The sequence below is a fragment of the Rhodoplanes azumiensis genome, assembly GCF_042682915.1.
GTDB classification, from domain to species: Bacteria; Pseudomonadota; Alphaproteobacteria; order Rhizobiales; family Xanthobacteraceae; genus Rhodoplanes; species Rhodoplanes azumiensis.
Genome location: NZ_JBHUIW010000008.1, coordinates 112113 through 165235, shown reverse-complemented (window position 1 = coordinate 165235; position 53123 = coordinate 112113). Strand labels below are relative to the sequence as shown.

General features: G+C 68.8%; 44 protein-coding genes (1 of these 44 only partly in view). 14 read left to right on the top strand and 30 right to left on the bottom strand.

The window, feature by feature from the left end:
* Positions 1 to 212 precede the first annotated feature (212 nt).
* A complete protein-coding gene (gene hydA / locus ACFSOX_RS09610) occupies positions 213 to 1625 on the top strand; it encodes a dihydropyrimidinase (protein WP_378477585.1) in 1413 nt (470 codons plus the stop codon).
* Between the two features lie 131 nt (positions 1626 to 1756).
* Here hydA and ureG read toward each other — a convergent pair whose 3' ends face one another.
* The 3 genes from ureG to ACFSOX_RS09595 all read right to left on the bottom strand — a co-directional run bounded on the left by ureG (position 1757) and on the right by ACFSOX_RS09595 (position 3780).
* The gene (gene ureG / locus ACFSOX_RS09605; RefSeq protein ID WP_378477584.1) at positions 1757 to 2371 is read right to left on the bottom strand and encodes an urease accessory protein UreG; all 615 of its coding nucleotides are present in this window, start codon (positions 2369 to 2371) and stop codon (positions 1757 to 1759) included.
* Between the two features lie 157 nt (positions 2372 to 2528).
* Complete coding sequence (locus ACFSOX_RS09600; RefSeq protein ID WP_378477583.1) at positions 2529 to 3242, bottom strand: urease accessory protein UreF; 714 nt, start codon at positions 3240 to 3242, stop codon at positions 2529 to 2531.
* Positions 3235 to 3780, bottom strand: coding sequence for an urease accessory protein UreE C-terminal domain-containing protein (locus ACFSOX_RS09595; RefSeq protein ID WP_378477590.1), 546 nt, complete (start codon positions 3778 to 3780; stop codon positions 3235 to 3237). Before ACFSOX_RS09595 ends, ACFSOX_RS09600 begins: the two co-directional genes overlap by 8 nt.
* A 309-nt stretch (positions 3781 to 4089) precedes the next feature.
* Here ACFSOX_RS09595 and ACFSOX_RS09590 point away from each other — a divergent pair, with 309 nt between their 5' ends.
* Entirely contained in the window at positions 4090 to 5100 is a 1011-nt protein-coding gene (locus ACFSOX_RS09590) for a TRAP transporter substrate-binding protein (protein ID WP_378477582.1), read from the top strand.
* Between the two features lie 151 nt (positions 5101 to 5251).
* Here the strand turns inward: ACFSOX_RS09590 and ACFSOX_RS09585 are convergent, their stop codons facing one another.
* A complete protein-coding gene (locus ACFSOX_RS09585) occupies positions 5252 to 6610 on the bottom strand; it encodes a UbiD family decarboxylase (protein ID WP_378477581.1) in 1359 nt (452 codons plus the stop codon).
* A 192-nt stretch (positions 6611 to 6802) separates the two neighbouring features.
* Here ACFSOX_RS09585 and ACFSOX_RS09580 point away from each other — a divergent pair, with 192 nt between their 5' ends.
* Positions 6803 to 7801: an ABC transporter substrate-binding protein gene (locus tag ACFSOX_RS09580; RefSeq protein ID WP_378477580.1), complete on the top strand. Its 999-nt coding sequence runs from the start codon at positions 6803 to 6805 to the stop codon at positions 7799 to 7801.
* Positions 7802 to 7872: 71 nt separating this feature from the next.
* Here ACFSOX_RS09580 and ureC read toward each other — a convergent pair whose 3' ends face one another.
* The 10 genes from ureC to urtA all read right to left on the bottom strand — a co-directional run bounded on the left by ureC (position 7873) and on the right by urtA (position 17981).
* A complete protein-coding gene (ureC, locus tag ACFSOX_RS09575; protein ID WP_378477579.1) occupies positions 7873 to 9582 on the bottom strand; it encodes an urease subunit alpha in 1710 nt (569 codons plus the stop codon).
* Between the two features lie 62 nt (positions 9583 to 9644).
* The gene (locus ACFSOX_RS09570; protein ID WP_378477578.1) at positions 9645 to 9950 is read right to left on the bottom strand and encodes an urease subunit beta; all 306 of its coding nucleotides are present in this window, start codon (positions 9948 to 9950) and stop codon (positions 9645 to 9647) included.
* An 11-nt stretch (positions 9951 to 9961) separates the two neighbouring features.
* Entirely contained in the window at positions 9962 to 10549 is a 588-nt protein-coding gene (locus ACFSOX_RS09565; protein ID WP_378477577.1) for a formylmethanofuran dehydrogenase subunit E family protein, read from the bottom strand.
* A gap of 8 nt (positions 10550 to 10557) precedes the next feature.
* Complete coding sequence (locus tag ACFSOX_RS09560; protein ID WP_378477576.1) at positions 10558 to 10860, bottom strand: urease subunit gamma; 303 nt, start codon at positions 10858 to 10860, stop codon at positions 10558 to 10560.
* Between the two features lie 22 nt (positions 10861 to 10882).
* Positions 10883 to 11764: an urease accessory protein UreD gene (locus tag ACFSOX_RS09555; RefSeq protein WP_378477575.1), complete on the bottom strand. Its 882-nt coding sequence runs from the start codon at positions 11762 to 11764 to the stop codon at positions 10883 to 10885.
* Positions 11765 to 11794: 30 nt separating this feature from the next.
* The gene (urtE, locus tag ACFSOX_RS09550) at positions 11795 to 12490 is read right to left on the bottom strand and encodes an urea ABC transporter ATP-binding subunit UrtE (RefSeq protein ID WP_378477574.1); all 696 of its coding nucleotides are present in this window, start codon (positions 12488 to 12490) and stop codon (positions 11795 to 11797) included.
* 243 nt (positions 12491 to 12733) lie between these two features.
* Complete coding sequence (gene urtD / locus ACFSOX_RS09545) at positions 12734 to 13486, bottom strand: urea ABC transporter ATP-binding protein UrtD (RefSeq protein WP_378477573.1); 753 nt, start codon at positions 13484 to 13486, stop codon at positions 12734 to 12736.
* Between the two features lie 4 nt (positions 13487 to 13490).
* On the bottom strand, positions 13491 to 14666 hold the full coding sequence (urtC, locus tag ACFSOX_RS09540; protein ID WP_378477572.1) for an urea ABC transporter permease subunit UrtC: 1176 nt from the start codon (positions 14664 to 14666) through the stop codon (positions 13491 to 13493).
* A 133-nt stretch (positions 14667 to 14799) separates the two neighbouring features.
* Positions 14800 to 16458 (bottom strand): urea ABC transporter permease subunit UrtB, encoded by a 1659-nt coding sequence (gene urtB, locus ACFSOX_RS09535; protein WP_378477571.1) that lies wholly within the window; start codon positions 16456 to 16458, stop codon positions 14800 to 14802.
* A gap of 239 nt (positions 16459 to 16697) precedes the next feature.
* Positions 16698 to 17981 (bottom strand): urea ABC transporter substrate-binding protein, encoded by a 1284-nt coding sequence (gene urtA, locus ACFSOX_RS09530; RefSeq protein ID WP_378477570.1) that lies wholly within the window; start codon positions 17979 to 17981, stop codon positions 16698 to 16700.
* Between the two features lie 426 nt (positions 17982 to 18407).
* On the opposite strand from urtA, the gene ACFSOX_RS09525 reads away from it, so the two are divergent.
* The 5 genes from ACFSOX_RS09525 (at position 18408) to ACFSOX_RS09505 (ending at position 23720) form a co-directional block, all read left to right on the top strand.
* On the top strand, positions 18408 to 19613 hold the full coding sequence (locus ACFSOX_RS09525; protein ID WP_378477569.1) for a urate hydroxylase PuuD: 1206 nt from the start codon (positions 18408 to 18410) through the stop codon (positions 19611 to 19613).
* A 143-nt stretch (positions 19614 to 19756) separates the two neighbouring features.
* Positions 19757 to 20647, top strand: coding sequence for a 2-oxo-4-hydroxy-4-carboxy-5-ureidoimidazoline decarboxylase (gene uraD, locus ACFSOX_RS09520; protein WP_378477568.1), 891 nt, complete (start codon positions 19757 to 19759; stop codon positions 20645 to 20647).
* Positions 20648 to 20926: 279 nt separating this feature from the next.
* Positions 20927 to 21934, top strand: coding sequence for an ABC transporter substrate-binding protein (locus tag ACFSOX_RS09515; RefSeq protein ID WP_378477567.1), 1008 nt, complete (start codon positions 20927 to 20929; stop codon positions 21932 to 21934).
* 227 nt (positions 21935 to 22161) lie between these two features.
* Positions 22162 to 22950, top strand: a complete 789-nt coding sequence (locus ACFSOX_RS09510) for an ABC transporter ATP-binding protein (RefSeq protein ID WP_378477566.1) — start codon at positions 22162 to 22164, stop codon at positions 22948 to 22950.
* A complete protein-coding gene (locus tag ACFSOX_RS09505; protein ID WP_378477565.1) occupies positions 22947 to 23720 on the top strand; it encodes an ABC transporter permease in 774 nt (257 codons plus the stop codon). The genes ACFSOX_RS09510 and ACFSOX_RS09505 overlap by 4 nt, the downstream gene beginning before the upstream one ends.
* A gap of 193 nt (positions 23721 to 23913) precedes the next feature.
* Here ACFSOX_RS09505 and ACFSOX_RS09500 read toward each other — a convergent pair whose 3' ends face one another.
* A complete protein-coding gene (locus ACFSOX_RS09500; RefSeq protein WP_378477564.1) occupies positions 23914 to 24108 on the bottom strand; it encodes a 4Fe-4S dicluster domain-containing protein in 195 nt (64 codons plus the stop codon).
* A 206-nt stretch (positions 24109 to 24314) separates the two neighbouring features.
* On the opposite strand from ACFSOX_RS09500, the gene ACFSOX_RS09495 reads away from it, so the two are divergent.
* Together ACFSOX_RS09495 and ACFSOX_RS09490 are read left to right on the top strand one after the other, a co-directional pair.
* Positions 24315 to 24749 (top strand): hypothetical protein, encoded by a 435-nt coding sequence (locus tag ACFSOX_RS09495; protein ID WP_378477563.1) that lies wholly within the window; start codon positions 24315 to 24317, stop codon positions 24747 to 24749.
* Positions 24750 to 24909: 160 nt separating this feature from the next.
* Positions 24910 to 25203: a hypothetical protein gene (locus ACFSOX_RS09490; protein WP_378477562.1), complete on the top strand. Its 294-nt coding sequence runs from the start codon at positions 24910 to 24912 to the stop codon at positions 25201 to 25203.
* Positions 25204 to 25217: 14 nt separating this feature from the next.
* On the opposite strand, the gene ACFSOX_RS09485 is transcribed toward ACFSOX_RS09490, so the two are convergent.
* Positions 25218 to 26645 (bottom strand): O-antigen ligase family protein, encoded by a 1428-nt coding sequence (locus tag ACFSOX_RS09485; protein WP_378477561.1) that lies wholly within the window; start codon positions 26643 to 26645, stop codon positions 25218 to 25220.
* Positions 26646 to 27043: 398 nt separating this feature from the next.
* Between ACFSOX_RS09485 and ACFSOX_RS09480 the strand changes: the two genes are divergently transcribed.
* The gene (locus tag ACFSOX_RS09480) at positions 27044 to 28393 is read left to right on the top strand and encodes a hypothetical protein (RefSeq protein ID WP_378477560.1); all 1350 of its coding nucleotides are present in this window, start codon (positions 27044 to 27046) and stop codon (positions 28391 to 28393) included.
* Between the two features lie 26 nt (positions 28394 to 28419).
* Here the strand turns inward: ACFSOX_RS09480 and ACFSOX_RS09475 are convergent, their stop codons facing one another.
* The 14 genes from ACFSOX_RS09475 to ACFSOX_RS09410 form a co-directional block, all read right to left on the bottom strand.
* On the bottom strand, positions 28420 to 29526 hold the full coding sequence (locus ACFSOX_RS09475; RefSeq protein ID WP_378477559.1) for a glycosyltransferase family 2 protein: 1107 nt from the start codon (positions 29524 to 29526) through the stop codon (positions 28420 to 28422).
* Positions 29527 to 29656: 130 nt separating this feature from the next.
* A complete protein-coding gene (locus tag ACFSOX_RS09470) occupies positions 29657 to 30748 on the bottom strand; it encodes a lipid II:glycine glycyltransferase FemX (RefSeq protein ID WP_378477558.1) in 1092 nt (363 codons plus the stop codon).
* A gap of 547 nt (positions 30749 to 31295) precedes the next feature.
* Positions 31296 to 32255, bottom strand: coding sequence for a GDP-L-fucose synthase (gene fcl, locus ACFSOX_RS09465; RefSeq protein ID WP_378477557.1), 960 nt, complete (start codon positions 32253 to 32255; stop codon positions 31296 to 31298).
* Positions 32256 to 32601: 346 nt separating this feature from the next.
* Positions 32602 to 35136 (bottom strand): hypothetical protein, encoded by a 2535-nt coding sequence (locus ACFSOX_RS09460; RefSeq protein ID WP_378477556.1) that lies wholly within the window; start codon positions 35134 to 35136, stop codon positions 32602 to 32604.
* 98 nt (positions 35137 to 35234) lie between these two features.
* Positions 35235 to 35981: a class I SAM-dependent methyltransferase gene (locus ACFSOX_RS09455; RefSeq protein ID WP_378477555.1), complete on the bottom strand. Its 747-nt coding sequence runs from the start codon at positions 35979 to 35981 to the stop codon at positions 35235 to 35237.
* A 4-nt stretch (positions 35982 to 35985) separates the two neighbouring features.
* Positions 35986 to 38508, bottom strand: coding sequence for a lysylphosphatidylglycerol synthase domain-containing protein (locus ACFSOX_RS09450; RefSeq protein ID WP_378477554.1), 2523 nt, complete (start codon positions 38506 to 38508; stop codon positions 35986 to 35988).
* Positions 38509 to 38825: 317 nt separating this feature from the next.
* Positions 38826 to 40013, bottom strand: coding sequence for a glycosyltransferase (locus ACFSOX_RS09445; protein WP_378477553.1), 1188 nt, complete (start codon positions 40011 to 40013; stop codon positions 38826 to 38828).
* A gap of 112 nt (positions 40014 to 40125) precedes the next feature.
* Entirely contained in the window at positions 40126 to 41136 is a 1011-nt protein-coding gene (locus tag ACFSOX_RS09440; protein ID WP_378477552.1) for an NAD-dependent epimerase, read from the bottom strand.
* Positions 41133 to 42656 (bottom strand): glycosyltransferase, encoded by a 1524-nt coding sequence (locus ACFSOX_RS09435; protein WP_378477551.1) that lies wholly within the window; start codon positions 42654 to 42656, stop codon positions 41133 to 41135. Before ACFSOX_RS09435 ends, ACFSOX_RS09440 begins: the two co-directional genes overlap by 4 nt.
* Positions 42657 to 42816: 160 nt before the next feature.
* Positions 42817 to 44283, bottom strand: a complete 1467-nt coding sequence (locus ACFSOX_RS09430) for a glycosyltransferase (RefSeq protein ID WP_378477550.1) — start codon at positions 44281 to 44283, stop codon at positions 42817 to 42819.
* A gap of 85 nt (positions 44284 to 44368) precedes the next feature.
* On the bottom strand, positions 44369 to 46036 hold the full coding sequence (locus ACFSOX_RS09425) for a glycosyltransferase (RefSeq protein WP_378477549.1): 1668 nt from the start codon (positions 46034 to 46036) through the stop codon (positions 44369 to 44371).
* A 141-nt stretch (positions 46037 to 46177) separates the two neighbouring features.
* Positions 46178 to 47221 carry a TylF/MycF/NovP-related O-methyltransferase gene (locus tag ACFSOX_RS09420; RefSeq protein WP_378477548.1) on the bottom strand — a complete coding sequence of 348 codons (1044 nt, stop codon included), beginning with the start codon at positions 47219 to 47221 and terminating at the stop codon, positions 46178 to 46180.
* Positions 47222 to 47236: 15 nt separating this feature from the next.
* Positions 47237 to 48562, bottom strand: a complete 1326-nt coding sequence (locus ACFSOX_RS09415) for an ABC transporter ATP-binding protein (RefSeq protein WP_378477547.1) — start codon at positions 48560 to 48562, stop codon at positions 47237 to 47239.
* Positions 48552 to 49373, bottom strand: coding sequence for an ABC transporter permease (locus ACFSOX_RS09410; protein WP_378477546.1), 822 nt, complete (start codon positions 49371 to 49373; stop codon positions 48552 to 48554). The genes ACFSOX_RS09415 and ACFSOX_RS09410 overlap by 11 nt, the downstream gene beginning before the upstream one ends.
* Before the next feature lie 274 nt (positions 49374 to 49647).
* On the opposite strand from ACFSOX_RS09410, the gene ACFSOX_RS09405 reads away from it, so the two are divergent.
* The 3 genes from ACFSOX_RS09405 to ACFSOX_RS09395 form a co-directional block, all read left to right on the top strand.
* A complete protein-coding gene (locus ACFSOX_RS09405) occupies positions 49648 to 50970 on the top strand; it encodes a nucleotide sugar dehydrogenase (protein ID WP_378477545.1) in 1323 nt (440 codons plus the stop codon).
* Positions 50971 to 51097: 127 nt separating this feature from the next.
* Positions 51098 to 53023, top strand: coding sequence for an asparagine synthase (glutamine-hydrolyzing) (gene asnB / locus ACFSOX_RS09400; RefSeq protein WP_378477544.1), 1926 nt, complete (start codon positions 51098 to 51100; stop codon positions 53021 to 53023).
* A protein-coding gene (locus ACFSOX_RS09395; protein ID WP_378477543.1) for a glycosyltransferase crosses the window boundary here: on the top strand, positions 53002 to 53123 show its 5' end (the start). It continues 1090 nt past the right edge of the window; 122 of the gene's 1212 nt are visible here — the first part of the coding sequence; the start codon lies at positions 53002 to 53004; its stop codon lies off the right edge, out of view. Before asnB ends, ACFSOX_RS09395 begins: the two co-directional genes overlap by 22 nt.

The window sequence follows — 53123 nt, the reverse complement described above, 5'->3', positions numbered from 1 at the left end:
TGCCTCCTGCCGCCCCGAGTCAATCCGTCGCAACAAGATCTGTGCATGCCGTAGCGCTGCGCGGGGAGAGAGGTGACGCCGGTTCGTGCCGGCATCTGCGCGGCGAGGTCGCGCCGTTGCGCCGGGATCCGGATCGGGGTAAGCCTCGCGACCGGTCCCGCGCGGCCGCCCGATCCTTCCGGCCGCGGCTTTTCCCGCATCCGGAGCGTCCCATGTCCGACTACGATCTTTCCATCCGCGGCGGCACCGTCGTGACGGCGAGCGACACGGTGCGGGCCGATGTCGGCGTCCGCGGCGGCCGCATCGTCGCGGTCGCCGAGCGGATCGCGGGCGCGGCACGCGAGATCGACGCGTCCGGTCTCCTCGTCATGCCGGGCGGCATCGACAGCCACGTCCATCTCGCCCAGCCGACCTTCGGCGGGCCGAAGATGTCGGACGACTTCGAGACCGGCACCCGCGCCGCGATCGCCGGCGGCACCACGACGGTGCTGCCCTTCGCCATGCAGCCGCGCGGCGCCGGCCTGCGCGCCGTCGTCCAGGAGTATCACCAGGAGGCCGACGGCAAGGCCTATTGCGACTACGGCTTCCATCTGATCATCACCAACCCGAGCCCAAGCGTGCTCGGCCAGGAGCTGCCGGCGCTGGTCGGCGACGGCTACACCTCGTTCAAGGTGTTCATGACCTACGACGACATGGTCCTGAACGATCGCGAGCTCTTGGAGGTGTTCGAGTGCGCGCGCGGCTGCCGGGCGCTGGTGATGGTGCATGCCGAGGGCTACGACGCCATCAAATTCATGACCGAGCGACTGGAGCGGGCCGGCAAGACCGCGCCCTACTATCACGGCGTGTCGCGGCCCGAGATCGTCGAGCGCGAGGCGGCGCACCGCGCCATCAGCCATGCCGAGCTGACCGACGTGCCGATCATGATCGTCCACGTCTCCGGCCGCGAAGCGATGGAGCAGATCCGCTGGGCCCAGAACCGCGGCCTGAAGGTCTACGGCGAGACCTGCCCGCAATACATCGCGCTCACCGCCGACGACATGAAGGGCCTCAACATGGACGAGAGCGGCGGCAAGTATGTCTGCTCGCCGCCGCCGCGCGACCATGCGAGCCAGGAGGCGATCTGGCAGGGCCTTCAGGCCGGCGTGTTCCAGACCTTCTCGTCCGACCACTGCCCGTTCATGGACGGCGTCGACGGCAAGCGCAGCCCGAAGGCCAAGACCTCGTTCAAGTGGGTGCCGAACGGCATCCCGGGCGTCGAGACCCGCATGGCGGTGCTGTGGGGCCTCGGCGTCGACAAGGGCCGCATCGGCATGAACGAGTTCGTCGCGCTGACCTCGACCAATCACGCCAAGATGTACGGGCTCTACCCGCAGAAGGGCTCGATCGCGCCCGGCTTCGACGCCGACCTCGTGCTGTGGGATCCGGCCCGCAAGGAGACGATCCGCCAGGAGCTGATGCACGGCGCCTGCGACTACACGCCCTACGAGGGCCTCGCCGTGACGGGCTGGCCCGTGATGACGATCCTCAAGGGCAAGCCGGTATGCGAGGAGGGCAGGATCCTCGGAGCGCCGGGCGACGGCGCCTTCCTCAAGCGCGGGATCTCGCCCTACGCGTCGAAGTGATGCTCGTCATTCCGGGGCGCGGGCGGAGCCCGCGAGCCCGGAATCCATAGTCCCAGTGCCGATGGCGCACGAAAGACCGGGCGTATGGGTCCGGGGCTCGCCGCTTCGCGACGACCCGGGACGACGGAGGATCACCCCAATCCCCCCGCCCGGATCACGAACGCCTCCACCGTATCCACGCCTTCGCCCGTCTTCGTGTTGGTGAAGACGAACGGCCGCTCGCCGCGCATGCGCTTGGCGTCGCGCTCCATATTGGCGAGCGACGCCCCCACGTGCGGAGCGAGGTCGATCTTGTTGATCACCAGAAGATCCGAGCGAGTGATGCCCGGCCCGCCCTTGGACGGGATTTTCTCTCCTGCCGCGACGTCGATCACGTAGATCGTGAGATCCGCGAGCTCGGGCGAGAAGGTGGCGGCGAGATTGTCGCCGCCCGACTCGACCAGCACCAGATCGAGGTTCGGGAACTTCGCCCGCATCTCGGCGATGGCGGCGAGGTTCATCGAGGCGTCCTCGCGGATCGCCGTGTGCGGGCAACCGCCGGTCTCGACGCCGGCGATGCGCTCCGGCGCGAGCGCCCCCGAGCGCACCAGATACTCGGCATCCCACTTGGTGTAGATGTCGTTGGTGATCGCGGCGATGTCGAACTTCTCGCGCAACCGCTTGCAGAGCGTGTCCATCAGCGCGGTCTTGCCGGATCCGACCGGCCCGCCGACTCCGACCCGCAGGGGACCGTTTGGACTGGGCATGTGAGTTTCCTTCTCGGCTCGATCTGATCAGTGACCCGTCATTCCGGGGCGCGGCCGCAGGCCGCGATCCCGGAATCCACAACCCCGGACCGGGAGTATGGATTCCGGGCCCGGCGCTTCGCAGCGTCCCGGAATGACGTCGAATGGAGCGCTCTTATCACGACCGGAACAGCCGCGTGTACTGGGTCTCGTGCCGCATCGCGGCGATGTCGGCCCGGAACGCGGCGCTGCCGATGTCGTCCGTCGGCGTCACGGCGGCGCGCGCGCAGGTCGCGGCCGCGAGCGGCTCCAGTGCGGCGAGCACGCGCTGCCCGTCGGTCTGGCCGAGCGGCACGAGCCGCACCCCGGCCGAAATCAGGTTCGCCACCAGCGCATGGACGAAGGCGTGCAGGGCGGGCGTGAGCGCGATGCCGTGCCCGGCCGTCGCCACGGCGACGGCGACCGGATAGGCGACGTGACCGTCCGGTCCGAGCGGCAGCCGGTCGAGCGCCGCGCAAGCCCAGGCCGAGCGGATCGCCTCGACGAAGGCTTTTCCTTGCGTCGTCGTCTCCAGGAAGCGTTCGCGCGAGGGGGCCAGCGCCAAGGCCAGCTCGGCCGTCGCGGCGAGCCCCGCCTCGTCGTTCGCCACGGTCGCGCGATGCGCGTTCGCGAACAGCGCCGCGTCGCAGAACAGGCCGCCGTCGCGCAGCATCACGGCGAGCCAGCGCCGCAAGGAGTCGGCGTCGCGGATGTCGCCCGCCTCGACGGCCCATTCGAGGCCGCTCGAATAGGCGAAGGCGCCGACCGGGAACGACGGCGACATCCAGGCGAGCAGCCGCCACAGCGCCTCGGGAGCGAGCGGCGCCGACACGGTGCCGGCGGCCTCAGTCATGCGGATGGGGATGGCCGTGCCCGTGGTGGTGCACATGGCCGTGCCCGTGGGCGTGGCCGTGCGAGTCATCATGATCATGACCGTGGTGGTGATCATGATCGCCATGATGGTCATGATGGTCATGACCGTGATGATGATCGTGATCGTGGCCACCCTGGGCAAGATCATGACCATGACGATGACCATGCCCAGGCCCATGTCCATGCCCGCCCGGCGCATAGGCGCCCGCTTCGGGATCGAACGCCGCATCGATCGGGGTGAGCGTCGCGCCGAGCCCGCGCAGCATCTCCTCCAGCACGTGGTCGCGGCGAATGCGCAGCCGCTCACCGAGAATTTGCACCTCGGTGTGGCGGTTGCCGATGTGCCAGGCGAGCCGCGCCAGCGCGGCGGGGCTCGCGGCGGCCACCTCGACCAGAGGCTCCGGCCGCGCCGCGACCAGCACGACACGCCCGTCCTCGAGCAGCAGGCCGTCGCCGTCGAGAAGCCGCGTCGCCTCCGGCAGATCGAGCAGGAAGGCGGTGCCGGCCTCACCCGTCATCGCGAGGCGCCGGCGATGGCGATCGTCGGCGTCGAGCAGGACGCGGTCGACGATCCTGTCCGGCGACACCGTCCCGCAGGGCAGCACAGCAGTGGCTCTCAACATCCCATCCTCGCGTTCCGCAGCCTCGTGCTCGGCGACTTTCGTACCACTTTTCATACCAATCCCGCCGGCCAGATCCGCGTTTTACCCGGATCGCTCGTCGATCGGGTGGCGTGATAGCGTTTCGGGTGACGTCCGTGAGGTTCGTCCGACGCCCCCGGCAGACGTTCCCTGTTTCCGTGCCACCCATAGCCATCGGGGAATGCCATGACCAGCCTTCTCGACACCACCCGCCTGTCCCGCCGCTCCGTCCTGGCCGGCACCGCGGCCACGATCGTCGTCGGCTCGCGGGCGCGCGCCGCCGACTTCACGTGGCGGCTCGGCCTCAGCCAGCCGGTCGACAGCCCCAACTTCATCCGCCTGAAGGAGATGACCGATCGGGTCCGCACCGAGACGGGCGGCCGGCTCGACATCTCCATGCACGGCGGCGGCGTGCTCGGGTCCGACACCAAGATGCTCGCCATGCTGCAGAGCGGCGAGCTCGAGATGTACAACGCCGGCAACGTGCTCGGGCCGATCGTTCCGGTCACCGAGATGCCCGGCCTGCCGTTCACGTTCAAGAGCCCGGGCGACGTCTTCAAGGCGCTCGACGGCGATCTCGGCGACTACATCCGCTCCGAGCTCCTGGCCAAGGGCATCTACGCGTTCCGCTGGGGCGGCGACAACGGCTTCCACCACCTCACGACGAGCACCAAGCCGATCCGCACCGTCGACGATCTCGCCGGGATGACCATGCGCACCCCGGTACAGGAGATGACGGTCGATTTCTTCCAGGCGCTCGGCGCCGTGCCCAAGAAGTTCCCGCTCAGCCAGCTCTACCAGGTGCTCAAGGACAAGACCTGCGACGCCCAGACCGACCCGTTGTTCCTGATCGTGCTGATGCGGCTCCACGAGGTGCAGACCTATCTGAGCCTCACCAACCACTGGTGGTCCGGCTTCACCTTCACGGCCAACGCCGCGGCCTGGAGCAAGCTGCCCGACGACCTCAAGACGGTGGTCGAGCGGAACGTGAGGATCAGCGCGCTCGCCCAGCGCCGGGACGTCGAGACGGCGACCGGCGAGGCGATCGGGATCCTGAAGAGCAAAGGCATGATCGTCAACGAATGCGACACCTCGGGCTTCAAGAAGCCGCTCGGCGCGTTCTATGCGAAGTGGAAGGGCATCTACGGCGCCAAGGCGTGGTCGCTGCTCGAGGGGCATGTCGGCAAGCTGGCGTAGCTCCTCTCCTCCCCCCTCCCATTGGGCGAGGGTCGGGCGCGAGCGCAGCTCGCGACCGGGGTGAGGGGTTCAGACGCCGGCGTGGGCACCCCCTCACCCGCCGCGCTTCGCGCGGCGACCTCTCCCCGCCGGGGAGAGATGAAAACAAGCGTCACTCCCCCGTCTTCCCCTGCCCGGCCAGCAGGGCGGCGAGGTCGATCCGGGGGTAGACGATCTTGCTGTAGGCGCCGCGCAGCTCGGGGGCGAGCGTCGCGTCGATGATGGTCTTGGCGATCACCCCGGTGCGGTCGGCGGCCGGATGCAGCTCGTTGCCGAGCGTGCCCGGGATCGTCACCTGGTCGCGCTCCCAGCGCACCCGGGTGGAGAGCGCCCAGAACACCTCGGTCGGGTCGAACACGTCGACGTCGGTGTCGACGACGACCACGGTGTTGATGTTGACGTGGGCGTTGAGCGCGGCGAGGCCGACGGTCCGGGCCTCGCCGGGCCGCGGCTCCTCCATGGCGATCAGCGCCAGGAAGCCGGAGGCGAAGGGCGGCAGATGGGCTTCGCGCACCCGCGGCGAGGCCTGCCGGCACAGCCGCTTCAGCTTGGGCTCGCGCGTCACCGCGGTGCCGAGCAGCAGGTGCTCGAACGACGCGCCGGCCGTCGTCTGGAAGATCGGGTCGCGCCGGTGGGTGATCACCCTGACGCAGCCGACCGGCTGCGGATGCACGCCCGAATAGTGGCCCGTGTACTCGGCCATCGGCCCTTCGGGCTCGCGCTCGCCGGCGACGATCTCGCATTCGAGCACGATCTCGGCGGTCGCCGGCACCAGGATGTCGCAGGTTCTCGCCCGCACGACGGGAGTCGGGCCGCCGCGCAGAGAACCGGCGATCTCGTACTCGTCGCCGTCGTAGCGATAGGCCGCGGCGATCATCAGGGCCGGGTCGACGCCGAGGGCGACGCAGAACGGCAGGTTCTCACCGCGCTTCTCCGCCGCCTCGAAGAACTCGAGCAGGTGCCGCCAGGTGTTGAGGTTGACGCCGATTCGGTCCTTCCCCTTCACCTGCAGCCGCACATAGGAGAGATTGTGGCGGCCGCCGCCGGGCTCGCGGGCGATGACGATCCCGGCATTGATGTAGGGGCCGCCGTCCTTCGGCGCATGGGTCGGCACCGGCAGGGTGCCGAGATCGACGTCGGTCTCGACCACCTCCTGGCACGGCGCCGCGCCGTTGATTTCTCGTGCCGGCACCGGGGCCTGCGTCGCCGCTTCCATCACGTCGCCGAGATCGTCGCGGGCGCAGCCGAGCGCCAGCGCGATGCGCTCGTGCGAGCCGAGCATGCTGCCCAGCACCGGCATGGCCGCGCCCCTCACCCGATGGAAGTAGGCCGCCTTCCCGTCCTGCTCGCAGGCGCGCAGCACCGCTCCGAGCTCGTGCACCGGATCGACCGGTGTCTCGATGTCGCAGACGAGGCCCTTCTGCCGGAGCAGCGCCACGAAGCTGCGAAGGTCGTCGATACGGCCCGTCATGAATCCTCGCGGGTGGAGCTGAGCGCGCTCGGTCGCGGCGCCGGCGGACCTTAGGCGGCGGTGCCGGGGAGCGTCAAACATCGGGCGTCGCCGGGCGCCGCGGGCCGAACCGGCGCGGCGGCGCCCGATCCTGGCCCGGCATTTGCAAATCCTCGGACGCCCCCGACTGGCCGGCCCAAGGAGGACGAAACAATGGTGTGGTGGGATCGACGGACGTGTCTCGCGGCCGCCCTCGGGGCGGCCCTGCTGGCCGGCGGCCTGGACGGTGCCGCGGCGCAGGGTGCCGCCGGCGACAAGGTCGTGATCAGATTCACCTGGAAGCTGAAGGGCGAGTACGCGCCGCTCTTCGTCGCGCTCGACAAGGGCTACTACAAGGCCGAGGGCCTCGACGTCGCGCTGTCCGAGGGCTCCGGCGCCCAGACCGTGCTCAAGGTGGTCGGTACCGGCCAGGAGCACTTCGCCTACGGACCGGCCGTCAACGCCCTGCAGGCGGTGAGCCAGGAGCTGCCGGTCAAGCTGGTCGCCCTCTACCAGACCTCGACCCCGATGGGCGTGATCGCGTTTCCCGAGGTGACCCTGAAGACGCCGAAGGACATGGAGGGCAAGTCGATCGCGATCTCGTCCGGCGAGACCTTCTCGGACATGATCCGGCCGTTCGCCAAGCTGAACGGCATCGACATCGAGCAGGTCAAGCGCGTGCAGCTCGACAATTCGGCGCGCGCCAGCCAGTTCCTGGCCCGCCGGGTCGATCTCCTGTCGGTGTTCCTCACCAACGACCTGCCGAAGATGGAGCACGTCACCGGCGTCAAGTTCAACCTGCTGAAGCCGGCCGACTTCGGCCTCGCGGTGCCGGGCGCCGCCCTGATCGTCAACACCGCCTGGGCCGAGCGGAATCCCGAACTCGTCCGGAAGGTGCTGCGCGCCACCGCCAGGGGCTACGCCGACGCCATGGCGGATCCGGTCGCGGCCTCGCAGATCTTCCAGAAATACCTCACCATCAAGGAGGATCCCGGCGTGCTCGAGCGCCAGGTGAAGGCCACCATGGCCTCGACCAACGCGCCGGCCGGCAAGCCGATCGGCTGGACCGACGAGGCGACCATCGTGCGCGCCCTCGACCTGCTGACCGAGACCGGCAGCCTGAAGGGCCGCAGGGATCCGGGCGCCTACTACAGCAACGCCTATCTGCAGTGACGCCCGTCCGCCCGGCCGGGGTCTCGTCCGCGCCGCCGCCCGGCGCCCCCCGGGGGGCGTGCGGCCGGTCGTCAGAACAAGAAGTACCGCTGCGCCATCGGCAGAACCTCGGCAGGTGCGCAGGTGAGGAGCTCGCCGTCGGCGCGCACCTCGTAGGTCTCGGGATCGACGTCGATCCTCGGGGTCGCGCCGTTGTGGATCAGGCTCGCCTTGCCGATCGCGCGGGTGTTCTCCACGGCGACGAGCTCCTTCGCGGTCCCGAGCTTGTCACGCAATCCCGAGGTCGCGGCCGCCTTCGAGACGAACACCAGCGACGACGCGGTGAGCGAGCGGCCGAAGGCGGCGAACATCGGGCGATAGTGCACGGGCTGCGGCGTCGGGATCGAGGCGTTGGGATCGCCCATCGGCGCGGCGACGATCGAGCCGCCCTTGATGATGCAGTCCGGCTTGACGCCGAAGAAAGCCGGCGACCACAGCACCAGATCGGCGAGCTTTCCCACTTCGACCGAACCGATATGCTTCGACACGCCATGGGCGATCGCCGGATTGATCGTGTACTTGGCGACGTAGCGGCGGACCCGCAGATTGTCGTTGTCGCCGGTCTCGCCTGGCAGCCGGCCGCGCTGCTTCTTCATCTTGTCGGCGGTCTGCCAGGTGCGGATGATCACCTCGCCGATGCGGCCCATCGCCTGGCTGTCCGACGACATCATCGAGAGCGCGCCGAGGTCGTGCAGGATGTCCTCGGCCGCGATCGTCTCTTTCCGGATCCGGCTCTCGGCGAAGGCGAGATCCTCGGCGATCGACGGGTCGAGATGGTGGCATACCATCAGCATGTCGAGATGCTCGTCGATGGTGTTTTTCGTGAACGGCCGCGTCGGATTGGTCGACGACGGCAGCACGTTCGGCAGGCCCGCCACCTTGATGATGTCGGGCGCGTGGCCGCCGCCGGCGCCCTCGGTGTGGAAGGCGTGGATGGTGCGGCCCTTGAACGCCGCGATCGTGTCCTCGACGAAGCCCGACTCGTTGAGCGTGTCGGTGTGGATCATCACCTGCACGTCGTGCTCGTCGGCGACCGAGAGGCAGCAGTCGATCGCGGCCGGCGTCGTGCCCCAATCCTCGTGCAGTTTCAACGCGCAAGCCCCGGCCTCCACCATCTCGACCAGCGCGGCGGGGCGCGAGGCGTTGCCCTTGCCGGCGAAGCCGAGATTGACCGGGAACGCATCGGCCGCCTGGATCATCCTCGCGATGTGCCACGGTCCAGGCGTGCAGGTGGTCGCATTGGTGCCGGCCGCCGGCCCGGTGCCGCCGCCGAGCAGCGAGGTGACGCCGGACATCAGCGCGTCCTCGACCTGCTGCGGGCAGATGAAATGGATATGCGCGTCGAAGCCGCCGGCGGTGAGGATCTTGCCCTCGCCCGCGATGACCTCGGTGCCGGGACCGACGACGATCGTCACGTTCGGCTGGATGTCCGGATTGCCGGCCTTGCCGATCGCGGCGATCCGGCCTTCTTTGATCCCCACGTCGGCCTTCACGATCCCCCAGTGGTCGACGATCAGGGCGTTGGTGATCACCGTGTCGACGGCGCCGTCGCGGTTGGTCGCCTGGCTCTGGCCCATGCCGTCGCGGATCACCTTGCCGCCGCCGAACTTCACCTCCTCGCCGTAGGTGGTGAGATCGCGCTCGACCTCGATGAACAGCTCGGTGTCGGCGAGCCGCACCCGGTCGCCCGTGGTGGGCCCGAACATGCCGGCGTAAGCCGCGCGGGAGATGGTGACGGGCATGGGATCCTCGGAGTGCTGGTGACCGCGGCGCGATGCGCCCGACGACGACGGCGGCGTTACGACTATAACGTCCCCATCACGCCCTGCCTGAAGCCGTAGACGGTGCGGGTGCCGGCGAGCGGGACGAGCGTCACGTCGCGCGACTGGCCCGGCTCGAACCGCACGGCCGTGCCGGCCGCGATGTCGAGCCGGAAGCCACGCGCCTTGTCACGATCGAAGCGCAGCGCCGGGTTGGTCTCGAAGAAGTGGTAGTGCGAGCCGACCTGGATCGGCCGGTCGCCCGTGTTCACGACCGTGATCGTCACCGACTCGCGGCCGGCGTTGAGCGTGATGTCGCCCTCGGCCGTGATGATCTCGCCCGGAATCATGGCTCCTCCTGTCAGGGTCGCGGCGCCGGCGGCGGGGCCGGCGGGGCCGGCGGCAGCTCGCGCATCGTCATCATGTCGGCCGCCGGAATCGCCATCACGGCATCCCAGCGCGCGATGCCGGTCGGCTCCTTGTTGATGTCGCGCAGCCGCGGCCAGATCGCCGCCGGCACGGCGTATTCCAGCGTGCGGCCGCTGGGCTTGTGGCGGATGACGACGCGGCCGAACAGCCCGTCACCGGCCGGCGTGTCGGCGACCCGCAGGCTCGCTTGGCCGGGCGAGGCACGGGTCGCGATCATCACGCCGTCGACGATGCACGGGCACGGCGCGCCGGGGCTCGAGAAATAGGTCACGTCGAGCTCGCGCGGCGCCGCCCCGAGCTTCTGGCGAGCGTCGTCGCCGATCCGGATGCCGGCCGCGATCAGCGAGCCGAATCCGCCGTGCACGCGCGCGCCGAGCGAGATCCACAGATCCCGCTCGGTGGGCGGCGTCGTCTCGATCGGCCCGTCATGTGCGGCGAGCGGCCCGACCGCGGCCGGCACGACGGCGAGCAGAACGGCGAGCACGCCGACGAGGGCGAAGGCACGATGAAAGAAAGGCATGGATACACTCAGCGGATCGGGTTGTGGACCGTGACGAGCTTCGAGCCGTCCGGGAAGGTCGCCTCGACCTGGATCTCGTGGATCATCTCCGGGATCCCGTCCATCACCTGGTCGCGCGTCAGCACCGTCGCCCCGGCCGCCATCAGCTCGGCGACGCTGCGGCCGTCGCGCGCCCCCTCCAGGATGAAGTCGGAGATCAGCGCGACGGCCTCCGGGTGGTTGAGCTTGACGCCCCGCTCCAGGCGCCGGCGCGCCACCATGGCAGCCGTGGCGATCAAGAGCTTGTCCTTTTCACGCGGCGTGAGATGCATCGGAGGGGATCCGTATATCTGATCAGTTGAGCCACAAGGGCGGCAGCGGGCCGCCGAGCGCCAGCGGCAGAGCCGTCGCGAGATCGTGCCGCAGGCTTTCCCCGTCGGGCGCACAGAACCGTGCCGCCGTGATGCCGTTCCACGACGAGACGCCGACCTCGCCACGCAGCCCCTCGCAGGCTCGCAGCATCTCGACGAAGGCCGCGTCGGCCGGCATCAGAAGAACGATCGCGACCGCGACGCCCCCCGCCGCCACGGCCGGCTCGCGCAGCGTCCGGGCGATCGCGCCGTCGAGGCGCATGGTCTCGGCATAGACGAGCCGGCCGGTGCGACGCACCCGCCAGCGGTCGGAGAACCAGCCTTCGTGCACGGCCTCGTCCATGCCGGTACGGCCGAACACCACGGCCTCGGCCAGCAGCAGGCGGGCGTCGTCGGCGAGGTCGATGTCGATGGTGCGGGCGAGGCGCGCGCGATCGAACAGGATCATCTCGCGCGGCATCCAGGCGAGGCTCCCGCCGCAGCCGACCGTGAGCCTGACCTGCATGTGCGCCGGCGCCCCCTGCGCGCGATAAACCTTCTCGGCCGACGAGGTCGTGACCCGGACCGAGGCACCCGCCTCGACGGCGATGTCGATGTCGCAGCGGTCGCCGCCGGCGATGCCGCCGGCCGTGTTGACGAGCACGGCGTCGAGCGCCGGCGAGGGCCGCACCGGTTTCGGGAATCGCACCCGCAGCGAACCTTCCTCGAACACATGGGTGCGGCAGCTTTGCGTGCGGCGGCTCGTGCCGTCGCGCAGCCCGACGCCGAGCCGCACCGTGCCGGTCGCCCGGTTGGCAGCGAAGACCGCGTCCTGCGGGCTCACTTGCTCGCCGGTCGTCCGCCTGCTCGCCGCCTGCTCGCTCAAGACGTCCCCCGGCTCCTGCTCGCACGACGATCAGAGCGCGAGCGCGCGCCGCAGGGCTCCGTCGTCGAGATCGACACGGCTCGCCGCGTAGACGACGCTGCCGCGATCCATGACGGCGAAATGATCGCCGAGTTCGCGGGCGAAGTCGAGATACTGCTCGACCAGCACGATGGCGATGCCGCCGAGGTCGCGCAGATAGGCGATCGCCCGGCCGATGTCCTTGATGATCGACGGCTGGATGCCCTCGGTCGGCTCGTCGAGCAGCAGGAGCCGCGGCCGCATCACCATGGCGCGGCCGATGGCGAGCTGCTGCTGCTGGCCACCCGAGAGGTCGCCGCCGCGCCGCCCCAGCATGTCGGCGAGCACCGGGAACAGGTTGAACACGTCTTCCGGAATCGCCCGGTCGCGCCGCGGCAGCGCCGCGAAGGCGGTCTCCAGATTCTCCTTCACGGTGAGGAGCGGGAAGATCTCGCGTCCCTGCGGCACGTAGGCGATGCCGCGTCTGGCACGGCGATCGGGCGCGAGGCCGGCGATGTCGGCGCCCTCCCACTCGATCGCGCCGGCCTTCACGGCGTGCTGGCCGACGATGGCGCGCAGAAGGCTCGTCTTGCCGACGCCGTTGCGGCCGAGCACGCACGTCACCTTGCCGGGCTCGGCCACGAGGCTGACGCCCCGCAACGCCTGCGCGGCGCCGTAGAAGAGATCGATGGACTGGACGTTCAGCATGGGAGCAGCCCGACCAATATCGCTTCAGGACGACGCTCACCCCCCTCCCTGCCCCTCCCCCCCAAGGGGGGAGGGAATGCTGGAGCCGCTATGTCGTCCACGACCGTTGAACAGATGTCTGGGTCGATGATGGAGATTCCAGATGCCGCAGCCTGCTCCCTCCCCCCTTGTGAGGGAGGGTTGGGGAGGGGGGTAGCCCCGACACGGACATCTCGTTCCCAGATCATTCCGGTCGAACTCGCCTCATCGCCCCAGATACACCTCGACCACCCGCTCGTTCTCGGAGACCTGATCGATCGAGCCTTCGGCCAGCACGCGGCCCTCGTGCAGCACCGTGACCTTGACGCCGAGCGCGCGCACGAAGGTCATGTCGTGCTCGACGACGACCACGGTCTTGTCGGCATTGATGGCGCGCAGCAGCTCGGCGGTCTGGTGGGTCTCGGCGTCGGTCATGCCGGCGACCGGCTCGTCGACCAGCAGGAGCTTCGGATCCTGCGCCAGCAGCATGCCGATCTCCAGCCACTGCTTCTGGCCGTGCGACAGGCTGCCGGCGAGGCGCGAGCGCGCCGCGGTCAACCGGATGGTGTCGAGAATGGACGAGATGCGCTCACGGTCGGCCGACGTCTCGCGCCACGTCACGGCGGTGCGGGCGCGGCGGTCACCGGCGAGCGCGAGGCGGAGGTTGTCCTCGACGGTGTGCGAGTCGAACACGGTCGGCTTCTGGAACTTTCGCCCGATGCCGAGCACCGCGATCGAGGCTTCGTCCAGGGTGGTGAGGTCGTGCGTGCCGTCGAACATCACCTCGCCCGAGTCGGGCCGTGTCTTGCCCGTGATCACGTCCATCATGGTGGTCTTGCCGGCACCGTTCGGGCCGATGATGGCGCGCATCTCGCCGGGCGCGATGGTGAGGGACAGGCTGTTCAGCGCCTTGAAGCCGTCGAACGACACGCTGACGGCGTCGAGATAGAGAAGTGCGGAGGTGGTGCGGAGCTCCATCGTCTCACTCCGCCGCCGCCGGCTTCGGCGCTTCACCCACGGCCGGCGTCTCGCTCGTCTCGGGCTCGGTCGTCTCGGCAGTCTGGGCCGCGGCGGCCGGCCGGCGCGCCCGCCAATGCGAGATCGTACCGACGATGCCGCGCGGCAGCCACAGCGTCACGCCGACGAACAGGCCGCCGAGCAGGAACAGCCAATAGGGCGCCAGCGCCCCGCTGGTGAAGGTGGTCTTTGCGTAGTTGACCAGCAGCGCGCCGATCACGGCGCCGATCAGCGTGCCGCGGCCGCCGACCGCGACCCAGATCACGGCCTCGATCGAGTTCGCCGGCGAAAACTCGCCCGGATTGATGATGCCGACCTGCGGCACGTAGAGGGCGCCGGCGACGCCCGCCATGCAGGCCGAGATCACGAACACGGCGAGTTTGTAGGACTCGACCCGGTACCCGAGGAAGCGGGCGCGCGCCTCGGCGTCGCGGATTGCGACCAGCACCATGCCGAATTTCGACGTGACCAGCACGCGGCAGACGACGTAGCCGGCCGCGAGTGCGAGGCACGACACGGCGAACAGCGCCGCGCGCGTTCCGTCCGACTGCACGTTGAAGCCGAGAATGTCCTTGAAGTCGGTGAGGCCGTTGTTGCCGCCGAAGCCGAAGTCGTTGCGGAAGAAGGCGAGCATCAGGGCGAAGGTCATCGCCTGGGTGATGATGGAGAAGTAGACGCCGGTCACCCGGCTCCTGAACGCGAACCAGCCGAACACCAGCGCCAACACGCCCGGCACCAGCAAGACCATCAGCATGGCATAGGGAAAGCTGGAAAAGCCCCACCAGGCGAGCGGCAGCTCCTTCCAGTTCAGGAACACCATGAAGTCGGGCAGCAGCGGGTTGCCGTAGACGCCGCGCCCCCCGATCTGGCGCATCAGATACATGCCCATGGCATAGCCGCCGAGAGCGAAGAAGGCGCCGTGGCCGAGCGACAGAATTCCGCAATAGCCCCAGATCAGGTCGATCGACAGCGCCAACAGCGCGAAGCAGACATACTTGCCGAACAGCGAGACCAGGTAGGTCGGCACGTGCAGGGGCGAGCTCTCGGACGTCGCGAGATTGAGGATCGGGATCACGATCGCGACGATCGCGACGACGATCAGGAACGCGATGCTGCCGCGGTCGAGTGCGCGCGGGGTCATGTCGTAAGCCCGTCATTCCGGGGCACGGGCTGAGAACCCGCGCCCCCGGAGTCCACAACCCCGGTCCGTGAGTGTGGATTCCGGGCTCGCCGCTGCGCGGCGCCCCGGACCGACCGAGATCTTGATGCGGACCTCATGCCTCGATCGCCCTTCCCTTCAGCGCGAAGAGGCCACGCGGACGGCGCTGGATGAACAGGATGATCAGCACCAGGATGGCGATCTTGCCGAGCACGGCGCCGGCGAAGGGCTCCAGGAACTTGTTGGCGATGCCGAGCGTGAAGGCGCCGACCAGCGTGCCCCACAGGTTCCCGACGCCGCCGAACACCACCACCATGAAACTGTCGATGATGTAGCTCTGGCCCAGATTGGGCGACACGTTGTCGATCTGCGAGAGCGCGACGCCGGCGATACCGGCGATGCCGGAGCCGAGCCCGAAGGTGAGCGCGTCGATCCGGGCCGTGCGGATGCCGACAGACGCCGCCATGGCGCGGTTCTGCGTCACGGCACGCATCTCGAGCCCGAGCCGCGTGAAGCGCAGCATGGCCAGCAGCAGCGCGAACACCGTGAGGCTGAAGCAGACGATCCACAGCCGGTTCCAGGTGACGGCGAGCTGGCCGATCTCGAAGGCGCCGCTCATCCAGCTCGGGTTGCTCACCTCCTTGTTGGTCGGGCCGAAGGCGGTGCGCACCGCCTGTTGCAGGATCAGCGACAGGCCCCAGGTGGCGAGCAGCGTCTCCAGCGGCCGGCCGTAGAGGAAGCGGATGACGCTCTTCTCGATGAGAATCCCGATCAGGCCCGTGACCACGAAGGCGAGCGGCACCGCGACGGCGAGCGACCAGTCGAGCGTCAGCGCCGCCGGCAGCGGCAGCGTCACGCCGATCGCCGTGCCGGGGATGGTGAGGGCGACCGCCTTCTGGCGGATCGCCTCCTGCACCACATAGGTCGTGTAGGCGCCGAGCATCACCATCTCGCCATGCGCCATGTTGATCACGCCCATCACGCCGAACGTGATGGCGAGCCCGATCGCGGCCAGCAGCAGCACCGAGCCGAGCGAGATGCCGTACCAGGCGTTCTGTGCCGTCTCCCACATCTGCAGGCGACTGCGGATCGCGCTCGCGGCGCCGTCGGCCGCGCCCTGCACGGTCGCCGGGGTTCCCGGCGGCAGCGCCGAAAGGAGCGCCAGCGCCGCCTGGTCGCCGCGCTCGCGCAGCGTCGCCACCGCCTCGACACGGGCGACCTCGGGCGCGTCGGCGCTGGTGATCAGGATGGCGGCGCGCGCCTCGGCGAGCGCCGCCTTCACCTGCGGGTTCGTCTCGGCCGCGAGCGTCGCCTCGACGGCGGCGAGCGCGCCGGCGTCGCGCGACTTGAACACCGCCTGGGCGGCATCGAGCCGGCGCGCGGGGTCGGGTGCGCGCAGCGTCAAGGCGCCGAGCGCCGCCGCGACGGCGCGGCGCAGCCGGTTGTTGAGGCGCACGCGCTTGAGATCGCCCGCCGCCGGGGCCGGCGAGACGGTGGCGCCGGTCGCCGCATCCTTGAAGACGCCGGCGTCCTCGATCAGCACGCGACGTCCGGCCGGGTCGGCCAGAAGCTGGCCGTCCTGGAGCGCTTTCACAACCGCGAACGCCCTGACATCACCGCCAGCCCCGAGCGCCGTGACGCCGGCTTCGGTGTCGGAATAGGAGTCGGTGAGAAACTTTCGCAGAGCATCGTCGAAGTCGGCGGCGCGAAGGGGCGACGTCGGCGCGACGATCGTGAGAACGGCCACGAGGATCGCGAACAGGAGAGTTCGCAAGTGCTCTCGCCCGGGGCTCGCCGCCCTCCCTGTCCCTCCCCCACAAGGCGGGAGGGAACGGGGTGCGGCAGCACCAACTGTCTCACGCCGGCTTCGATCTTCCGTCTGTGCAGTCGAAGTCACGAAAACGAGCCCTTCCTTCGGGGTTCCCTCCCCCCTTGTGGGGGAGGGACAGGGAGGGGGATGGCGGCACGGAACGGCGCCGGCCGACCACCGCATTCACATCGCACGAAGCCGTCTCACCCGCCGCATTTCTGCGTCTTGGTGTTGTAGTTGCCGCACTTCAGCTTGACCCAGTCGGCGGTCAGATCCTTCGAGCCGTCGAGATACTTCGACCACGCCTCGCCGGGAACGAGCCCTTCGGTCTTCCACACGACGTCGAACTGGCCGTCGGCTTTGATCTCGCCGATGAACACCGGCTTGGTGATGTGGTGGTTCGGCAACATCTCGGAGACGCCGCCGGTGAGGTTCGGCGCCGTGGTGCCCGGCAGCGCGTCGATCACCTTGTCGGGGTCGGTGGTGCCGGCCTTCTCGACCGCCTTCACCCACATGGCGAAGCCGACGACATGGGCCTCCATCGGATCGTTGGAGACACGCTTCGGGTTCTTGGTGAAAGCCTTCCACTTCTCGATGAACGCCTTGTTGGCCGGCGTGTCGATCGACTGGAAGTAGTTCCAGGCGGCGAGGTGGCCGAGCAGCGGCTTGGTGTCGACGCCGGCGAGCTCCTCCTCGCCGACCGAGAACGCCACCACCGGGATGTCGGTCGCCTTGACACCCTGGTTGCCGAGCTCCTTGTAGAACGGCACGTTGGCGTCGCCGTTGATGGTGGAGACCACCGCGGTCTTCTTGCCGGCCGAGCCGAAGCGCTTGATCTCGGCGACGCGGGTCTGCCAGTCGGAATGGCCGAACGGCGTGTAGTTGATCGAGATGTCCTCGTCCTTCACGCCCTTCGACTTCAGATAGGCCTCGAGGATCTTGTTGGTGGTGCGCGGATAGACGTAGTCGGTGCCCTCGAGCACCCAGCGCTGCACCTTCTCCTCCTTCATCAGGTAGTCGACGGCCGGGATCGCCTGCTGGTTCGGCGCGGCGCCCGTGTAGAACACGTTGCGCTCCGACTCCTCGCCCTCGTACTGCACCGGATAGAACAGGATCGAGTTCAGCTCCTTGAACACCGGGAGCACGGATTTTCGCGAGACCGAGGTCCAGCAGCCGAACACGGCCGCGACCTTGTCCTTGGTGATCAGCTCGCGCGCCTTCTCGGCGAACAGCGGCCAGTTCGACGCCGGATCGACCACCACGGCCTCGAGCTTCTTGCCCAGAAGGCCCCCCTTCTTGTTCTGCTCCTCGATCAGCATCAGCATGACGTCCTTCAGGGTCGTCTCGCTGATCGCCATGGTGCCGGAGAGCGAATGCAGGATTCCGACCTTGATGGTCTCCTGTGCCTGCGCCGGCAGGGCGGCGGCGAGGCTCAGCGCGGTGCCGAGGGCGGCGGCGAGCATGCGGCCGGCGAAGCGGCCGGTCATCCTCCGAAGGGAGGCGTGCCGAAGGGCTGCGTGCCGAAGAGCTGCGAGCATCGTCACTCCTTGCGTCGTCGAATCCTTGGGGTCCGGGAGCGTCCCGCCCCGAGCGGTGCGGGATCGGGCCGTCGAGCGGCGGCCGAGCGGCCGAGCCCCTGCCGCAAGGAGCATGCCAAGGAGCCCGTCGCGTGCACCGGCCGGACCGGACAACGGAATCGCGCTGTAAGGAGAATTCCGTAACGGACCCGAGCCGGCACCCGCCCATCGCGTGAGCGATTTGCTCAAATCATGCTCAGGACGGTGGTCGCGGGGGTCTCTTGAACTCGGCGCCCCGGCTCTGCCATGGTGCGGCGCCCCCGACGCGGGGCCGGCCCGGGCACCGCCTCGCCCGCAGCCCTCGCGTCCGAGACCCCCGATCGACGAGGCCCGAACTTGGAGCTTGTCCTGACCGAATGGGCGTCCGCCCTGCTGCGGTGGCTGCACGTGGTCGCCGCCATGGCGTGGATCGGCAGCTCGTTCTACTTCATCCACCTCGATCTCAGCCTGCGTGGCCGCCACGACGGCACGGCGCTGCCGGACGGCGTCAAGGGCGAGGCCTGGCAGGTCCACGGCGGCGGCTTCTACCACATTGCCAAGTACCTGGTGGCGCCGGCCCGGATGCCGGACGAGCTGACCTGGTTCAAGTGGGAGGCCTACGCGACCTGGCTGTCCGGCTTCGCCCTGCTGGTCGTGGTCTATTATCTCGGCGCCGACCTGTTCCTGATCGACAAGGCCGTGCTCGACCTCACCGTCCCGCAGGCGGCCGGCCTCGCCTTCGCGACCCTGGTGGTCGCGTGGCTCGCCTACGAGGGCCTGTGCCGATCACCGCTCGGCAAGCACGAGGTGGCGCTCGCCCTCGTCGGCTTCGTGTTCCTGGTCGGGCTGACCTTCGCCTTCACCCACATCTTCTCGGGCCGCGGCGCCTTGACCCAGATCGGCGCGCTCATCGGCACCATCATGGTGGCGAACGTCTTCGTCGTCATCATCCCGTTCCAGAAGAAGACCGTCGCGGCCCTGATCGAGGGCCGCAAGCCGGACCCGTATTGGGGCGAGATCGGCAAGCAGCGCTCGGTGCACAACAACTATCTGACGCTGCCGGTCGTCTTCCTGATGCTGTCGAACCATTACCCGCTGGTCTTCGCGACGAAGTACAACTGGCTGATCGTCGCGATCGTGCTGCTGATCGGCCCGGTGATCCGGCATTTCTACAACACGCGGCACGCCGGCAAGGGCAGCCCGTGGTGGACGTGGGGGGTCGCCGCGGCGGGCGTCGCCGCGATCGTGGCGCTGTCGATGGCGGGGCCGCGCGAGACCAAGAGCGGCGCCCTGCCGGCGACGCCGACCTTCGCCGCGGTCAGCGACGTCGTGATCTCGCGCTGTAGCATGTGCCACGCCGGCGAGCCGGTGTGGGCCGGCATCGGCCACCCGCCCAAGGATCTGCGGCTCGACGAGCCGGAGACCATCCGCCGCCACGCGCGGCTGATCGAGCTGCAGGCGGTGCGCAGCCACGCGATGCCGCCCGGCAACATCACCGAGATGACGCTCGACGAGCGCGCCCTCCTGGCCGCCTGGCTCGCCGCCGGCGCCCGGGGGGAGTGAGCCGGCGCGTACCCATCGATTCGCCGTCATGGCCGGGCTCGTCCCGGCCATCCACGACTTTCTTCGTCTGAGAGGCCGGACGACGTGGATGCCCGGCACAAGGCCGGGCATGACGGGGTGGAGCTTTCGGAGGCGATACACCAATGCCGACTCCCCTCTCCCTCGACACCCTGAACGCCGTCGATGCAAAGGACTTCGTCGCCGCGCTCGGCGGCATCTTCGAGCACTCGCCCTGGGCCGCCGAGGCGGTCGTCGAGGCGCGGCCGTTCGGCTCGCTGCAGGCGCTGCTCGACGCCATGGTGGCCGCCGTCCGGGCCGCCGGCCCGGAGCGCCAGCGCGCACTGCTGGCCGCGCATCCCGATCTCGCCGGCAAGGCGGCGCGCGCCGGAACGTTGACCGCCGCCTCGACGGCCGAGCAGGCGAGCGCCGGGCTCGACCGGCTGAGCGAGGACGAGCACGCCGCCTTCCACCGCCTCAACGACGCCTACCAGCAGAAGTACGGGATCCCGTTCATCGTCTGCGTGCGGCGCCACACCAAGGCGTCGATTCTCACGCAGTTCGAGCGCCGGCTCGCCAACGACAGTGCGACCGAGCACGCGACGGCCCTCGACGAGGTCTTCCGCATCGCCGCGCTGCGGCTCGACCAGCTCGTCGCCGCGCCCGACCGGCTGCCGCTCGCCGGGCGCCTCTCGACCCATGTGCTCGACACCCACGGCGGCACGCCGGCGAAGGGCATTCCGCTGACCCTGTTCGAGATCGGCCCCGGCGACGCCCGCCGAGTCGTCGTCGAGACGGTCACCAACCACGACGGCCGCACCGACGCGCCGCTGATCGGCGGCCGGCCGGTGCCGATCGGCACCTACGAGCTGGTCTTCGCGGTCGGGGCTTATTTCACGGCGCGCGGCGTGCCGCTCGCCGACCCGCCCTTCCTCGACACCGTGCCGCTGCGCTTCTCGATCGCCGAGGCCGAGGGCCATTACCACGTGCCGCTGCTGGTCACCCCCTGGAGCTTCTCGACCTATCGCGGCTCCTGAGCCGCGGCGGCGAGGCGCCCCCCTGCGGCAACCCGCCTCGTCCGGCGGACGGGACGGCGATTTCAGGATTTCACGCCGGGCGGTATTGTGGGCAGGTCACGGCCGCCTGCATCTTTTTTAGACAGCATTTCTCGCGTCCTGCCGCGGGCTTACGGCTCCGGCTGGCGAATTTCGTGGCACGCGGCTTGCTGACGGACTCGGCAACTTGTCGGACAGCGGCTCGGCATTTGCCGGACACCCGGCTGGACACCCAGCCCGCATGGCCAAGGGAGCATTCGGATGAAGACATCGCTCGCGATCTGTGCGCTGGCGGCGAGCCTGGCGATGGTCGCCCCGGCGTTCGCCGACACCGACGTGAAGTTCGCCCTCGACTGGAAGTTCGAGGGACCGTCGGCGCCCTATTTCGTCGCCATCGACAAAGGCTACTACAAGGCCGAGGGCCTCAACGTCACGGTCGACACCGGCCCCGGCTCGGTCGCCGGGATCGCCCGCGTCGCCGCCGGCACCTACCCGCTCGGCTTCTTCGACATCAACTCGCTGGTCAAGTTCCGCGACCAGAACCCCGACAAGGCGGTCAAGGCCATCATGATGGTCTACGACAAGCCGCCTTTCGCGATCGCCACCACGACCAAGACCGGCATCGCCAAGCCGAAGGATCTCGAGGGCAAGGTGCTGGGTGCGCCGGCCGCCGACGGCGCCTTCGCCCAGTGGAAGGCGTTCGTGAAGGAGAACGCCATCGACGACTCCAAGGTGAAGATCGAGAACATCGGCTTCCCGGTGCGCGAGCCGATGCTGGCCGACGGCAAGGTCGACGCCATCACGGGCTTCTCCTTCTCGATGTATTTCAACCTGCTGCAGCGCAATCTGAAGCCCGAGGACATCAAGGTGATGCTGATGTCCGACTACGGCCTGGTGCTGTACGGCAATGCCATCATGGTCAATCCGGACTTCGCCAAGGCGAACCCGAAGGTGGTCGAAGGCTTCGTGCGCGCCACCCTCAAGGGCGTCCAGGACACCATCAAGGATCCCGAGAGCGCCATCAAGTCGGTGATGAAGCGCAACGAGACGGCCGACGAGAAGACCGAGCTGGCGCGGCTGAAGATGGCGCTGCGCGACAACTTCGTCACCCCCTGGGTGAAGGAGAACGGGCTCGGCGGCGTCGACATGACGCGGCTCGCCAAGTCGATCGACCAGATCGGCATCACCTACGACTTCAAGGTCAAGCCGAAGGCCGAGGACGTCTTCACCAGCGAGTTCCTGCCCCCCGCCGCCGACCGCAAGCTCTGACCGTCACCAGTGATGGCCGCCGATTCGATCCGTCACCCTGAGGCGGCCGTGGATCCCGCGCGCAAGCGCGAGACCCGCGGCCTTCGAAGGGCGACGGCCCGGTCGGGGCCGCATCCTTCGAGGCCCGGCTTCGCCGGGCACCTCAGGACGACGGAGCAAATCGAGTCCACCATGCGTCTGATAATTCTCCGCCGCGCCCGCGGCCCCGTGTCGACGGAGGCCGCGGCATGACGGCCTTCGTCGACATCGACGACGTCACCCTGATCTACAAGGGCGCGAACGGCGGCGTTCACGCGCTCGACCGCTTCAGCGTCAGCATTCGGAAGGGCGAGTTCGCCGCCGTGGTCGGCCCGTCGGGCTGCGGCAAGTCCTCGTTGATGAAGCTGGTCACCGGCCTCTTGCCGCCCGACTTCGGCAAGATCGCCATCGAGGGCACGACGGTGCACGGCCCGGTCAAGATGGCCGGCATGGCGTTCCAGAACCCCAACCTGCTGCCGTGGCGCAAGGTCATCGACAACGTGCTGCTGCCGCTCGAGATCGTGCAGCCGCACCGCTCCCGCTTCCGCAAGGAGAAGGAGCGCTACCGTGCCGAGGCCGAGGCGCTGCTCGCCACCGTCGGCCTCGCCGGTTTCGGCGACCGCTTCCCCTGGGAGCTCTCCGGCGGCATGCAGCAGCGCGTCTCGCTGTGCCGCGCCCTGATCCACCAACCGGCGCTGCTGATGCTCGACGAGCCCTTCGCGGCGCTCGACGCGTTCACGCGCGAGGAGCTGTGGTGCGTGCTCCGCGACCTCTGGCAGAAGATCGGCTTCACCGTGATCCTGGTGACGCACGACCTGCGCGAGGCAACGTTCCTGGCCGACAAGATCCACATGATGAGCGCCCGGCCCGGGCGCCTCGTCCTCACCAAGGAGGTTCCGTTCCCGCGTCCGCGGCCGATCGAGGTCTGCTTCGAGCCGGCCTTCACCGACATCGTCCACGAGCTGCGGGCCAAGATCGGCGAGGTGCGGAAGGGATGAACACGCACACCATCGAGCGGCTGTCGCCGTGGCTGTTCACCATCGCCATGTTCCTGATCTGGGAGGTGATCTGCCGCGGCTTCCGGGTCGATCCCTTCATCCTGCCGGCGCCCTCGCAGATCTTCGTCGCGATGGCGCAGTACTGGTGGCCGCTGGCGAAGAACTCCTTCGTCACGCTGTGGACCACGCTCGCCGGCTTCGCGCTCGCCGTGGTGTTCGGCATCGTGCTGGGCATCGTGGTCGGTTGGTCGCGGACGATCTATCGCGGCCTCTATCCGGTGATGATCGGCTTCAACTCGGTGCCGAAGGTCGCCGTGGTGCCGATCCTCGTGATCTGGTTCGGCATCGGCGAGATTCCGGCGATCCTCACCGCCTTCCTGATCTCGTTCTTCCCGATCGTCGTCAACGTCGCGACCGGCCTGTCGACCATCGAGCCGGAGCTCGAGGACGTGCTGCGCGCGCTCGGGGCCAAGAAGCTCGACATCATGCTGAAGATCGGCATTCCGCGCACCCAGCCCTATCTGTTCGGGTCGCTGAAGGTCGCCATCACGCTCGCCTTCGTCGGCACCGTGGTGTCGGAGACGATCGCGGCGAACGCCGGGCTGGGCTTCCTGATGGTGCAGGCGGGCTCGAACTTCCAGATGCCGCTCGTCTTCGCCGGGCTCCTGCTGCTCGCGGCGGAGGGCATCATCATGTACGCGATCTTCGCCTATGTGGAGAGCTACTTCGTCGGCTGGGCGTTCCGCTCGTCGATGAGCGCCGGCGGCTGAGGCCGCCGGCACGCCCGACACTCGAAACGAAAATGGCCGGGCATGCCCGGCCATTTTCTTGACCCTTGCTCGTCGAGCGCGTCTCCGTCGTGGCGGCGTCCGGGCGCACGGAACGGCGAAATGCCGATTCGGCCTCGAACCGGGCGGCCACGGATCGCCCCGGAGCCTTCGCTCCGGGCCGCGGACGTCACTCTCAGGCCGGAACGCAGGTGCCCTCGACCGGGCAGACGGCGGCGCATTGCGGCTCGTCGAAATGGCCTTCGCACTGGGTGCACTTGACGGCATCGATGACGTAGATGTCGCCTTTCATGCTGATCGCGGAATTGGGACACTCGAATTCGCAGGCGCCGCACGCGGTGCATTGCGACGCGATGATCTTGTAGGCCATGGCGGCACTCTCCTTGGTACCGGCATGGCGTAACAGGCCCGCCCCGGTGGCGCTATTTGGGGAAACCCGGATTGGAATGACTCGAAACTGCGAGCGAGTTGCAGCAACCATACTCGCCCATCGATCGAGCGTGCCGTGCGCTTGAAGCGCCCCCGGTCGGCGCGCTAACAGACGGCGCGTTTCGCCGCCCGCGAGGAACAGCCACGATGACCCGAGCCGTCGTTTCGAACCGATCCGCAGCCGTCGTCCTGTCGGCCGCCACGCTGCTCGCGGGGCCCCTCGAAGCGCAAGAGCGGCAGCGGCCGAACAACCTGTTCACGGCGTCCGGCTTCGCGGTGCGCTATGCCGACACGCCCGAGCGCGCCGCGCATCTGCGCAGCCTGCCCGCCGACAAGCTCGCGGTCCGCCGCAAGGACGGCAAGACCTGGTACGTCTATGCCGACCCGCGGGGCTGCAACTGCGCCTATGTCGGCACGCCCGAGGCCTATGCGACCTACCGGGCCGGCGGCCCCGGCGCGCCCGTGATCGACGGTGGCGGCCCACCGCCGCGCTACGTGCAGGAGCTCGAGCAGAGCATCGACGACGACGGCTCGGTGCTGGAGCCGGGCAGCTCGCTCGGCACCTTCTTCGACCAGGACTGAGACCGAGTCCGAATCGCCGCCACCGAGATCCAGGCGCGCGCCGCGGGCTTCCCCGAGAAAATACCGCATCCGACGGACCGACCTACGATGGTAGGGCCGCGGTTCTCCTGATTTCGCGCGCGGCGGCGGCGGCGCATGATCAGGATCGGAGGGGACGCCGATGGCGCGACACCGTTTCGCGACCCGCACCTGCGCGACCGGGCTCGATCTCGTCGAGTTCGGGTCGAAGGCCGCGGCGCGCCGCTTCGAGCAGGCGACCGACCAGTACTTCTTCGACGGCCGGCGGGCGGCGCTCTACGAGGCGCTGCTGGCGCTCGGCATGGATGCGCGCACGATCCGCTGGCACGCGGACCATCCCGGCGAGCGCATGCTGTGCCTCGTCGCCCGGAGTTCGTCGCAAGGGCCCGGCCGGGCGACCTGCCCCATGGTCGGGGTCGCCGGCGAGACGCTCTGACGTCACGCCCGGCGTCAAGCCCTGTCCCGACCGGTGGGCGGCGTCAGGGCGCCGTCGCGAACCGCGGCGCCGAGGCGCCGCGGCGGCACCCGATCGAGCCGGGGCGGCGGTGCGATCATCACGAAGGTCCAGAACAGAAAGCCGACCTCGGCCGAGGCGATGTTGGCCAGCGGGATCTGCGTCATCGCCGCGCAGGCGATGGCGGCCGACATCACCGCACCGGTGCTGGCGTCCCGGCGCGTCGCCAGCACGGCATTGGCGGCCGCCCACACCAGGGCGCTCAGGCAGACCATGCCGACGACGATTCCCATCTTGACCCAGACCGCGATGATCATCCCGTCGATCGCGTCCAGGCTGCCGAACTGCATGATCGCCGCCTCGCCGCTGAAGCCGACGCCGAACAACGTGCTGTCGGCGCTCTTCCACAGCTCGACGTACTGGGCGAGCCGCTCCCGTGCGCTGTCGTCCTGGCTGCCGTCGCTCAGCGTGGAAAATCGCTCCATGATCACGTCGGCGAAGGGTGTCGCCGTGACGACGACGATCGCCGCGATCGCGAACCCGATCATCACGGCCGAGGCCCGGGCGCGCGTCGCGCGGAACAGGAGGCTGAACAGGACCGCGGCGAGCAGCGCCACCCAGGCGGTGCGGTAGAGCGAGAGCAACAGGGAGAGCGCGGCCGGGCTGACCACGAGAAGCGACGCCCAGCCGGAGCGCAGGAAGCAGACGAGAAGAAGACCGGTCATCGTGAAGGTCGCGAAGCTCGCCGGTCCGTTCATCGTGCTGAAGACCCGCACGGCGAACGGCTCCGGGTAGCCGACCGACATGATCGGCGCGAACTCCATCCAGTAGCGATCCCAGCGCGGCGGATCGACGTACTGATAGATCCCGTAGAGGCCGACGATCGGAAGGATGACCAGGAAGGCCGATGCGGCGGCGGTCAGCAGCTCGTCGCGGTCGGCCCGCGCGGACAAGACGAGGGCATAGAGCAGCGGTGCGCCCCATTTGACGCCTTCGGACGCGGCCTCCGTCCAATGTCCCTGGACGATGGTGAGGACGGCGGCGTAGACGACGCATGCCCCGACGACGACGATCGGGCCGACCGGGCGCGGAAATCCTCGATCGCTCTCGAGCAACCTGATCAGATCGACGACCGCGGGCAGCAGCGAGACCAGCGGCCCGACCAACATGAGACCGAGCTGGTCGTAGCCGAGCGTCACGTCGAGGATGCGGCGGACGAACGGCGCGAAGGCGAACAGCGTCAGCGCCACCTGGAGATGCGCGGCCGGCCCGCGCCGCCAGCCGTACCAGCCGCAAGCCAGGCAGCCGAGGACGAATAGCGAGCGCGACAGGCCGCCGAACATCGGACCGGCCAAAGTCGTGCCGGCCAGCAGGGCGGCGGCCGGCAGCCAGGCCGGAATCGCGCGCCACGCTCGTTCGTGCATCGTCTCCATGAACCTGCTCGACCTCGACCCTGCTCGACCTCGAACTTGCTGGCTCGCGACCCTGCTCTGGCGCGAACCTGCTCACGCGCGAACCTGCTCGCGCGAGCGACCCGACCCCAGGCCCTCGCGCGGGAGAGACGCCCGCCCGCAGGGGTTGCCGCGGACCATTATAAGCTGTCGGTTCTCGTTCGCGGCCCGCAGGCGCGCCGCGATGGCGATAAGGTTAACCCGGGTTCCGCCTTCTTGGCGCGCAGGGCCGATGCTATCAGAACGCACGCGTCGTAGCATCCGGCGTGCCGCGTCGCACCCGGCGAACCTGTCGTCGTGGCCGCGCCCGACTTGCGCCGCCGGAGCGCGGATCACGAACCACCGAGGATCACGAACCACCGAGGATCACGATGTCGTCTGCCTCCGTGAACGATCCGACCGTCCGGACCGGTCCGACGAGCCTCCTCGGCGTCGCGCGCCGGCTCGTCGGCGGCGTGATCGTCGCGCCGGTCGGTACCGAGCCGGAGCGGGGGCGGACGTCCGCCGTCGTCACCGCGATCCTGGCGACGGCACTGGCGATCACGATCGCCTTGTCCGTCGCTCGCGCCACCAGGTTCGGCGTCGACAGCTGGTCGATCACCGAGTGGCTGATCAACTATCAGGGCGGCTTCGTCCGGCGCGGCCTCGGCGGAGCCGTCCTGTCCTGGCTCTCGTCGGCCACCGCGGTGGCTCCGAACATCTTGGCGATCGGCGCGTCGGTGGTCGCCTATCTGGCGCTGCTCGGGTGGTTCCTGCGCGCGACCAGAGGCCTGCTGCCGGTCGCCGTGGTGCTGTCCTCGGTGCTCGCCGGCGGGTTCGTGTTCGGGGAGTATCTGATCCGCAAGGACGCGCTCCTGGTCCTGCTCTTCGTCGCCGCGACGACGATCTTCCGACGATCCTGGCCCGGCGGGCTCGGGACGGTTCTGATCAACCTCCTGGTCTGCATCGGCGTGCTGCTGCACGAAGCCGCGTTCTTCATGGCCTTTCCAGCCCTCGTCGCGACGGCTTGCGCGCGCGACATGTCGGCCGGCCGGTCGTTCCTCGCCGCGGCGAGCTCCGCGGCGGTCCGCTTCGCGCCGGTGCTGATCACCTTCCTGATCGTGTTCCGTTTCAGCGGCGACGACGCGATCGCTCGTGCCATCAACGCCTCGCTGCAGGACGTCTGGAGGGGCGTCGATCCGACCGGATGCTGCTTCGCGGAGCCGGCGGCGGCGATCGACTCGCTGCGCTGGACCGCCGCGCACGGCGTGTCGCTGACCCTCGAAGAGCTCACGACGTTCTCGCTCGGTCTCTGGGTGCCGCTCGCCTGGCTCGGGACCATCGCCGTCTTCTGGTGGGTGCTCGCGACGTCCGCCCGGGCCGCGCCGACCGGCGCCCCCGTCCCTGCGCATCCAGCGGCCGACCTGACCGCCGTGATGGCTCTCCAGCTCTGTGCGATCTTTCCCTTGTTCGTCGTCGGCGTCGATTTCGGCCGGTGGATCACGCTCTGGACCTGCTCGTCGGTCGCGCTCTGGACGACCGGGCTGGCGCGCGGCCTCCCGCTGTTCGGCCCGCTCGGCCGCGCGATCGTGCGGAGCGGCAGCGCCGTGCTGGCGTGGCGGCCGGCGCCCCTGCTCTTTCTGCTCGTCGGCCTGCCGGGCTGCTGCTGGACGGTGGCGCGCTGGCTCGCCGCGACGCCTGTCGGGGCGACGCTCAAGGCGGCGATCAAGGTCGCTTTCTGATCGGCGGAAGGGGTCGCTGCCCCACCTCACGACGCCGCGGAGGCGCGGCGTGGGGGCTCCGGCAGCGAGCGGTCCTGCCTGGGTCGCTCATGGACGGGCTGCTCATGGGCGGGCTGCTCATGGGCGGGATGCTCATCGACGACCCGGTCGCCGATCGCACCCGACCGCTCGGTCTCGGCGACCAGGAAGGACGGCCATCTGCGCGTCTCGCGCAGCACCCGGCCCACATACTCGCCGATGATGCCGAGCACCAGGAACTGCCCCGCCCCCAGGATGGCGATCGCCGACATGATCGAGGTCCAGCCCGCCACGGTGTGGCCGATGGCCAGGAAGCTGACGACCGAATAGACCAGCAGCAGCACGCCGATCAGGGCGAACACCAGCGCCAGATGGATGGCGATGCGCAGCGGCTTGACGCTGTGGGCGATGATGCCGGTGACCGCGAGGTCGACCATGCGGCGCAGCGTGTAGGACGACTCGCCTTCGCTGCGCACCCCCTGCCGATACGGCACCTTGACGAGCGGGTGGCCGAGCCAGCGCACCAGGCCGCGCAGGAACAGATCGTGGTCCTCGAAGCCGTTGATGGTGTCGACGACGGTGCGGTCGAGCAGCAGGAAATCGGCGCTGCCGGGCTCGATGCTGATGTCGCCGACGGCGTCGAGGACGCGGTAATAGAGGGCCGAGGTCAGCCGCTTGAAGACGGAGACGTCGCCGGCCGCGGTCTCGCGCTGCGCCGCGACGATCCGGGCGCCCTCGCGCCAGCGGGCGACGAACTCCGGGATCAGCTCGGGCGGATGCTCGAAGTCGCAGTCCATCAGCACCACGGCCTCGCCGGCAGCGTGCCTGAGCCCGGCCCGAAGCGCCGACTGGTGGCCGAAATTGCGGGTGAACGAGACGTAGCGGACGCGCGGGTCGGCGGCGGCGAGGCGGCGCAGCTCGGCGAGCGTGTCGTCCTTCGAGCAGTCGTCGACGAAGACGATCTCGAAGCGGCCGGCGAGGCCCGGAATGGCGCCGATCACCTCGACGAGGCGGGCCGCCATCGGCCCGACATTGCGGGCCTCGTTGTAGGCGGGCAGCACCACCGAGAGCAGCGGCCCCTCCCCGGTCGTGCGCCCATCCGCTGCGCTCGTCACGCCGTTCTCCCGACCCTCGCTGTGCCCGAGCGATCGCCGCCCGGCAGCCGGCAGGCGCCGGCCAGGGCGTTTCAGGGCATAGACGCGGCGAAAGATCAAGCCGCGAACGATCGCCCGCGGGAGCCCGCCCCTACAAGGCGATGCAGGGCGCACTGGCGAGCGGGGCGGCGGCCCGCCAAGCGCGCCAGGCGAGCTGCGAGGGCCAGACGGCCGCGCGCAGCCGCTTCGCGGTCCGGCGATGCCTGATCAGCTCGTTGAAGCCGCGCCGCAGCAGGGCGGAGGTCGCCCAGTCCCATTCGCCCAGGAACTCGACCCGCGTGGCGCCGGTGAGCCGCTTGAACTCGTAGACACCGGGGTTCGCCTCGGGGTCGATCCCGCCGAGATCGTAGTCGACGATCCCGGCCTCCCGGCAACGACCGATCAGCTCCCAGAGCAGCAGATAGGCGGCGCGCCGACGCCGGCCTTCGGCATTGGCGGCGGCGAAGTAGTCGCAGGCGCGGCCGCCGACGCGAAACGCACCGCGCGCCGCGATCAGCGTCCCGCAGCGGTCCCGGCAGGTGACGAGGACGAGCGAGCGGCCGGTCTCGGCGAGCAGATGTGCGAGCTTCTCGCGCGAGAACAGCTCGGGCAGCCCCTTGGCCTGCTCCATCGCCGCGAAAAGAGCGCGTAGTTCGCCGGGATCGACCAGGGCGTCGTGCTCGACGACGACATCCTCCTTCCGGGCGAGACGCAGGTTGCGACGCCACTTGGCATCCACCCGCGCGAGCAGCGCGTCGGGCGAGGCCGAGAGATCGAGCGCCATGCTGAGGCTCGATCCCATCCGCACCGCGGCGGGCGACCAGCCTTTGGTCTGCAGGACCGCGATGTCGCCGGCGCGGCGGGGCCGGTCGCTCCGGAACCGAAAATAGAGGTGCCACAGCTTCAGGTCGGCGCGGACGGCGTGGCGGAGCTGCGCCCACGCGGCCGGATCGCCGACCGGCCCGCCGACGCACCAGGCGAAGCCGATGCCTGCCGGGTAGCGGCGCAGCAGCAGAAGGCACATCGCCGAGATCGCGCCGTCGGCGGCCCGATGCACGTAGTGTACGGGCTCCCAGCCGAGCTTGCGCTGATACTCCCCCCAGCCGAGCGATTGGAACGGCGAGCCGTCGTCGAAGCGGGCGAGGGCATCGTCCCACATCCGGCGCGCCTCTTGCGCCGTCAACGCCGCCCACCCGTCGGTCATCAGCGAGCTCCCCCTCGTCTCGACATTCGTCGGCTCGGTCCGCGCGAACGCACGTCCGGCCGGTGACGTCAGCGGGACAACCGGCTCCACCGCGCGATCGACGACGCGACCATGCTCCGCGCCCCATGACTGCACGGGCGCGAGGCGGCATGTCACAGCAACCAGCGCAGTGAGTCCAGGCTGACCGACCGCCCCATTCGGGCTATGGTGAATCCGGCTTCGGGTAAGAGTTCCGCGAGCCGTGAGGTGCCCAGGCGACGTGACAGAACCGTCGGCGCGAACCTGATCAGTTCACACGGACAGGCGAAATGCGCCCGTCCGGCAGCGCTTTTCATCGCCGCGAGAGCGTCGCGTTCCGGCGCGGCGAGCCGGTCCGTCGCCGGCGCCGAGCGCTCTCGTGGCATCGCCTTGAAGCGCGCGTCGCGCAGCCGATCCGCACCGGACACGATGTCGCAGCCGGCGGCTCCGCGAGCCGCATGTCGATCTCATCCGGATGCCGGCCGCACCACGGACCGAGCCCCGAGGACCGCGCTCCGGTGCGCCACGCTCAGTCGATGTTGCGCCCGCCGCCAGCCAGGAAGTCGGCATAGGCGGCGGCGAGGCCGTCGCGGAGAGGAATCTTCGACCGCCAGCCGAGCGCCGTCAGACGGCTCACGTCGAGCAGCTTCTGCGGCGCACCGTCCGGTCGCGAGGTGTCGAACCGGAGCTCGTCGGTGTAGCCGACGACGTCGGCCACCACGCGGGCGAACTCGCCGATGGTGACGTCCTGCCCGGTCCCGACATTGAGGAAGCCGATGTCGGAATAATGCTTCATCAGGAACACGCAGGCGTCGGCGAGATCGTCGACGGCCAGGAACTCACGGCGCGGGCGGCCGGTGCCCCACACGACCACCTGCGGGTCGCCGGCCAGCTTGGCCTCGTGGAACCGGCGGATCAGCGCGGCCGGAACATGGCTGTTCTGGCGGTGATAGTTGTCGCCGGGGCCGTAGAGATTGGTCGGCATCACCGAGATGAAGTCGTCGCCGTACTGACGACGGAACGACTCGCACAGCTTGATGCCGGCGATCTTGGCGACCGCATAGGGCTCGTTCGTCGGCTCGAGCTGACCGGTGAGCAGCATGTCCTCGCGCATCGGCTGCGCCGCGTGCTTCGGGTAGATGCAGGACGACCCGAGATACAGAAGCTTGCCGACCCGGTTCGCGTGAGAGGACTGGACGACGTTCGCGACGATCTGGAGATTCTCGAGGATGAACTGAGCCGGATAGGTCGCGTTGGCATGGATGCCGCCGACCCGTCCGGCGGCCAGGAAGACCGCATCGGGACGTTGCTTGGCGATGAACTCCTCGACGTCGTTCTGTCGCGTCAGATCGAGCTGATCGCGGTCGGCGATCACGACCTCGCAGTCCTCCGAAGCCAGACGCCGGACGATCGCGCTCCCGACCATGCCTTTGTGGCCGACGACGAACACCCGCTTGCCACGAAGATCGAACAGGAGAGGGGACGACATGACAGCTCCTTGAAACCCGAAACGCGGGCAGAGGCAGCGGCCCGGAAACCTGCACCTGTCCGCCGCCGTCAATGCCGAATTCTGACGATCACGATCGTCTTTAGCAGCAAGCCGCGCGTCCTGCCAAGGGTCCGAGCACTGCGGCCCCGCGCGGTCAGGCGCGTCTCGATGCGGGACACCATGACCGGTGAAACGGCGACCCTGTAAGTCACGTCTGATCGACAGTTCGATGTATCCGCCGTGACATTTCCGCGGACGACTGACGACACCGAAGAGCCGAGATCGGGGAGCGGTCGCGCCGTCGCGCAACGGCGTTCGACATGTCCGCGAGCCGCCGCGACGTCGATCATGATCGCGGCGCGGGCGGAGTGACCGGCTGCGCGTCGATCACCCGGTACCAATAATCGCCGCCCCCCGGACGTTTGGGCATCTCCTCGACCGTGAAGCGCCAAACCGAGACCTCGGGTCGCGTGAGCACCGCCTCGGGAACGAGATAGGTGTGGTAGCTGCGAACCCCCTTCTCCACCCGAAGCCCGTAGACGAAGCCGAACGGGGTCGGCGGAGGCGCCGGCGTCGCGAGCGGCTGGTACTGCTCGACGCCGGACAGCCCGACGACGCGCTCGAACTGGTCGATCGTAATCACGGGCATGGTCGTGCGGCGCGTTTTCGCGTCGCCCACGACCAGGACGCCGGTCAGCCGCGGACCACCGAACACCAGGTGCTTGGCTCCTTCCGGAGCCAGGTTGACGCGCGGATCGGCACCGGCGCGGGTGTGCGCGACGGCCGGCAGGACGACGACACCGACGAGAAGCACGCCGGCCGCGGCCGTCACCGAGCCGGCGAGGACGGGGCTGGCGGACTCGGACGGAGCGGGCTCGCGCGGTCCGGCCAATCCCATCACCAGAAACAGGCCCAGCAGCGGATAGCTGGCCGACAAGACCCGTGTGCCGTCGTCGAAATAGACGAAGGCGGCCGACGCGATCGTGCTCGCGATCAGCAGCCCCCAGAAGGCGAGCTCGCCCGGCTCACGGCGAACGACCAGCGTCCCGACGGCTCCGACCAAGCACACGACGACGAACAGACCGAGCGGGAACCACGGCGGCGAGCCGAGCCCGAAATACCCCCCGACCAGCAGGCTCGGGATACGGGGCGTGAATGCGAGCGCGCCTTGGACCAGGCGTCCGACGAAGACGCCCGGATGGCTCCGCGCGTTCTCGGCCGCCTTCGCATACATGAACTGGACGACGTCCTTCTCGTCCGTCAGCGGCTTCAGCTCGTCCTTGTAGCGGTTCAGGCAGCCGTCCCAGGTGGTGCCGATGGAGATGCCGCAGATCGTGTAGGAGAAGTTGCTGCCGGCCGACATGTGCCCGGTGGCGTAGAGCTTTTGCACGGCGCTGCTCGTCCCGAACGCCGCCGCGACGACGATCGCGGCGAGCACGCCGGCCTTCAGCTTCTGCAGCAGCGTGTCGCCGAACGCCCAGGCGACCCACAGGGTCATCGCCGGAATGGCGAACATCGCTCCCATGCGGGTGAGCAGCGAGAGCGCCATCACGCCGAGCGCCGCCAGCGCGAACAACAACGACCGCCGTCGCAGCGCCTCGACGAACAACGGAACGGCGAGCAATGCCCAGACCAGACCGAGCGGCTCGGTGAGCGTCGTCGGCACGTAGCCCTTCACGGTCAGCACCATGGTCGCCGCGAACGCCAGACCGGCCCAGATGCCCCGCCACCGCGCCACCGCAGCGGCCGCCAACATGATCGCCCCGGCCAGCAACGCGGCCTGGACGACGACGATGCCGGCGAAGCGGTAGTCGCTGACGAAGGCGACCGCGGTGCGGAACGCCGCCGCCAGGGGCCGGCGCGCCGCGAACTCCGACCAGACCCCGGACCGCACGGAATCACTCGCATCCGAGAAATAGCCGGCCGCATCCGAGAACGGCACCAGCCCGAACAGGCTCGCCCAGACGAGATCGCCCGGCAGGATAAGGCCGGACCATTGCGCACTGCTCAGATAGACGAACAGGGCCGCGATGAGGACGAAGCCCCAGCGCGCCGCGAAGCGGGCCACCCGATCCTCGCCGGCCCGGACCACGCCCTCGCCCGAGTCCCGAAACCAGGCGCTCCACGCGGCCAGCGCGCCGAGTACGCTCAGGATCAGCACCCAGAACGGGGCGACGGCGAGCCCGCGCGCGGCCGTCTCGGCGGCGGCCCCGAACCGGAAGATCGTCGTGGTCGGCAACGGCACGCCCTGGACGGCGCCCCACGCCGTGACGGCGGCGAAGACGCCGATCGCGCCGAGCCCGACCCATCCCGAGACGACGACGAGTCCCGCCGGCAGCGCCTGCAACCGGTCGAGCTGTCGGCCGGTGAGCCGATGGCCGTGAATATGAAGCGCGAAGACGATGGTGAGGCCGAAGACGGCCGCCATGATCCAGCCGCGCAGGCGAACCGGATAGCGGACCGTGACGGTCGTGCCGGCATCGTTCGCCACGCCGGCCGGAAGGGAGAAGAGGACGCTGCGGTCCCAATGGCTGAAGGCGTGGCCGGCCGACGTGCCGATCTGATCATGGAGCGCATTCGGCTTGGTCGCGGGGCGGCCGTCGATCGTGAGCGTGAGCGACGAGGCGTAAGGGTCGCGCGGGGTGTCGCCCCTGGCGTCGAGCACGAGCCGGTCGATACGGGAGCGGTCGAGCGACAGGACCAGCACCCCGGGCCGGCCCTCGAGCTCCTGGAACGGCCCCTTGAACGTCCGGCTCTGCTGCCAGACTCCCGTCTCGATCAACAACAGGACGGCACAGAGGAGCCCGAGAACCGCGAGCAGAACATCGTCTCGGCGGCGGGTCGCGGGGGTCTCGTAGAGCCGCTCGAGCGCGTTCTGCATGGTGTCGTGTCATCCATTATGGCGCCGCGACGGGTGCGCCGAGACCGGCTCCGGACGGCGCGGCGCGACGGCACACGATCCGTCGAGGCACCGACTCCTCACCGCCGCTCGAGCGCGACGAAGATGCGGAACCCGAAGGTGCGCCTCAACACGGCTGGAAGCCGGTTCTCGAACGCGATCCCGGGCGACGCGGCCGCTTCGGGGACGAGGCACCAGCTCTTGAATCCGCCGCTCAGCGGATAGACCAACAGGCTGAGCCAGTCGACCGCCTTCACCTCGAACTCCGGCACGGCGGCCGCGAGACGCTTCAGGCCGTTCGCGCGTCCGAACACCAGCGTCGGAATCGCCTGATTGGAATCGAACGGATCCTTGCCCGACATCTTCTCCGTCATGGCGAACGGATCCTGCCCCATGATCACGGGCTCCTGGTGGACGAAATGATAGAACCACCAGGACACCGGCGTGATGCCGGGCTCGATCATGAGGAGACGCCCGCCCTTCCGCAGCACCCGCGCGGCCTCCTTCAGGAAGACGATCGGCCGGTCGAGATGGTGGAGGACGTCGAGCATGATGATCGACGCGAAATGTCCGTCCGGGAACGGAAGCTGATGCGCGTCGGCGACCGTGTCGATGCCCGGAAACGGCAGGATGTCGAGACTGACCGCGTCGGGACGGAAGTTCTTGACGTGGGCGGAGCCGCCGCCGATGTCGAGAAGCGGCCCGACGGGGGCCAGCTCGAGCATCCGGCGATAATAGTCGGAATAGACGATGCGCAGGACGTCCTTGCGCTCCCAGACGCGGCGATGCTCCAGGAGACGCGCATCACTCTGAACGTCGGCGGTCATCGGGTCAGATCGCCTTCAGCTTTCGCCACGCGAAGACCACCATGCGGAGCAGGAGGAACCCGTCGCGGAAGCGCGAGATCTGCGTCTCGCCGTAGACACGCGCCTTGTAGTGGACCGGCACCTCGACGATGCGCAGGCTCTGCTTCGACGCCCCGAAGATCAGGTCGAAGTCGCCGAACGGATCGAACTCGCCGAAATAGTTGCGGTTGGCCGCGATGCGGTCGTAGCCCGCCCGGGTGACGACCTTGGTCCCGCACAGCGTGTCGGTGAAGCGCTGGTTCAGCAGATAGGTGAACAGCCAGGCGAAGATGCGGTTGGCGATCAGGTTCAGGGGCCGCATCGCCTCCTTCTCCATCGGATAGACGAGACGGCTGCCGTTGATGAACTCGCCCTTGCCGGACGCGATGGCGCGATAGAAGCGCGGCAGCGCCTCGGGCGGCACGGTCATGTCCGCGTCGAGGATCATCAGGATGTCGTGCTTGGCGGCGTCGTAGCCCTTCCGCATCGCATCGCCCTTGCCCTTGCCGCTCTGCTTGAGCACCTGGATGTCCCACTCGCCGGCGTACTTCTCCTTGATGCGCAGGCACTCCTCGTAGGTGCCGTCGCGCGAGTTACCCTCGATGAAGACGATCTCCTGGCGCGAGCCGAACCGCGGCATGCGCTGCACGATCGGCTCGATGTTGCCGCGCTCGTTGCGACACGGCACGAGCACGCTGACCGACATGTCCCGCGGCGTCTGGGCGCGCAGGCTGCGCGCGACGATGTAGCGGCGCAGGCACAGGTTGCGGATCAGCGGCAGGGTGCCGATGTAGCGATTGATCAGCGTGCCGAGACCGAGCAGGCGCATCGGGACGAGCTGGCGCATCTCGCTGCGCACCGGCTCGAAGTCGGCGAGGTGGAGCAGGTTGGCGAAGTCCGTATCGGTGATGAAGTTCGCCTGGGGCTGGCCGCGGCGGAAGCCGAGCTTCTCGGCGACGTAGATGAGCGGCTCCCAGAAGTGGGAGTAGTAGGAGATGACCAGCCGGGTCTCGGGGCCGCAGAACCTGTGGAGCTGGTTGAGCGCCGTCTCGAGGTCGTCGAGCAAGCCGATCGTGTCGGACATCACGATGTAGTCGAACGTCCCGTCGATGCCGGCCATCGTCGCCGGATCCTCGACGTCGCCGACCCGGAACTCGAGCCCGCGGTGGTTCCGGCGGGCGATCCGGATCATCCGGGGCGAGAAGTCGAGACCGAGACCGTAGGACGGGTTCAGCCGCGCCAGCAGGTCGCCGGTGCCGCAGCCGAGATCGAGCACGCGCGCGCCTTCGTTGACGAGAAACCGCATGGTCCCGCGGTCGTCGGCGAAGTAGCTCCGGTTCTTCGTGATCCACGCGTCGCGGCTGTCGGCGACGAGCTCGGCATGCGCGAGAATCTCGCGCTTGCGCGGGGTCAGAGACGCGGAGACGTCAGGCTCCGGCTCCTCGTCGAGCGGCCCGGGACCGCCGGCGGCGGCAAGGGCGGCGGAGGCCGGACGGGCCTCGTCGGTCGCCGTCTCGTCCTGCCGCATGACGCTCTCGGCGAGCCAGACCAGGCCGCCCACCAGGCCGACGGCGACCAGCGACAGGCCGAGCAGCACCGACAGGGCGAGCGCGGACTCGGCCGGCATGCCGAGATGCCCCAGGATCACGACGCTCGCGCTCTCGCGCACACCCCAGCCGCTGAACGAGATCGGGACCGCCGCGGCGAGCAGGATCGCGGGCAGCGCGACGAACGCCAGGACCAGATCGAAAGAGAGACCGAGGCTGCGGGCGAGAACCAGAAAGGCGACCGCCGTGATGGAATGTCCGATCAGCGAGTGCCCGAGAGTCTCGACGGTCGCGACCGGGCTCTTGAACACGCGCGCGACGCCGTCGGACAGCCAATAGAGCGGCCGCGTGATCGTGATCCGCCGCAGGGCCGGCAAGACGGTCGACAGAAGCGCGCCGACGATCGCTCCGCCGACCACCACGGCGATCACCGCGGCGAGCACGTTGGCGGTCAGGGCGGCGGAGGGGATCTGTGAGAGGTAGTACGCGCCGACCACCGCCATCAACGTCAGCGTGAGCAGGCCGAGCGCGCGATCGACGAAAACGGCGACGACCGAGACTCCGAAATTCTGCCCGGCCTGTCGCGCCCGCAGCACCCGATACGCATCGCCGCCGATGGTCGACGGCAGCGCCTGATTGAAGAAGTTCGCCTCGACATAGCCGGCGAGCGCGACGCGGAACGGGATGGGCTCCCCCTGCGTGCGGCACACGCTCATCCAGCGCGCGGCGGCGAAGATGTGCTGAAACACGATGAGGCCGGTGGCCACCGCGAAGAGCCCGACGTCGAGGCCGGAGAGCACGCGCGCGGCACCGCTGATGTCGATGCTCCGAGCGATGATCCAGAAGATCAGGACGCCGATCGCGATCCGAACGAGAAGCCCGAGCACCGGCAGCCGGCCGCGGGCGGGCGTGCCCACGTCGGGCACGTCCATCGGCCCGGCGTAGATCGCTTGATCGGTCATGCACTCCCCTCCGCGCGTCCTTCGCATCGATATGCCGCCACCGCCCGGTCTGCCATCGCTCGTCTGGTGGTGATCCCCGGGATCGACGGCGCCGACGCGGAGAGCAATGCTTGGCGGGCCATCCATACTATGCCCGGCAGAATGCGCCAACCGGGGCGGACGTGGCCTCGGCAGGGCGTGTTTCGGGGAACACGGCCCGCGGTCACTCGGCCGATGACGCATCGACCGGGAGCATTAGCACATACGACGAAGGTCGGAACCCGGGCTCTCGGGCCGGCTCGTGAGCATCGCGGCTCGGCGAGGGTGGCAGCCGCGCGCTACCCTGACGGGGCTTCTCGGCCCGCCTCGGTGCGGGGAGCGCGATCGCTCACCGGATGGGGCCGATCGGCCGGGGACGTCGGCGGGGCCGGCTCGGCGGCGTAGAGCGCGGCGAAGCGGGCCTGCGCCCGGGCGATGGAGAAGCAGTCCACCACGCGGGCCCGCGCCCGCGCCCCGCGATCCGCCCGTCCCGCAGAGCCTTCGGCGACCAGCCGGCGGACCGCCTCGGCGAACGCTCCCGGATCGCCGGGCCGCACCAGGAGACCGGTGTCGTCGACGATGAGGCGCGTGTCCCCGACGTCGGTCGCGACGGCCGGAAGGCCGCAGGCCATGCCCTCGGCGATCGCGTTCGAGAAGCCCTCGGTGGTCGAGCTCGACACGACGATGTCGGCCGCCGCGAGGAGGCGCGCGACGTCGTCGCGCTGGCCGAGCCCCAGCACGTTGGGGCGCGGCGGCAGCCGCTCGGTCCCCGCCCCGATCATCATCGCGCGGACCTCCGGAAGCATGTCCATGGCGGCCAGGAAGCCGTCGTGATCCTTGGCCGGATCGACTCGCGCGACATGGGCCAGGACGACGCCCTCGGCCGGCAGCCCGAGCTCGTCCCTCACCGCGAGACGGCCGGCCGGATCGGGACGAAAACGATCGGTATCGATGCCGTTCGCCACCACCTCGGCACGGCGCGGCCGGTAGCCGAGCCGCAGATGCGCCTCGAGGCCGGCGCCCGAGTTGGCCGTCACGACGTCGGGTTGCCCGGACAACCGCGCACAGGCCCGCACCACCAGGCCGAGCTGGCGGCCGTAGCGGGCGAGATCGAGGTCGGCGCAGCGGATGCCCCAAAGCAGCCGGGTCCGGCGGCGGCGACCCGAGAGCCGCAACGCCAGAAGGGCGGCGAGATCGCCGTGATACATCCAGCCCTGGACCACATCGGGCCGCTCGCGCGCGATCAGGCGTGCGAGACGGATCAGTCCGGCCGGCATGCCGAGGACCGTGTCGAACCGAAGCTCGACGACCCGGATGCCGGCCGCGCGCAGCGTCTCGACGTGACGGCCGCCCGGCAGCAGGCTGACCACGATCGGCGTCTCGGCGAGCCGCGGCTCCGCCGTGACCAGCCGCTCGAGCATCGCCTCGGCGCCGCCGACCCGCAGGTCGGTGATCACGAAGACGATGGTTCCCGGCCGTCGACTCAACGCCCGCTCTCGCTGGTTCGGACCACCGCCGGCGTCGGCGGAAAACGGAGGGGCTCTATCACGGCCGATCTGTTCGGTCGAGCCGCACCGCCGCAGGGCCGCGCGCAAGACTTCAGTTCACCTTGTAGAAGTCGCGGTACCACCGGACGAAGCGGTCGATGCCCTCCTCGATCGGCGTCGCCGGCTTGAAGCCGACCGCCTCGACCAGCGCGTCGACGCCCGCATAGGTCCGCTCGACGTCGCCCGGCTGCATCGGCAACATGTTCAGGATCGCCTTGCGACCCGTGGCGCGCTCGATCTGAGCGATGAAGTACATCAGCTCGACCGGGTTGTTGTTCCCGATGTTGTAGATTCGATAAGGGGCCGTCGAGGTGGCCGGATCGGGAGACGCCGAGTCCCAGGCCGGATCGGGCTCGGCCACCTTGTCGAGCGTGCGCACGACGCCCTCGACGATGTCGTCGATATAGGTGAAGTCGCGCGCGTGCTTGCCGTTGTTGAAGACGTCGATCGGCTCGCCCTTCAGGATCTTCGACGTGAAGATGAACATCGACATGTCCGGCCGGCCCCACGGACCGTACACGGTGAAGAAGCGCAGCCCCGTCATCGGCAGACGATACAGATGCGCATAGGTATGTGCCATCAGCTCGTTGGCCTTCTTGGTGGCGGCGTAGAGGCTGAGCGGATGGTCGACGTTCTGGCTCACCTCGAACGGCATCGCCGTGTTGGAGCCGTAGACGGAGCTCGACGAGGCGAACACGCAGTGGGCGATGCCGTTGTGGCGGCAGCACTCCAGCACGTTCATGAAGCCGACGATGTTGACGTCGATGTAGGCGTGCGGATTGATCAGCGAATAGCGGACGCCCGCCTGCGCGGCGAGATTGACGACGCGGTCGAAGCGATGCGCCCGGAACAGCGCCTCGAGCCCCGCCCGGTCGCCGAGATCGAGCCGCGCGAACTCGAACCCGGGCAAAGGAACGAGCTGTGCGAGGCGCGCCTCTTTGAGCGTGGGATCGTAATAATCGTTGAGGTTGTCGAGCCCGACGACCGTGTCGCCTCGCCCGAGCAGAGCCTTCGACGTGTGGAATCCGATGAACCCCGCGGCCCCGGTCACCAGAACTTTCATTTCGTCTCCGATTCGCTCGCCGCGCCGCGGCGGCCGGTGAGCCGGCCGCCGTCCACGCCGTAAAGCTCGCAGGTTTCACGCAGCATGCGATCCAGCCCGAAGCGCTCGCCGACGAAGCTAGGCCCGGCGGATCGCATCCTGTCCGAGAGAGCACGGTCTTCTAGCAGGGTCGTGACACGCTTCGCCAGATCGAGCGGATCGTATCCGGCGACGACGAACCCGGTCTCGCCGTCGTCGATCGTCTCGGCGGTGCCGCCGGCCGCGGTCGCCACCACGGGCACGCCGAGCATGCTCGCCTCGAGGACGATGTTCGGCGTGCCCTCGAATCGCGACGTGAGCAGCATGACGTCGAAGAGGCCGAGGCCGAGCGCCGCGCCGTCGATCGGACCGGGCAGGTGAAAGACCTCGCGAAGGCCGTTCTGCCTTGCGAACTGTTCGAGCGCGTGCTGAAGCGGCCCGGCGCCGAACAACACGAAGTGACAGTCTCCGACCCGGCGATGGATCTCGAGCGCGGTCCTGATCCACAGGAGCGGCTGCTTCTCCGGATAGAAGCGGAAGATCGAGCCGACGACCGGCGCGCCGTCGGGGATGCCGATCGATCGCCGCAGCCGCGCCACCGCGTCGGCCGGCGGACGCCGAAACACGCCCGTGTCGACGCCGTTGCGCAGCACGACGAAGCGTTCGGGGGCGATCCCGATCCAGCGGGCATAGTCGCGGGCGCCCGCCTCGCTGTTGTTGAGCATGACGACGTCGTCGCAGGCGGCGAGATCCCGATAAGCGAGCTGCATGTGCGATCGGCAATAGCCGAAATGCTCCGCCGCCATGTTGCGGCTCGCCAGGATGATGTGCGGCACGCCGACGATCCGGGCCGCATAGCCGGCCGCGATCGAGACCGAATCCTGCCAGGCGTGGACGACCGACGGCTTCAGGCGCGCAAAGTCGGCGGCGAAACGCACCACCTCGCCCTGCACGTCGGCGGGCATCCAACCGACATGACGCAGCAGCTCCGGCAGCGCGTGCGGCCCGATCTCCTCGGCGAGGAGGCCGAGGGCCTCCTCGATCCCGATCACGTTGCGCAGGACGGGCAGCGCGGCCCGGTCGACGGCGGCGAGCCGGGCGAGATGAAAGTCGGACTCGGTGTCGGTCCCGAGCCGCCGGCACAGGAGGCCGAGCGGACGGTCCACGACGCCGGCGAGGCCGGTGAGCGTGGTGACGATCTGCCGTTCCACACCGCCCCAGGAGAGGGCGTCGTTGCACAGGAGAATCGGACCCCCGGCGAAGCGCGCGCGGGAAAGAAGCGGAGCCGCGTGCGCCGGCGTCGTGTCGCGTGCGGCGAAGTCGATGCGTTGGCGCCGCGCTCGGACGACGTCGAGCCCGCTCGCCAGCCAGAGCTTCACGCGCAGCGGCAGGACGCGCCGGGCGGTTTCGCGCGCGAGCCTGTGGATGCGGCCACTCCAACCCGAGACGAGATGGACGGGAGGAGAGTGACGCGCGACGGAATCGCTCGGCCCTCCAGGCATCGTTCCAGGCTCCCGAAATCCCATGATGGCCGGAGGGGGCGGTAGACCGCGTGCTGCAGCCGACACCGCTCGCGCTCGACGCCGCGGCGGGTCGTCGCTACCCGACATCGCCATCGACGGCAAGCCCGACCCCCGCGTGGCACGATCCCGGCGCCCGGCCTCAACCATAGAGCGCCGTCGTTTCCACGATCATCCGTTCGAGCCCGAAGCGATCCAGGACGAACCGCGGGCCGGCCTCGCGACAGCGCTTTGTCCATGCCGGATTCCGCAAGACCTCCAGAACCTTATCCGCGATCGTCTCGGCCACATTCGGGGGGCCGGCAGGGCCCTCGTCGGCGCCCGCGGCGCCCCGCACGACGATGCCGGTCACGCCGTCGGCGATCGTCTCGGCGGTCCCGCCCGCATCGGTCGCGACGACGGGCACGCCGGCGAGCGACGCCTCGATGACGACATTGGGCGTGCCTTCGTGTGCGGAGACGAGGAGAAACGCGGTCATCGCCGCCAAGGCGTCGCCGACGTGGCGCACCGCGCCCGGCAGGTGAAGCACGTCGGCCATGCCCCGCCGCCCCGCCTCCTGGAGCAGGAGCGGACGCATCGGGCCGTCCCCGACGATGACGAAATGCGCGGCGGGCAGCCGCTCGCGCACCCGCGCCGCCACCTCGAGCCACAGGAGTGGACGCTTTTCCGCGTGGAGGCGAAAAACGCCGCCGACCAGCGGCGCGTCGGGCGGAACGCCGAGCCGGGCCCGGAACGCGGCTCCGTCGGCGGCACCGAGCGCCACGATCTCGGCCGGCGCGATGCCGTTCCGCACGACCACGAACCGGGACGGCGGAACGCCGAGCCACGCAGCGTAGTCGTCGGCGCCGGCCCGGCTGTTGTTGATCAGCACGACGTTCGGCTCGGCCGCGAGGGCCTGATAGGCGACCCGCATGTAGGGCCGGTCGTAGGAGAAGTTCGGCGGGCTGACGTTGCGGGTCGAGATGACGACGCGGCGCACCCCCACCGCGAGCCCGGCGATGGCCGCGGCGATGCCGACCGAATCCTGCCAGCCGTGCACGACGTCGGCGCGCCGCACGACGATCTCGGCGGCGAGCCTGACGATGTCGTCCGCGACGTCGTCGGGCGCCCAGGCGAGGTCGCGCCCGAGTGTCGGAACGAAATCCGGGCCGAGGATTTCGGCGAGCCTACGCTCCGCCGTCGCGGTCCTGGTCACGGTATCGATCACGGCACCGGTGCCGGCGAGCGCCGGGGCGAAGTGATCGAATTCCGGGCTCTCGCCCAGCCGGAAGCCGACCAGCTGCGGGGCGGGATCGCACCGGGCCGCCTGACCCTTCAGCAGATAGGCGAGCTGGCGCTCGGCGCCGCCGCAGCCGAGCGACTCGGTGACATGGAGGACCAGCCCGGGGATCGGCGGCAGGGACCGCGGCGCGCCGACCGGCGGCCGCGGCAAGGCCGGGACGGCGTTCGCCCTGGACGCCTCGACGGCTCGCAACGCCGCCCGGAACGTCGTTCCGACGCGGTGGTGCAGGCGGCGCGGCACGATCCGCCGCAGCATCGGGCGCAGCGCGATCAGTCGTTGAACCGCCACGTTGGCGAGCGTGACGAGGAGCGCCTTCACCTTCGACACCTCGATCGTGACTCCGATTGCGACGTGACCTACGCCGTGGACCCGGCCATACGGACCGGCGCTCCGAGCACCCGCGGAACGAGACTTATCGGCCGTAGACCGCGCGCGTCTCCGACAGCATGCGCTCGCGGTCGAACGCGTGCCGTGTCAAGATCGGCAGCTCCGCCCGCCGCCGCGCCCGCAGCGTGCCGTCGTCGTCGATCAACCGCAGGATGGCGCGCGCGTAATCCTGGGGGTCGTCGCCTTCGATGGCGAAGCCGGAGAGCTCCGCCGACACCAGCGCCTCAGGGGCGCCGCCGACCGCGCTGGTGACGACCGGAACGCCCCCGAGCTGAGCCTCGATCAGCACGTTCGGAAGACCCTCCACCCGCGAGGTCAGCAGCAGGCATTCCATCAGCGCCATCGGCAGCGCCGGCTCGGCGGAACGGCCCGGCATCACGAGCCGGTCGCCCAGCCCGGCGGCTAGCCCGGCCGCCCGGGTCGCCTCGCGATCCGGCCCGTCGCCGACGAGCAGGAAATAGACGTCCGGCCGCGCGGCGGCCACGGCCGCCGCGATCCTGATCCACAGATCCGGACGCTTCTCCTCGGAGATGCGGAACACCGAGCCGACCACGCGGGCTCCGTCGGGAATGCCGAGGCGAGCGCGATACGCGACGATCTCGTCCGGCGTGGGCGTGCGGTGCTCGCCGTCCTCGATGGCGTTCCGGATCACCGTGATCCGGTCGACGGCGATGCCGAGCCACTCGGCGTAATCGGCCGCGCCGGCACGGCTGTTGTTCAACATGGTGACGCCCGGGGACTCCAGCAGGAAGCGATAGCCGGGCCGCATGAACGGCTGATGGAACGCGAACCGCGTGGGCGCGAGCGAGCGGCCCGACAGCACGATCCTCGGCACGCCGGCGATGACGGCGGCGACGCCCGCCGCGATGTTCGACCAGTCGAGCCAGGCATGCACGAGCCCGGGCCTCTCGTCGGCGAAGAGGCCGAGATATCGGCACACGTCGGTGAACAAGAGATTGTCGTGGCCGAGAACCCGGCCGAGCTCGATCAGCATCGGCGCCCAGGCGGACGGCAAGAAGAGAACCTCGCGTTCCGGCGCTTCGAGCACGCGGACGCCGGCCTGCTCGACGCGATCGAGAAAGAAGTCGCCGCCCGCCGCGGTGCTCTGGACGGCCAGCGACAGCTTCGGAACGCTCCCGGCGAGGCCGACCGAGGTGTAGGCCACCTGGCGTTCGGACCCGCCGGCGCCGAGGCTTCCCGTGACCAGCATCACGTGGCCGGGGTCGAACACGATCCGGTCGGGCGGGCGACGCTCGCACTCCGCCTGCACGTACTGGAACAACGCGCTCCAGAACGGCTCGTCACGGTAGTTCGTCAGGCCGGCGAGACGCAAGCGCTTGCCGAGCATGGCCCCGGCCAGTCGGCGAAACGGGGGCAGGTCGAGCGCCCGGGCCGCAAGGGCGTTCGCGACGCGAGACGCCATGGCCGCACGGATCGAGCGCAGGACGAAGCGCTGCCTCACGTGACAGTAATAGCCGAGATCGCGGACACCACGAGCCTGCATGCGCCGGAGGACGGTCAGTCCGAGATTCGGTGCGCCGAACAGGGCCGCCACCGCGGGGGACATCCGGTCCGGAAGGTTGATCTCCATGTAATGCCAGTCGATCCATCCGACCCGACCGGGGAACTTCTCCGCCAGCGCCTCCGCCCGCCGCGGCATGATCACCGAGGCCACACCGTCGATTTTGAGCAATGCGGCGGCGGTGATCTCTTCTGCCAAAAGTAGGACGACGCCGTGACCCACATCCGCGAGCGCAGCAGTCAAGCCATTGTGGAAGGATGTATTGAATTCCATGACCGCGACTGTTTCGCCCCAGTGCCACCCCACAGCGCCTCAAATCTTGATTACAAGCCCCTGCCCCGTCGGCAAACTAGCGACATTCTCTTTCCTCGGAGCAAAGAAGTCGTCCACGGCACGCTTCGCGCCGGGGCAGGAATCCGTTCCGTAGTCGTCACATATGATGATGCCCCCGCTGACGACGCGTTCGAAAAAATACTCCAGCGTATCCCAAGTAGGTTGATACAAATCAACGTCTATATGGACAAACGCTATAGGGTTATCCGGGGCATCCTTGAACCTATCTGGTATCCAACCTTTATAGATATTACAGCAGTCGAATCGACTCAGATTTTTGGAGATCTCATCGACAGAGACTGAAAAAACACCGGGCGCCCAATAGCTGCCATCGAACTCCCCTGGCACGGAGAGTCCCTCAAAAGAATCGAACAAGTGCACCCTCCTGCCTTTCGGCTGAGCCGCGACACACAACAGTTCAGCCGTGGCGCCACGATAACAACCCGCCTCCACGAAGTCGCCATCGAGATGCTCGACGAGCTTCAGCATTTGATCGACCAGGTACTTCCTGTCATACGAGTGCCAATTCCCATAATCCATGTAACGCTTATAATATTCCTTGAACGACTCGTCGTTGAGCCAAACTCGCCCAAACTCGCTGAACTTGAACTTCGGATAAACAGCAAAAGATAGCCGCTCGGCAACTTGATATCGCTCGAACTCCGTCCAGGTCGGCGCAACCGCCGCCAGAATCTCTGCCAACGCCTCGATGGTTACGACCTGTGCTTTTGAGACAGATTCCGAGCCTCTTGGATCTCTCAAAAACAACCCCGCAATTTGCTCTCCTATGGCCAAGGGGCTCCCCGATTGAGCCAGGATCTTTGCCGCCAAGATCTCTTTGTCCGTGAGTTCGCGATTCGCGCTTGTGAGAAGCGCGAGAGGATCGACCGCACGAGCCAAGTCGGAAACCAGGATGGATTGTGGAACCGTATAGATGGTGTCGTCGGGCGCGACGCGTCGGCGAGCCGACTGTTCGTTGTCCGGCGTTGGCGGCACCCCACCGGGGGAGCGATCGTCAATCATCTCAAAGTTCCTTTCTCACGAACGCCGCAACAGACCATCAATGCCCGAAGAACCTTCGAGAGACCGCTCTTCGCGGCTCATTTGAAGCTCGGCTTCCAGGTTGACGATGCTCTCAGTGAAGATCTTTCCTGGCCCCCGAACTTCGAATTGAATCCCGTTGTCGAGAAACGCAATCTTCTGACCGGTCCGCTCGTCGGCGGCGCCAAACGTCACGAAATAAATACCCGCGCTGAGCCACATTCTGACCGGGGCGCGACAGGTGATTATCTCGCCAGCTCGGAGCGAAGGCGCAGGCATACCTTGGCTGGTGGTCGTGATCCCGAACAGAACCGTGGATCGCCGATCGCGGATAGCAAACCCGAGCGTGTAGCCGTCCAACGGCCTGTCCGCTCGCATGCGGAACGCTAAGCAGTACTCGTCGCCACTCTGCAGTTGATCAATCTTGTTGCCAAAAGAGTCGTAAATGCCAAAATCGATCACCGTGGCCAGATCGGATTCGTAGAGAACGCCCCCGGCTGCGCACCCCTGAGATACAGACCCATCGACCGGTTCCGACAGAACTCTGGCTCGTCCACCGAAAAGTATCTTCTGGTACTCCAATGTCATGGAGGACGGATCTCCATCCCCTTTTATGTGCCCTCGATCCATGATGAGCATCCGATTGCACAACGTGGAGATCGTGTTCAGGTCGTGGGAAACGATAACAACCGTGCACTCCGATCCGCGAAGTTCTCCCAATCGCTTGAAACACTTCTGTTGAAATACGGCATCTCCGACCGACAACGCCTCGTCGAGGATCAGGATGTCGGATCGCAGCAGCGAGGCGACCGAGAAGGCGAGGCGGACGTACATGCCGCTCGAGTAGCGCTTCACCGGCACGTCGATGAAGCGGTCGATGCCGGCGAAGTCGATGATCTCGTCGAGCTTGGCCTTGATCTCGGCCTGCCGCAGCCCGAGCAGCGCGCCCGCCATGAAGATGTTCTCGCGGCCCGTCATGTCGGGGTGGAAGCCTGTGCCGACCTCGAGCAGCGAGCCGACCCGGCCGCGCAGCATCGCCCGCCCGGTGGTCGGCGAGGTGACGCCGGAGAGGATCTTCAGGAGCGTGCTCTTGCCGGAGCCGTTGCGGCCGACGAGGCCCAGCACCTCGCCCTGCTTGATCTCGAAGCCGACGTCGCGCAGCGCCCAGAAGTAATCCTCTTCCTCGTTACGCCCGGCGAAGCCCACGAACTCCTTCCAATGGTCGCGCAGCCCGCGGAGCGCGCCGGCGCCGGCGTGCCGCTTGGGCACGAGATAGCGCTTGCCGAGCCCTTCGCAGCGAATGGCGACATCGTCAGAGGACATCGACCGTCTTCCGTTCGTTGAGAGAGAAGACCACCAGCCCGGAGACGAACACGACGGCGACCAGGGCGAGCGCGATCGGCAGCGCCATCGACAGGGTCATCGGCTGATCGAGGAGGAGCCAGCGGAACGTCTCGAGCGGCCAGTACATCGGGTTGAGCTGGTAGAAGAACCGGAACCGCTCCGGCACCACGCTGGCCGCATAGAGGACCGGTGAGAGATACATGCCGGCCTGCAGCACGATGCCGAGCACCGGGCGGATGTCGCGGAACTTCACGATGACGGCGGCGACCCACAGGCCGAGCCCGGCGCCGGCGAGCGAGATGCCGAGGAGGACGAGCGGCCCGAGCACCAGCACCTTCCACGAGGCGTAGTAGCCGAACGCCATCGCCAAGAGGAGCAGGATGCCGAACTGCAGCGCGGTGTCGAACAATTCGCGCAGCACGGCGGCGATCGGCAGCACGATGCGCGGGAAGTAGACCTTGGAGATGAGGGTGATGTTCTCCTGCAGCGAGCCGGCGACGGCGAGCGTCGTGCGGGTGAAGTGCTGCCAGGGGATCAACGCCGTGAAGACATAGATGGCATAAGGGTACTCGTTGGTGTCCACGCGCAGCAGGAAGCCGAACACGACCGTCATGAGGGCGAGCTGGGCGAGCGGCTCCAGCACGGCCCAGGCGGTGCCGAGCGCCATCTGGCGATAGCGGCTCGCGAGGTACCGCTTCGCGAACAACCAGATCAGCTCGCGATGTCTCCAGAGCTCGTCGAGTGGCGGAAAAGGCGACCGATCGCGCGCGTCGATGATCTTGACGTCCATCCTGCCTCGCTGTGCCGGTCGATTCCGCCCGCGTCGGCCGGACGCTCACGAACCGCGCGACCCGCGCGGCGCGGCCCCGACTCGAGGACTCCGGTCGCACGGCCGTCTCGTGCGCGGGTCCGGCAGGCCCGGGCTCATATCATGGGCTTCCGGACGTGTCGAGACTGCCGAGCCGGGCGGATAAACAAGTACTTGCGGGGTCTTGCAGGTTTGACGCGGCGTCTCGGATTGTATAATCGAACGACGTTTTCTGTCCGAAATCCAGGTTTCTACGATGCCCTCCTCGGCCCCGACCGGCGATTCCAGCGCGACGCGCGCGCACGGCCGCACGATCGCCGTGATCGGGCTCGGCTATGTCGGGCTGCCGGTCGCCGTGTCGTTCGGCCGGGCCGGCACGCCGACGATCGGGTTCGACATCAACCCGGTGCGGATCGCCGAGCTGTCGAACGGCCACGACCGGACCTGCGAGGTGGCGGACGCGGACCTCGCCGCGGCCCGCATCCGCTTCACGGCCGACCCGGCGCAGCTTCGCGAAGCGGATTTTTTCATCGTCACGGTGCCGACCCCGATCGACGCGGCGAAGCGCCCCGACCTGACGGCGTTGCGCAAGGCGTCCGAGACGGTCGGGCGAGCGATGCCCCGCGGCGCGATCGTCGTCTACGAGTCGACGGTTTTTCCGGGCGCCACGGAGGAGTTCTGCGTGCCGATCCTGGAGGCTGCCTCCGGCCTCGCCTGCGGGCGGGATTTCACGGTCGGCTACAGCCCGGAGCGGATCAATCCCGGCGACAAGGAGCACCGCTTCGAGACGATCAGAAAGGTCGTCTCCGGCCAGGACGCCGAGACCCTGGCGACCGTCGCCGCGGTCTACGGCTCGGTCGTGACGGCGGGTGTCTTCCAGGCCTCCTCGATCAAGGTCGCCGAGGCCGCCAAGGTGATCGAGAACACCCAGCGCGACCTCAACATCGCGCTGATGAACGAGCTTTCGGAGATCTTCCATCTCCTCGACATCGACACCTCCGACGTGCTGGCGGCCGCCGGGACCAAATGGAACTTCCTGCGCTTCACGCCCGGTCTCGTCGGCGGCCACTGCATCGGCGTCGATCCATACTACCTGACGCATCGCGCCGAGATCGCCGGCTACCATCCCGAGGTCATTCTGGCCGGCCGCCGCGTCAACGACCGGGTCGGCACCCGCATCGCGCAGGAGTGCGTGCGCAGGCTGATGCGGAGCGGAATCGCCAACGGCCGCGTGGTCGTCCTCGGGCTGACCTTCAAGGAGGATGTCCCCGACATCCGCAACTCGAAGGTCGTGGATGTGATCGCGGGCCTCGAGGCCGCCGGGCTCGAGGTGCTGGTGCACGATCCGCACGCCGATCCGGACGAGGTTCGCCACGAGTACGGCCTGACGCTCGCCCCGGCCGACGTGCTGCGCGACGCGGACGCCGTGGTGTTCGCCGTCGCCCATGCGCAATTCCTCGCCGACCCCTGGGCGCTGGCGGGCTCCTGCCTGAAGAACGGACGCGGGATCGTGTTCGACGTGAAGGCGAGGCTCGACCGGCGCGGCAAGCCCGAAGGGATCGACCTGTGGCGGCTGTGACGAGAACCTCGCGCCGGAGCCATCACGTCATCGCGCGACGCCCGGCCTGACCGGCACGACCGGCTCGCCGCCACCGGACCCGGCCCTGCCCGGAAGACGGATCGGACCGGCCGGGTGGAGACAGATCATGTGCGGCATCACCGGCTTCATCGACTTCGCCCGGAGCACTCCGGCGGACCGTCTCGACACCGTCGTGACCACGATGGCCGCGCAGATGATCCATCGCGGACCCGACGACGCGGGGACGTTCGTCGACGCGGAAGCGGGTGTCGCGCTCGGCTTCCGCCGGCTCTCGATCATCGATCTGACGCCGGCCGGGCATCAGCCGATGGTGTCCTCCTGCGGCCGCTGGGTGATCGTCTTCAACGGCGAGATCTACAACGCCGAGGATCTGCGACCGGACCTCGTCGCGCAGGGCGCGACGTTCCGCGGCCATTCGGACACCGAGGTGCTGCTCGAGAGCATCGCCCGCAACGGCATCGACACCACGCTCGCGCGCATCAACGGCATGTTCGCGTTCGCGGTGCACGATCGCCGGACCCGCACCACGATCCTGGCGCGCGACCGTCTCGGCAAGAAGCCGCTCTATATCGGCCGCTTCGGCCGGACCGTGATGTTCGCGTCCGAGCTGCGCTGCCTGCGGGTGCATCCGGAGTTCCGCGGGGAGATCCGGCCGGAGGCGCTATCGGCCTATATCCGCTTCGGATACGTGCCCCATCCGCTGTGCATCTACCGTGACGTACAGCAGCTCGAACCGGGCGGCGTCGCCCGTGTCGATGCCGAGGGACAGCTCGAGGTCGGATCCTATTGGCGGTTCGAGGACGCCGCCGCCGAGGCGATGGAAGAGGGCTTCCACGGGACCGACGCGGAGGCCATCGACCAGCTCGACGCGCTCCTGCGCGATGCCGTGGGCCGGCGCATGGTCTCCGACGTGCCACTCGGGGCGTTTCTGTCGGGCGGCATCGATTCCTCGCTGGTCGTCGCGCTGATGCAGCAGCAGTCGAGCCGGCCGGTCAGAACCTTCTCCATCGGCTTCGCCGTGGACGGCTACGACGAGGCACCGCATGCGCGTGCGGTCGCCAAGCATCTCGGCACCGACCACACCGAGTTCTACGTGGCCCCGCAGGACGCGCTGGCGCTCGTCCCGTCGATCCCGGACATCTACGACGAGCCGTTCTCCGACTCGTCCCAGATCCCGACCTTCATCGTGTCGAAGATGGCGCGCCAGCACGTCACCGTGGCGCTGTCGGGCGACGGCGGCGACGAGAGCTTCTGTGGCTACGTCCGCTACGACCAAGTCGAGCAGCTCAAGCGTCTGATGGGCGTCGTCCCGTGGCTCGCGCCGCTCGCCGGCTTCGGGAAGCGGGTGCTGACGTCGCGGGCGTTCGGCCCGGCCCGACGCTTCATCCCCGGGCGCACGCTGTCGCGCGGCGAGCGCTGGCTCACCCGCACCGCGGAGGCCGGCCGGCCGAACGCCTTCGAGCGCCACTACCTGCACATGATCGCGCAGGGCCGCCCGCCGGAGGAGTTCCTCGCCGCGCCGCAGGACCGCCTCGCAGACATCTGGAGCGGCTCGCTCGCCGCGCGCTTCCGCGATCCCGTCCAGCGCGCCCAGGCGATCGATTTCATGACCTATCTGCCGGACGACATCCTGGTGAAGGTCGACCGCGCCAGCATGGCGACCAGCCTCGAGGTCCGTGCGCCGCTGATCGACTACCGCGTCGTCGAGCAGGCGTGGCGCCTGCCGATGCACATGAAGGTGCGCGACGGGATGGGCAAATGGATCCTGCGCCAGGTGCTCTATCGCTACGTCCCGCAGAGCATCATCGACCGGCCCAAGATGGGCTTCGGAATCCCGATCGACCACTGGCTGCGCGGTCCCTTGCGGGAATGGGCCGAGGATCTGATCGACGCGGAGCGGCTGCGGCGCGAGGGCGTCTTCAACGCGCCGGCCGTGCGGGCGATGTGGCAGCGCCACCTCTCCGGCGAGACCTGGCAATATCCGATCTGGTGCGTCCTGATGTTCCAGGCGTGGCGGCAGCGCTGGCCGTGACCGCCACGGCGTCCCCTGCCGCGACCGCCGGAGCCGCCGCGGCGACGACGGAGCGCTCGCCGCCCCGTCTCGTCTATCTGGTGACGGAGGACTGGTACTT

What these genes read in the sequence shown, in the direction of transcription:
- hydA (WP_378477585.1), top strand. Translation starts at nt 213, where the DNA reads ATGTCCGACTACGATCTTTCCATCCGCGGCGGCACCGTCGTGACGGCG.
- ureG (WP_378477584.1), bottom strand. Translation starts at nt 2,371, where the DNA reads ATGCCCAGTCCAAACGGTCCCCTGCGGGTCGGAGTCGGCGGGCCGGTC.
- ACFSOX_RS09600 (WP_378477583.1), bottom strand. Translation starts at nt 3,242, where the DNA reads ATGACTGAGGCCGCCGGCACCGTGTCGGCGCCGCTCGCTCCCGAGGCG.
- ACFSOX_RS09595 (WP_378477590.1), bottom strand. Translation starts at nt 3,780, where the DNA reads ATGACGGGTGAGGCCGGCACCGCCTTCCTGCTCGATCTGCCGGAGGCG.
- ACFSOX_RS09590 (WP_378477582.1), top strand. Translation starts at nt 4,090, where the DNA reads ATGACCAGCCTTCTCGACACCACCCGCCTGTCCCGCCGCTCCGTCCTG.
- ACFSOX_RS09585 (WP_378477581.1), bottom strand. Translation starts at nt 6,610, where the DNA reads ATGACGGGCCGTATCGACGACCTTCGCAGCTTCGTGGCGCTGCTCCGG.
- ACFSOX_RS09580 (WP_378477580.1), top strand. Translation starts at nt 6,803, where the DNA reads ATGGTGTGGTGGGATCGACGGACGTGTCTCGCGGCCGCCCTCGGGGCG.
- ureC (WP_378477579.1), bottom strand. Translation starts at nt 9,582, where the DNA reads ATGCCCGTCACCATCTCCCGCGCGGCTTACGCCGGCATGTTCGGGCCC.
- ACFSOX_RS09570 (WP_378477578.1), bottom strand. Translation starts at nt 9,950, where the DNA reads ATGATTCCGGGCGAGATCATCACGGCCGAGGGCGACATCACGCTCAAC.
- ACFSOX_RS09565 (WP_378477577.1), bottom strand. Translation starts at nt 10,549, where the DNA reads ATGCCTTTCTTTCATCGTGCCTTCGCCCTCGTCGGCGTGCTCGCCGTT.
- ACFSOX_RS09560 (WP_378477576.1), bottom strand. Translation starts at nt 10,860, where the DNA reads ATGCATCTCACGCCGCGTGAAAAGGACAAGCTCTTGATCGCCACGGCT.
- urtE (WP_378477574.1), bottom strand. Translation starts at nt 12,490, where the DNA reads ATGCTGAACGTCCAGTCCATCGATCTCTTCTACGGCGCCGCGCAGGCG.
- urtD (WP_378477573.1), bottom strand. Translation starts at nt 13,486, where the DNA reads ATGGAGCTCCGCACCACCTCCGCACTTCTCTATCTCGACGCCGTCAGC.
- urtC (WP_378477572.1), bottom strand. Translation starts at nt 14,666, where the DNA reads ATGACCCCGCGCGCACTCGACCGCGGCAGCATCGCGTTCCTGATCGTC.
- urtA (WP_378477570.1), bottom strand. Translation starts at nt 17,981, where the DNA reads ATGACCGGCCGCTTCGCCGGCCGCATGCTCGCCGCCGCCCTCGGCACC.
- uraD (WP_378477568.1), top strand. Translation starts at nt 19,757, where the DNA reads ATGCCGACTCCCCTCTCCCTCGACACCCTGAACGCCGTCGATGCAAAG.
- ACFSOX_RS09515 (WP_378477567.1), top strand. Translation starts at nt 20,927, where the DNA reads ATGAAGACATCGCTCGCGATCTGTGCGCTGGCGGCGAGCCTGGCGATG.
- ACFSOX_RS09510 (WP_378477566.1), top strand. Translation starts at nt 22,162, where the DNA reads ATGACGGCCTTCGTCGACATCGACGACGTCACCCTGATCTACAAGGGC.
- ACFSOX_RS09505 (WP_378477565.1), top strand. Translation starts at nt 22,947, where the DNA reads ATGAACACGCACACCATCGAGCGGCTGTCGCCGTGGCTGTTCACCATC.
- ACFSOX_RS09500 (WP_378477564.1), bottom strand. Translation starts at nt 24,108, where the DNA reads ATGGCCTACAAGATCATCGCGTCGCAATGCACCGCGTGCGGCGCCTGC.
- ACFSOX_RS09495 (WP_378477563.1), top strand. Translation starts at nt 24,315, where the DNA reads ATGACCCGAGCCGTCGTTTCGAACCGATCCGCAGCCGTCGTCCTGTCG.
- ACFSOX_RS09490 (WP_378477562.1), top strand. Translation starts at nt 24,910, where the DNA reads ATGGCGCGACACCGTTTCGCGACCCGCACCTGCGCGACCGGGCTCGAT.
- ACFSOX_RS09485 (WP_378477561.1), bottom strand. Translation starts at nt 26,645, where the DNA reads ATGCACGAACGAGCGTGGCGCGCGATTCCGGCCTGGCTGCCGGCCGCC.
- ACFSOX_RS09480 (WP_378477560.1), top strand. Translation starts at nt 27,044, where the DNA reads ATGTCGTCTGCCTCCGTGAACGATCCGACCGTCCGGACCGGTCCGACG.
- ACFSOX_RS09470 (WP_378477558.1), bottom strand. Translation starts at nt 30,748, where the DNA reads ATGACCGACGGGTGGGCGGCGTTGACGGCGCAAGAGGCGCGCCGGATG.
- fcl (WP_378477557.1), bottom strand. Translation starts at nt 32,255, where the DNA reads ATGTCGTCCCCTCTCCTGTTCGATCTTCGTGGCAAGCGGGTGTTCGTC.
- ACFSOX_RS09460 (WP_378477556.1), bottom strand. Translation starts at nt 35,136, where the DNA reads ATGCAGAACGCGCTCGAGCGGCTCTACGAGACCCCCGCGACCCGCCGC.
- ACFSOX_RS09455 (WP_378477555.1), bottom strand. Translation starts at nt 35,981, where the DNA reads ATGACCGCCGACGTTCAGAGTGATGCGCGTCTCCTGGAGCATCGCCGC.
- ACFSOX_RS09450 (WP_378477554.1), bottom strand. Translation starts at nt 38,508, where the DNA reads ATGACCGATCAAGCGATCTACGCCGGGCCGATGGACGTGCCCGACGTG.
- ACFSOX_RS09440 (WP_378477552.1), bottom strand. Translation starts at nt 41,136, where the DNA reads ATGAAAGTTCTGGTGACCGGGGCCGCGGGGTTCATCGGATTCCACACG.
- ACFSOX_RS09435 (WP_378477551.1), bottom strand. Translation starts at nt 42,656, where the DNA reads ATGCCTGGAGGGCCGAGCGATTCCGTCGCGCGTCACTCTCCTCCCGTC.
- ACFSOX_RS09420 (WP_378477548.1), bottom strand. Translation starts at nt 47,221, where the DNA reads ATGATTGACGATCGCTCCCCCGGTGGGGTGCCGCCAACGCCGGACAAC.
- ACFSOX_RS09415 (WP_378477547.1), bottom strand. Translation starts at nt 48,562, where the DNA reads ATGTCCTCTGACGATGTCGCCATTCGCTGCGAAGGGCTCGGCAAGCGC.
- ACFSOX_RS09410 (WP_378477546.1), bottom strand. Translation starts at nt 49,373, where the DNA reads ATGGACGTCAAGATCATCGACGCGCGCGATCGGTCGCCTTTTCCGCCA.
- ACFSOX_RS09405 (WP_378477545.1), top strand. Translation starts at nt 49,648, where the DNA reads ATGCCCTCCTCGGCCCCGACCGGCGATTCCAGCGCGACGCGCGCGCAC.
- asnB (WP_378477544.1), top strand. Translation starts at nt 51,098, where the DNA reads ATGTGCGGCATCACCGGCTTCATCGACTTCGCCCGGAGCACTCCGGCG.